The 57,671-nt window shown below is 52.4% G+C and carries 54 protein-coding genes (1 of these 54 running past the window's edge); 35 read left to right on the top strand and 19 right to left on the bottom strand.

Features of this window, described 5'->3' with window-relative positions:
- Nucleotides 1-330, top strand: partial view of a fatty acid oxidation complex subunit alpha FadB gene (gene fadB / locus HZS79_RS16345; RefSeq protein ID WP_162219528.1) — the final stretch only. It extends 1,845 nt beyond the left edge of the window; 330 of the gene's 2,175 nt are visible here — the last part of the coding sequence; the start codon falls outside the window, past its left edge; its stop codon occupies nt 328-330.
- A gap of 23 nt (nt 331-353) precedes the next feature.
- A complete protein-coding gene (gene fadA, locus HZS79_RS16340) occupies nt 354-1,532 on the top strand; it encodes an acetyl-CoA C-acyltransferase FadA (RefSeq protein ID WP_162219529.1) in 1,179 nt (392 codons plus the stop codon).
- 57 nt (nt 1,533-1,589) lie between these two features.
- On the opposite strand, the gene HZS79_RS16335 is transcribed toward fadA, so the two are convergent.
- Nucleotides 1,590-2,678 carry a histone deacetylase family protein gene (locus tag HZS79_RS16335; protein WP_179928382.1) on the bottom strand — a complete coding sequence of 363 codons (1,089 nt, stop codon included), beginning with the start codon at nt 2,676-2,678 and terminating at the stop codon, nt 1,590-1,592.
- A 149-nt stretch (nt 2,679-2,827) separates the two neighbouring features.
- The gene (locus tag HZS79_RS16330; RefSeq protein WP_162219531.1) at nt 2,828-3,289 is read right to left on the bottom strand and encodes a flavodoxin family protein; all 462 of its coding nucleotides are present in this window, start codon (nt 3,287-3,289) and stop codon (nt 2,828-2,830) included.
- Nucleotides 3,290-3,361: 72 nt separating this feature from the next.
- On the opposite strand from HZS79_RS16330, the gene HZS79_RS16325 reads away from it, so the two are divergent.
- From HZS79_RS16325 to HZS79_RS16280, 10 genes are all read left to right on the top strand, one after another.
- Nucleotides 3,362-3,736 carry a thiol-disulfide oxidoreductase DCC family protein gene (locus tag HZS79_RS16325; RefSeq protein WP_162219532.1) on the top strand — a complete coding sequence of 125 codons (375 nt, stop codon included), beginning with the start codon at nt 3,362-3,364 and terminating at the stop codon, nt 3,734-3,736.
- Nucleotides 3,737-3,765: 29 nt separating this feature from the next.
- Nucleotides 3,766-4,320 carry a hypothetical protein gene (locus HZS79_RS16320; RefSeq protein ID WP_179928381.1) on the top strand — a complete coding sequence of 185 codons (555 nt, stop codon included), beginning with the start codon at nt 3,766-3,768 and terminating at the stop codon, nt 4,318-4,320.
- Nucleotides 4,321-4,433: 113 nt separating this feature from the next.
- Nucleotides 4,434-4,775: a zinc ribbon domain-containing protein YjdM gene (locus HZS79_RS16315; RefSeq protein WP_162219534.1), complete on the top strand. Its 342-nt coding sequence runs from the start codon at nt 4,434-4,436 to the stop codon at nt 4,773-4,775.
- A 325-nt stretch (nt 4,776-5,100) separates the two neighbouring features.
- On the top strand, nt 5,101-5,559 hold the full coding sequence (locus HZS79_RS16310) for an SUF system Fe-S cluster assembly regulator (protein ID WP_095604621.1): 459 nt from the start codon (nt 5,101-5,103) through the stop codon (nt 5,557-5,559).
- Between the two features lie 62 nt (nt 5,560-5,621).
- Nucleotides 5,622-7,064, top strand: coding sequence for a Fe-S cluster assembly protein SufB (gene sufB / locus HZS79_RS16305; protein ID WP_162219535.1), 1,443 nt, complete (start codon nt 5,622-5,624; stop codon nt 7,062-7,064).
- A 73-nt stretch (nt 7,065-7,137) separates the two neighbouring features.
- Nucleotides 7,138-7,887 (top strand): Fe-S cluster assembly ATPase SufC, encoded by a 750-nt coding sequence (sufC, locus tag HZS79_RS16300; RefSeq protein ID WP_162219536.1) that lies wholly within the window; start codon nt 7,138-7,140, stop codon nt 7,885-7,887.
- Nucleotides 7,884-9,224 carry a Fe-S cluster assembly protein SufD gene (gene sufD / locus HZS79_RS16295; protein WP_162219537.1) on the top strand — a complete coding sequence of 447 codons (1,341 nt, stop codon included), beginning with the start codon at nt 7,884-7,886 and terminating at the stop codon, nt 9,222-9,224. The genes sufC and sufD overlap by 4 nt, the downstream gene beginning before the upstream one ends.
- A gap of 30 nt (nt 9,225-9,254) precedes the next feature.
- On the top strand, nt 9,255-10,520 hold the full coding sequence (locus HZS79_RS16290) for a cysteine desulfurase (RefSeq protein ID WP_179928380.1): 1,266 nt from the start codon (nt 9,255-9,257) through the stop codon (nt 10,518-10,520).
- Nucleotides 10,521-10,542: 22 nt separating this feature from the next.
- Entirely contained in the window at nt 10,543-11,112 is a 570-nt protein-coding gene (sufT, locus tag HZS79_RS16285; protein WP_162219539.1) for a putative Fe-S cluster assembly protein SufT, read from the top strand.
- An 18-nt stretch (nt 11,113-11,130) separates the two neighbouring features.
- Entirely contained in the window at nt 11,131-11,907 is a 777-nt protein-coding gene (locus HZS79_RS16280; protein WP_179928379.1) for a SanA/YdcF family protein, read from the top strand.
- Nucleotides 11,908-11,916: 9 nt separating this feature from the next.
- On the opposite strand, the gene HZS79_RS16275 is transcribed toward HZS79_RS16280, so the two are convergent.
- The 4 genes from HZS79_RS16275 to HZS79_RS16260 all read right to left on the bottom strand — a co-directional run bounded on the left by HZS79_RS16275 (nt 11,917) and on the right by HZS79_RS16260 (nt 14,930).
- The gene (locus HZS79_RS16275; protein WP_162219541.1) at nt 11,917-12,363 is read right to left on the bottom strand and encodes a hypothetical protein; all 447 of its coding nucleotides are present in this window, start codon (nt 12,361-12,363) and stop codon (nt 11,917-11,919) included.
- Nucleotides 12,364-12,451: 88 nt separating this feature from the next.
- Nucleotides 12,452-13,360 (bottom strand): 30S ribosomal protein S6--L-glutamate ligase, encoded by a 909-nt coding sequence (gene rimK, locus HZS79_RS16270; RefSeq protein ID WP_162219542.1) that lies wholly within the window; start codon nt 13,358-13,360, stop codon nt 12,452-12,454.
- Between the two features lie 38 nt (nt 13,361-13,398).
- Nucleotides 13,399-13,839 carry a putative ATP-dependent zinc protease gene (locus tag HZS79_RS16265; protein ID WP_162219543.1) on the bottom strand — a complete coding sequence of 147 codons (441 nt, stop codon included), beginning with the start codon at nt 13,837-13,839 and terminating at the stop codon, nt 13,399-13,401.
- A 44-nt stretch (nt 13,840-13,883) separates the two neighbouring features.
- Nucleotides 13,884-14,930, bottom strand: coding sequence for a DUF3549 family protein (locus HZS79_RS16260; RefSeq protein ID WP_179928378.1), 1,047 nt, complete (start codon nt 14,928-14,930; stop codon nt 13,884-13,886).
- 285 nt (nt 14,931-15,215) lie between these two features.
- Between HZS79_RS16260 and HZS79_RS16255 the strand changes: the two genes are divergently transcribed.
- On the top strand, nt 15,216-15,548 hold the full coding sequence (locus HZS79_RS16255; protein ID WP_162219545.1) for a YqcC family protein: 333 nt from the start codon (nt 15,216-15,218) through the stop codon (nt 15,546-15,548).
- A gap of 113 nt (nt 15,549-15,661) precedes the next feature.
- Here HZS79_RS16255 and HZS79_RS16250 read toward each other — a convergent pair whose 3' ends face one another.
- From HZS79_RS16250 to HZS79_RS16220, 7 genes are all read right to left on the bottom strand, one after another.
- Entirely contained in the window at nt 15,662-16,288 is a 627-nt protein-coding gene (locus tag HZS79_RS16250; RefSeq protein WP_162219546.1) for an OmpW/AlkL family protein, read from the bottom strand.
- A 424-nt stretch (nt 16,289-16,712) separates the two neighbouring features.
- The gene (putA, locus tag HZS79_RS16245) at nt 16,713-20,378 is read right to left on the bottom strand and encodes a bifunctional proline dehydrogenase/L-glutamate gamma-semialdehyde dehydrogenase PutA (protein WP_179928377.1); all 3,666 of its coding nucleotides are present in this window, start codon (nt 20,376-20,378) and stop codon (nt 16,713-16,715) included.
- 251 nt (nt 20,379-20,629) lie between these two features.
- Nucleotides 20,630-22,120, bottom strand: a complete 1,491-nt coding sequence (gene putP / locus HZS79_RS16240) for a sodium/proline symporter PutP (protein WP_162219548.1) — start codon at nt 22,118-22,120, stop codon at nt 20,630-20,632.
- A 345-nt stretch (nt 22,121-22,465) separates the two neighbouring features.
- Nucleotides 22,466-25,657 carry a bifunctional proline dehydrogenase/L-glutamate gamma-semialdehyde dehydrogenase PutA gene (putA, locus tag HZS79_RS16235; protein ID WP_179928376.1) on the bottom strand — a complete coding sequence of 1,064 codons (3,192 nt, stop codon included), beginning with the start codon at nt 25,655-25,657 and terminating at the stop codon, nt 22,466-22,468.
- 248 nt (nt 25,658-25,905) lie between these two features.
- Nucleotides 25,906-26,760, bottom strand: coding sequence for an AraC family transcriptional regulator (locus HZS79_RS16230; RefSeq protein WP_162219550.1), 855 nt, complete (start codon nt 26,758-26,760; stop codon nt 25,906-25,908).
- A gap of 27 nt (nt 26,761-26,787) precedes the next feature.
- On the bottom strand, nt 26,788-27,147 hold the full coding sequence (locus HZS79_RS16225) for a hypothetical protein (RefSeq protein WP_162219551.1): 360 nt from the start codon (nt 27,145-27,147) through the stop codon (nt 26,788-26,790).
- Nucleotides 27,148-27,427: 280 nt separating this feature from the next.
- Nucleotides 27,428-27,835, bottom strand: a complete 408-nt coding sequence (locus HZS79_RS16220; protein WP_162219552.1) for a CBS domain-containing protein — start codon at nt 27,833-27,835, stop codon at nt 27,428-27,430.
- Nucleotides 27,836-27,998: 163 nt separating this feature from the next.
- On the opposite strand from HZS79_RS16220, the gene HZS79_RS16215 reads away from it, so the two are divergent.
- The 8 genes from HZS79_RS16215 (at nt 27,999) to HZS79_RS16180 (ending at nt 34,276) form a co-directional block, all read left to right on the top strand.
- Complete coding sequence (locus HZS79_RS16215) at nt 27,999-28,547, top strand: YqaE/Pmp3 family membrane protein (protein ID WP_179928375.1); 549 nt, start codon at nt 27,999-28,001, stop codon at nt 28,545-28,547.
- A gap of 87 nt (nt 28,548-28,634) precedes the next feature.
- Nucleotides 28,635-29,504 carry a carboxylate/amino acid/amine transporter gene (locus HZS79_RS16210; protein WP_162219554.1) on the top strand — a complete coding sequence of 290 codons (870 nt, stop codon included), beginning with the start codon at nt 28,635-28,637 and terminating at the stop codon, nt 29,502-29,504.
- 116 nt (nt 29,505-29,620) lie between these two features.
- The gene (locus HZS79_RS16205) at nt 29,621-30,568 is read left to right on the top strand and encodes an NAD(+) kinase (RefSeq protein ID WP_162219555.1); all 948 of its coding nucleotides are present in this window, start codon (nt 29,621-29,623) and stop codon (nt 30,566-30,568) included.
- 1 nt (nt 30,569) lies between these two features.
- A complete protein-coding gene (locus tag HZS79_RS16200) occupies nt 30,570-31,556 on the top strand; it encodes a metallophosphoesterase (RefSeq protein ID WP_162219556.1) in 987 nt (328 codons plus the stop codon).
- 204 nt (nt 31,557-31,760) lie between these two features.
- Complete coding sequence (locus HZS79_RS16195; RefSeq protein WP_162219557.1) at nt 31,761-32,612, top strand: rhomboid family intramembrane serine protease; 852 nt, start codon at nt 31,761-31,763, stop codon at nt 32,610-32,612.
- A gap of 11 nt (nt 32,613-32,623) precedes the next feature.
- Nucleotides 32,624-32,908 carry a YeaC family protein gene (locus HZS79_RS16190; protein WP_162219558.1) on the top strand — a complete coding sequence of 95 codons (285 nt, stop codon included), beginning with the start codon at nt 32,624-32,626 and terminating at the stop codon, nt 32,906-32,908.
- Nucleotides 32,892-33,758, top strand: a complete 867-nt coding sequence (locus HZS79_RS16185) for a DUF2797 domain-containing protein (protein WP_371829578.1) — start codon at nt 32,892-32,894, stop codon at nt 33,756-33,758. Before HZS79_RS16190 ends, HZS79_RS16185 begins: the two co-directional genes overlap by 17 nt.
- Before the next feature lie 92 nt (nt 33,759-33,850).
- A complete protein-coding gene (locus HZS79_RS16180) occupies nt 33,851-34,276 on the top strand; it encodes a HemJ family protein (protein ID WP_162219559.1) in 426 nt (141 codons plus the stop codon).
- Nucleotides 34,277-34,312: 36 nt separating this feature from the next.
- Here HZS79_RS16180 and HZS79_RS16175 read toward each other — a convergent pair whose 3' ends face one another.
- Complete coding sequence (locus HZS79_RS16175) at nt 34,313-34,771, bottom strand: DUF2231 domain-containing protein (RefSeq protein ID WP_179928374.1); 459 nt, start codon at nt 34,769-34,771, stop codon at nt 34,313-34,315.
- A 52-nt stretch (nt 34,772-34,823) separates the two neighbouring features.
- Here HZS79_RS16175 and coxB point away from each other — a divergent pair, with 52 nt between their 5' ends.
- From coxB to HZS79_RS16155, 4 genes are read left to right on the top strand one after another with little or no spacing between them, the layout of a single operon-like run.
- Nucleotides 34,824-35,909, top strand: a complete 1,086-nt coding sequence (gene coxB, locus HZS79_RS16170; protein WP_162219561.1) for a cytochrome c oxidase subunit II — start codon at nt 34,824-34,826, stop codon at nt 35,907-35,909.
- Nucleotides 35,906-38,431, top strand: a complete 2,526-nt coding sequence (gene ctaD, locus HZS79_RS16165; protein WP_179928373.1) for a cytochrome c oxidase subunit I — start codon at nt 35,906-35,908, stop codon at nt 38,429-38,431. Before coxB ends, ctaD begins: the two co-directional genes overlap by 4 nt.
- A gap of 5 nt (nt 38,432-38,436) precedes the next feature.
- Nucleotides 38,437-38,793: a hypothetical protein gene (locus HZS79_RS16160; protein WP_162219563.1), complete on the top strand. Its 357-nt coding sequence runs from the start codon at nt 38,437-38,439 to the stop codon at nt 38,791-38,793.
- A gap of 15 nt (nt 38,794-38,808) precedes the next feature.
- On the top strand, nt 38,809-41,127 hold the full coding sequence (locus HZS79_RS16155; protein WP_246311488.1) for a heavy metal translocating P-type ATPase: 2,319 nt from the start codon (nt 38,809-38,811) through the stop codon (nt 41,125-41,127).
- Here HZS79_RS16155 and HZS79_RS16150 read toward each other — a convergent pair.
- Nucleotides 41,048-41,347, bottom strand: a complete 300-nt coding sequence (locus HZS79_RS16150; RefSeq protein WP_179928372.1) for a winged helix-turn-helix domain-containing protein — start codon at nt 41,345-41,347, stop codon at nt 41,048-41,050. The two genes, HZS79_RS16155 and HZS79_RS16150, sit on opposite strands and share 80 nt — an antisense overlap.
- A 76-nt stretch (nt 41,348-41,423) precedes the next feature.
- Here HZS79_RS16150 and HZS79_RS16145 point away from each other — a divergent pair, with 76 nt between their 5' ends.
- Nucleotides 41,424-42,275 (top strand): response regulator transcription factor, encoded by an 852-nt coding sequence (locus tag HZS79_RS16145; protein WP_218928033.1) that lies wholly within the window; start codon nt 41,424-41,426, stop codon nt 42,273-42,275.
- A gap of 98 nt (nt 42,276-42,373) precedes the next feature.
- Nucleotides 42,374-43,639 carry a tyrosine--tRNA ligase gene (gene tyrS / locus HZS79_RS16140; RefSeq protein ID WP_179928371.1) on the top strand — a complete coding sequence of 422 codons (1,266 nt, stop codon included), beginning with the start codon at nt 42,374-42,376 and terminating at the stop codon, nt 43,637-43,639.
- On the opposite strand, the gene HZS79_RS16135 is transcribed toward tyrS, so the two are convergent.
- The 3 genes from HZS79_RS16135 to HZS79_RS16125 all read right to left on the bottom strand — a co-directional run bounded on the left by HZS79_RS16135 (nt 43,636) and on the right by HZS79_RS16125 (nt 47,993).
- Entirely contained in the window at nt 43,636-44,712 is a 1,077-nt protein-coding gene (locus HZS79_RS16135) for a PA0069 family radical SAM protein (protein WP_179928370.1), read from the bottom strand. The genes tyrS and HZS79_RS16135 overlap by 4 nt on opposite strands.
- A 67-nt stretch (nt 44,713-44,779) precedes the next feature.
- Nucleotides 44,780-46,417, bottom strand: a complete 1,638-nt coding sequence (locus tag HZS79_RS16130) for a methyl-accepting chemotaxis protein (RefSeq protein ID WP_179928369.1) — start codon at nt 46,415-46,417, stop codon at nt 44,780-44,782.
- Between the two features lie 121 nt (nt 46,418-46,538).
- A complete protein-coding gene (locus HZS79_RS16125; protein WP_179928368.1) occupies nt 46,539-47,993 on the bottom strand; it encodes a uracil-xanthine permease family protein in 1,455 nt (484 codons plus the stop codon).
- A gap of 521 nt (nt 47,994-48,514) precedes the next feature.
- On the opposite strand from HZS79_RS16125, the gene uraH reads away from it, so the two are divergent.
- From uraH to HZS79_RS16085, 8 genes are all read left to right on the top strand, one after another.
- Entirely contained in the window at nt 48,515-48,868 is a 354-nt protein-coding gene (uraH, locus tag HZS79_RS16120) for a hydroxyisourate hydrolase (protein ID WP_179928367.1), read from the top strand.
- Nucleotides 48,869-48,938: 70 nt separating this feature from the next.
- A complete protein-coding gene (locus HZS79_RS16115; RefSeq protein ID WP_179928366.1) occupies nt 48,939-50,138 on the top strand; it encodes a urate hydroxylase PuuD in 1,200 nt (399 codons plus the stop codon).
- A gap of 184 nt (nt 50,139-50,322) precedes the next feature.
- A complete protein-coding gene (locus HZS79_RS16110) occupies nt 50,323-51,099 on the top strand; it encodes an IclR family transcriptional regulator (protein WP_162219571.1) in 777 nt (258 codons plus the stop codon).
- A gap of 349 nt (nt 51,100-51,448) precedes the next feature.
- A complete protein-coding gene (gcl, locus tag HZS79_RS16105) occupies nt 51,449-53,236 on the top strand; it encodes a glyoxylate carboligase (RefSeq protein ID WP_162220078.1) in 1,788 nt (595 codons plus the stop codon).
- Between the two features lie 68 nt (nt 53,237-53,304).
- Complete coding sequence (hyi, locus tag HZS79_RS16100) at nt 53,305-54,081, top strand: hydroxypyruvate isomerase (RefSeq protein WP_179928365.1); 777 nt, start codon at nt 53,305-53,307, stop codon at nt 54,079-54,081.
- Between the two features lie 109 nt (nt 54,082-54,190).
- Nucleotides 54,191-55,075 carry a 2-hydroxy-3-oxopropionate reductase gene (locus HZS79_RS16095; RefSeq protein WP_179928364.1) on the top strand — a complete coding sequence of 295 codons (885 nt, stop codon included), beginning with the start codon at nt 54,191-54,193 and terminating at the stop codon, nt 55,073-55,075.
- Between the two features lie 128 nt (nt 55,076-55,203).
- Nucleotides 55,204-56,526, top strand: a complete 1,323-nt coding sequence (locus HZS79_RS16090; RefSeq protein ID WP_162220075.1) for a glycerate kinase type-2 family protein — start codon at nt 55,204-55,206, stop codon at nt 56,524-56,526.
- A gap of 124 nt (nt 56,527-56,650) precedes the next feature.
- Complete coding sequence (locus HZS79_RS16085; RefSeq protein ID WP_179928363.1) at nt 56,651-57,382, top strand: GntR family transcriptional regulator; 732 nt, start codon at nt 56,651-56,653, stop codon at nt 57,380-57,382.
- Between the two features lie 156 nt (nt 57,383-57,538).
- Here HZS79_RS16085 and HZS79_RS16080 read toward each other — a convergent pair.
- Nucleotides 57,539-57,671, bottom strand: a 133-nt coding sequence (locus tag HZS79_RS16080) for a 2-oxo acid dehydrogenase subunit E2 (protein WP_179927889.1), incomplete at its 5' end; no start/stop codon positions are given.

Below are 57,671 nucleotides of genomic sequence, written 5' to 3'. Positions count from 1 at the left end.
GTGAAAGACGTCGTCAAAGAGCAGAAAGAGTTTTCCGACGAAGATATTATTGCTCGCATGATGGTACCGCTTTGCCTGGAAACGGTTCGTTGCCTTGAAGATGGCATCGTGGAGACCCCCGCTGAGGCCGATATGGCGCTGATCTACGGCATTGGTTTCCCTCCCTTCCGCGGTGGCGCACTGCGCTACATTGACGCGATGGGCGTCGCCGAGTTCGTAAAGCTAGCCGAAAACCTTGCGGATGAGTTAGGCCCGCTTTACGCGCCCACTGAGAAACTGCGTCAGATGGCTCAAAATAACGAGCAGTTTTATTCTGGCTCTCAGGCCTAACCACCACGTATAGGAGATAGAAGATGAGTTTGAACCCAAGAGATATCGTGGTGGTAGACGGTGTACGTACCGCCATGGCGAAAGCTAAAAATGGCGCGTTTCGTAATGTGCGCGCTGAGAATTTGTCGGCAGCTGTCATGCAGGCGCTGTTTGATCGTAACGCTAATCTAGACCCATCCGAAGTGGATGATGTGATCTGGGGTTGTGTTAACCAGACCCTTGAGCAGTCCATGAACATTGCCCGTAACGCGGCGATTATGACCGGCATTCCCCGCTCAGTGCCTGCGCAAACCGTTAACCGTTTGTGTGGCTCTTCAATGACGGCACTGCATATTGCGGCGGCCAACATTAAAGCGGGTATGGGTGACTTTTATGTGATCGGTGGGGTAGAGCACATGGAGCACGTACCCATGGCTCATGGTGTAGACGTTAACCCTGCTGCGAGCAAGTACGCCGCGAAAGCCGCCATGATGATGGGTCTTACCGCTGAACTGCTGGGCAAAATGCACGGTATTTCCCGTGAAGATCAGGATAAGTTTGGCGTGCGCTCCCACCAGCGCGCTCAGGCAGCCATGGAGAAAGGCTACTTCGATAACGAGATCATTGGTGTGGAAGGCCATGATCAGCGCGGCTTTAAAATTCTGTTCAAGAACGATGAAGTGATTCGCCCAGAGGCGAGCCTTGAGTCCATGGCCAGCCTTAAGCCGGTGTTTGACCCTCGCAGCGGTACCGTTACCGCGGGCACTTCATCAGCACTATCGGTAGGTGCGTCCGCCATGGCAATCATGAGCTATGAGCGTGCACAAGCGTTGGGCCTTGAGCCAATCGCCAAAGTGCTGTCTACCGGTGTGGCAGGTTGTGATGCCTCTATTATGGGTTACGGCCCGGTGCCTGCGTCTAAAAAAGCACTGAAAGCCGCAGGATTGTCCGCCGCAGATATTCAAACCGTTGAGCTTAACGAAGCGTTCGCAGCCCAGGGGCTGCCTGTCCTGAAGGACCTGGGTTTCCTGGATGCTATGGATGAAAAAGTAAACCTCAATGGTGGCGCTATCGCACTCGGCCATCCGCTGGGTTGTTCGGGGTCACGTATTTGCACGACGCTGCTTAACGTCATGCAGCAGCGTGACACCACCCTTGGCCTTGCCACGATGTGTATCGGCATGGGGCAAGGGGTAGCAACCGTGTTTGAACGACTCAAATAAACACAGCGCTTACCAATAAAACGGCACCCACGCGGTGCCGTTTTTTATGGCAGTGCTCTAGCTGGTTTGAAACGCACTGCGATGAAAGTCAGCCGCTGTTTGGACTTCTGCGATACCGCAGGTATCAGGCACTGGAACGCTATTTCCCGCGAGTACCGAAAGCACCGCTCGGGTACCGTTGGCTAGCGATTCCAGGTTATAGCCTCCCTCTAAAACGAACACTAAGCGCCCCTCGCAGTGTTGCTCGGCTAACTGTTGTAAGAAACCCGTCAGGGCGCCAAAGCCCTCATAAGAAACGTTGAGCGCTAAATCGTGCCAGTGTGGATCAAAACCCGCTGAGACTAGAATAATATCCGGCTTAAACCATTGGGCAGCTGGTGCCAAAATGTCACGAAACGCCTTGAGATACGCCTCATCGCCAGCCCCAGCAGGCAGCGGTACATTGATGGTGGTGCCTTCTCCCAAACCAGCGCCGACCTCTTCGAGATGGCCTGAGCCAGGGTAGAAGGGGGCTGCGCGGTGTATGTCAAAAAACATCACATCGGGGTCGGCCCAAAAGATATCCTGTGTGCCGTTACCGTGATGGGCATCCCAATCAATAATCAGTACTCTTTCACAGCCTAGGGCACTGCGCGCATGGGCGGCAGCTACCGCAACATTGTTGAATAAGCAAAACCCTCGGGCGCGAACGGGTTCTGCATGGTGGCCAGGCGGTCTAATGAGCGCAAACGCACTTTGGGTGCGTTTATCCATAACGGCTTCTACGGCGGCAATCGCCGTGCCTGCGGCGACTTCTGCCGCGTCAATGCTACCTGGTGATACCGCTGTAGTATCCACATCCAGCCATGCGTTTTTTCCGCGCAGGCTAAAGATATCGCTGAGATAAGAGGTGGTGTGAACGCGGGCTAGCTGATCGTGGGTTGCTGCCTTGCCTCCTTCAATCCGAAGGCCATCAATCGGCGCTTTCTCAAGCAGTTGTTGAATAGCTTGTAAGCGACCGGGATGCTCGGGGTATTTCCACGGAATAGGTAGCCCTGCCAACAGGTGTCGAATGCGTTTATCAATTCGCTCGGGTAAAAAATCTGCGTCGATATTAGGCTCGTGGTCAAGTACGCGATCGTCATAAAAAGCGATGACTTTATGCATAATGGCTACCTGAAATACATGCGTTGAGTTATAGCAAGGGCGACGGGCGTCGTGGGCAGATGCCTCTATGAAAACCGGCGCGACAAGTTTCTTTACAGTAAGGCAGGCTTAACAGCGTTATACAATGTGATTTTTCGCGACTACTCACATCAGATGATACCTGCTTCCAGGCTAGCGGCCATCGACAGCCCTAACTCCTCGCATTGCCCAATGAACCCTGTTTGGAAATCCCCCTTACAGATAAGTGGGTCTTGCACCAATCTCCAACGTAACCCCTTGGTAATACTCTCAATCGCTCGCCGGGTGCCGGTTCCATCGTGGCCAGCTCGGATATAAAAAGCAAACGGCAGACCCTCGTTTTTATCCAGGCATGGGTAATAGCACCGGTCGAAGACATCCTTCATCAAGCCTGCCATGTATCCTAAATTTTCCGTTGTACCTAAAATGATGGCATCGGCGGCGTTAATGTCGTCGGGGTGTGTTTCAAGCGGGGTGAGAGAGGACACTGCCACATTTTCTATGTCGGGATGAGAAGCGCCCTTGATAACGGCCTCGAACATTGTTTGGGTATTTTTAGAAGGCGCGTGTGCAATGATGAGTAGACGTTTCATGGTAAAGCCTGCTGAGTTGCGTCGCATAGCGGAAGTGCCACACTATTAAGTACAGCCTTAACGAGAGCCTATATGTCTGATAACAGCCCGATCAACGTTTTTTACGATGCAGTTTGCCCTGGCTGTCGCAAGGATCGTCGCCGTTTTGAGCGTTGGGCTGGCAAGCGTGGTCATGCCATTGTGTGGTGTGATGTTACTGAGCATCAACAGCTATTACGAGACAAAGGGGTAGCGCCAGAAGCGGCTCTGCGCTCGCTGCATATCGAAAAGTCCGATGGTCAAATCATCGAAGGAATAGATGCCTACCGCCTGCTAATGTCGCATATACCTATTTTCCGACCGCTAGCGTGGTTAATAGGCTTACCGGGCATCAAAGGCGCGTTACGCTGGTATTATGATCGTTGGGTAAAACAACGCCTTAAGCGGGAAGGGCGTTGGTCTGAATAGGGCTGGGCATTTAAAGAAGGAATTTAAAGATGAAGCAACAAGCCAAGCTTGCTGTGTTAATTGGGTCATGCACATTGATAATGGTGATCGCAGGCTGCGCAGGTCAATCAATATCACCTGACACCTCGAGTTCTGCTGCTGATACCTCGGCTCCCCAGGTGTCATTAGGTGCACAAACTAGCCATATTGATGGTGAGTTCGTCACGGATTGGGTGCCTCCACTGTTAACTAGCCCTGAAGAGAAAGCAGCTTACTACGTGAGTCGCCTGGCAGACAGGCGTTTTGTATCCCGCTATGGTGACAGGGATAATCCGCGCACGTGGTACATTGCGGCTGAGCGGCTAGGCGAAATTGGCTTACCTGCGGTGCCTTTACTGTTTACACGTTTAAATACAACCGATGACTATGAATTGATGTTAGCCCTCTATGCGCTTCAGCTGGCTACTCAAGATCCGCTTCTAATGGTGAGAACTCGGGGTGACTATGTACAGCTACCCGCCGTGCTAGACCCAGCGGCGAATGCTGAAAATGTACGCATCGCGCGTCAGTGGTGGCAGCAACATTCTGCACAGTTCGCTGAGTAGTAATGCTGTATCGATAGCACCTTGACGTATCCAACTGGAGTATTGTGCTCAAGCCGTGTAGGCTCCACCGCTTTCTAAGCCCTGTGTATTAGTCTGATGCGTTGGAGCCTGTTATGAGTGATCTACCCAATTGTCCTGCCTGTGCCTCTGAATTTACCTACGATGATGGTATCCAGTATGTCTGCCCGGAATGCGGCAACGAATGGTCAAAAGTAGCAGAAGAGGGCGCTGAAGAGGCTGGCTCTGGTATTCGTGATGCTAACGGTAATAGGCTGGCCGACGGCGACAGCGTAACCGTCATCAAAGACCTCAAAGTCAAAGGCAGTTCATTGGTGGTTAAAGTAGGCACCAAAGTTAAAAATATCCGTTTAGTGGATGGTGATCACGATATTGATTGTAAGATCGACGGTATTGGTCCCATGAAACTGAAATCTGAATTTGTCAAAAAAGCATAGTCGCCCAAAGACATAGCACCTCAAAACATAGCAACTCAAAACATAGCAACTCAAAACATAGCAACTCAAAACATAGCACCTACCACAATGTGCTGCTCCCACCCTTAAAGCCTGCGAGACTTCGCGGGCTTTTTTCGTTTAGGGCGTTGATAGTTATTTTAAATGATAATGATTGTTGTTTTTGATGCTATCAGAGTCGAACGTGCTGTTATTTTGCACAAATTGATAACGATTTTGCTCTAGGGCTTCACATCAAATTTATACAGGACTAAAATGGTACCCAATTAACGGGTAAGCCAAACGTAAACGGCGAATGGGAGTCAATATGCTCAAGCTTTCTCGGCTGACAGACTATGCCGCTGTAGTGATGGCACAGATTGCTCGCCATCCCCAGGCGTCACATGCGGCGGCTGATTTGGCTGAAGCGGTGCAGCTACCTCATCCTACTGTCAGTAAGACCTTGAAGATGCTGGTGAAGGCTGGGCTTCTAGTGTCTCAGCGTGGTGTGCAAGGTGGCTATCGCTTAGCGAGGCCCGCCTCGCATATTACCGCTGCCGATATCATTGCGGCCATCGAAGGGCCTGTTGCAATGACTGAATGCAGTCAAGCAGAAGGTGAGTGTGATTTAGCGGCTACTTGCGGTGTCGCGGACAACTGGCAGCGCGTATCGCTGGCGATTCGGACGCTACTTGAAAGCGTGACGCTGGCCCATCTGGCCGACACGACCCCCATTAAATTACCCGTACAGTTACCGATTCAAAGCATCAGTCTGGCGTCAGCTTAGGCAATGCTATCCCTATTGACGGCGAGCTAACCTCGCCACCCAACTGCCCGGAGGGTATCACCATGGCAAGCGAAGAAATGGAACAGTTGGTTCGTCGCGAATATAAAGATGGTTTTGTAACCGATATTGAAAGCGACACCCTGCCACCTGGCCTGGATGAAAACACCATTGCCTTTATTTCTAACAAGAAAGGCGAGCCGGAGTGGATGCTGGAGTGGCGTCTAGATGCGTATCGTCAGTGGTTGAAAATGAAAGAGCCATCCTGGGCGCATCTTGATTATCCTCCAATTGATTATCAATCCATCTCTTATTTCAGCGCACCCAAACGCCCGGAAGACCGTCCGCAAAGTTTGGATGAAGTAGACCCCAAACTGTTGGAAACCTACGAGAAACTAGGTATTCCCCTGCACGAGCGTGCGGCGCTTGCAGGCGTGGCGGTCGATGCCGTATTTGACTCAGTATCGGTGACGACCACTTTTAAAAAGGAGCTGGGCGAAGCAGGCGTTATTTTCTGCTCGATTTCTGAAGCAATCCGCGATTACCCCGAACTCATCAAGCAGTATTTAGGTACCGTCGTTCCCGTTGCTGACAACTATTTCGCTGCGCTGAACTCGGCGGTATTCACTGATGGTTCATTTGTATTTGTTCCTGAGGGCGTGACTTGCCCAATGGAGCTTTCGACCTATTTCCGTATTAACGCGGCTAACACAGGTCAGTTCGAGCGTACCCTGATTATCTGTGAGAGCCGTGCTCAGGTGTCTTATTTGGAAGGTTGTACGGCGCCAATGCGTGATGAAAATCAGCTTCACGCAGCAGTCGTAGAGCTCGTTGCCCTGGACGACGCCTACATTAAGTACTCCACCGTTCAGAACTGGTATCCCGGTGATGAAAACGGTAAAGGCGGCATTTACAACTTCGTTACCAAGCGTGGCGACTGTCGTGGTGATCGTTCACGCATTAGCTGGACTCAAGTAGAAACCGGCTCAGCGATTACCTGGAAATACCCGTCCTGTGTTCTGCGTGGTAAAGACAGCATCGGGGAATTCTACTCCGTGGCCGTTACCAACGGCCGTCAGCAGGCCGATACCGGTACCAAAATGATCCACATTGGTGAAGGTACTCGTTCCTATATTGTTGCCAAAGGCATTTCAGCAGGTAAGAGCGATCAATCCTACCGAGGGTTGGTAAAAATTGGCCCCCGTGCTAAAGGGGCGCGTAATTTCACCCAGTGTGACTCGTTGCTCATTGGCGATAAGTGCGGTGCGCATACGTTCCCCTACCAAGAAATTGGTAACAGCACCGCCACGATTGAGCATGAAGCCACTACGTCGAAGATCGGCGAAGACCAGCTGTTCTACTGCCAAAGTCGCGGAATTTCTGAGGAAGATGCGGTCAGCATGATCGTTAACGGCTTCTGTAAAGACGTTTTCCAAGAGCTGCCGATGGAGTTCGCGGTAGAAGCCGAAGCGCTTCTGAGCGTGACGTTGGAAGGGGCGGTAGGCTAATAGCTCCGACACTTTACAATTTACTTTATCGGCGTCGCGCCAGCGATTCGCAAGCATTTAAAAGGTTATCACTATGTTGCAAGTTAACGATTTACACGTCACCGTCGACGGCAAAGAAATTTTGAAAGGCTTAACACTCACCATCCACGCAGGTGAAGTGCATGCCATCATGGGCCCCAACGGCGCTGGTAAATCTACCTTATCGGCTGTTATCGCCGGTAAAGATGGTTACGAGGTAACCCAAGGCAGCGTTACCTTTGAAGGCCAGGATGTTCTTGAAATGGAAATTGAAGAGCGCGCCCAAGCAGGCCTGCTACTTGGCTTCCAGTATCCGGTGGAAATCCCAGGGGTCAAAAATATCTACTTGCTGAAGGCCGCCCTTAATGCCCAGCGTGTAGCGCGCGGTGAAGCGGAAATGCCCGCTCCTGAGTTTATGAAGCTGGTAAAAGAGAAGTTGGGCTTTATGAAGATGGATGCCAGCTTCCTGCAGCGTGCTGTCAATGAAGGCTTTTCTGGCGGTGAGAAAAAGCGTAACGAAATTCTTCAGATGCTGGTGCTTCAGCCGAAGCTTGCCATGCTCGATGAAATTGACTCCGGCCTTGATATTGATGCCATGAAAGTGGTTGCCGATGGCGTTAATAGCCTTCGCGCTGAAGATCGCGCCATTTTACTAGTCACTCACTATCAGCGCCTGCTGGACTACATCGTGCCGGATAAGGTGCACGTTTTAGTTGATGGCCGCATTGTGAAGAGCGGCGACGCTGAGCTTGCTAAAGAGCTGGAAGCCAACGGCTACGAAGGTATTGAGGAGTCTGCGGCATGAGCGATACGCAAACGTTTTTGGACACGCTAACAGCGCGTAGCCAACAGCGCGGCGCGGAACCCACCTGGATTGCGGCTCGCCGCCAAGCGGGAGCTGCACGCTTTGAAGCTATGGGGTTTCCTACTCGCCGCGATGAAGAGTGGAAATACACCGACGTACGCACGATTGCCCAGGGCAACTTTGCGCTAGCTGAAAATGCAGACTTTTCTCAGGCGCAAGCGGCCGCGCTTACGCTGCCGCTGGATGCGTATCGGCTAACGTTTGTAGATGGTGTTTTCTCTGCAGCACTCTCGGACTTAGAGGCACTGCCAAGTAGTGTTCAGGTAATGCCGCTCTCTAAGGCGCTAGTTGATAACCACGAAGCTGTGGGTGGGCCTCTGGGGCGTTTAACGGGGGTGGATTTCTCTCCGTTCGCAGCGCTGAACACCGCGTTTATGGAAGAGGGTGCTGTGGTGCGTATTGCACCAGGCACCGTGGTAGAAAAACCCATCCTACTGCAGTTTTTGTCCCGTGCAGGAACACCCGTGATGTGCCATCCGCGCATCTTGGTAGAAGCAGCAGGGCGTAGTGAAGCGACGTTGATTGAGCACTATATCGGTGAAGCCGATGCGGCCAACTTTACCAACGTGGTTGCCGAGCTGATGCTTGATCGCGGTACGATTCTGAATCACTACAAGTTGCAAGAAGCCCCCTTGGGCGATCTACATGTCGCTAGTATTCATGTGGAGCAGAGCCGAGATAGCCGTTATAGCTCCTATAACTTGAATCTGGGTGGTGCGCTGGTGCGCAACGATCTTATTAGTGACCTGAATGGCCAAGGTGCGGAAACCAACTTCTATGGCTTGTTCTTCGGCCAGGGTCGCCAACATGTGGATAACCACACCAAGGTTAATCACAATGCGCCGCTCACGTTCTCGAATGAGAACTACAAAGGCATTTTGGATGACCGCGCCCATGGCGTCTTTAACGGTAAAGTGTACGTTAAGCGCGATAGCCAGAAGATCGAAGGTTTCCAAAGTAACCAGAACTTATTGCTTTCTGATCGCGCGCATATCGATGCCAAGCCTGAGCTTGAAATTTATGCTGATGACGTGAAGTGCTCCCATGGCACTACCACGGGGCAGCTGGATGAAGATGCGATTTATGCGTTACGTACCCGCGGTATCGATAAAGCGACCGCACGAGGCCTGCTAACACTGGCATTTGCGGGCGAAGTACTTGAACAGGTAGCGCTTGATGTGATTGCCGAGCGGGTAGAGTTGGCGGTGGCGGGCAGGTTGCCGGAACGCTTCAACCTGGCTGGGTTGGTAGAAACGGCGGCTGCGCTCAACGATTAACGCACTCAACGACTAATCAAGGAGTCATCGATGCCCCATAGCGTGATTGAGAAACCCACCGTGCTCGCACCCGCGACGTATAACGTCGAGGCGCTGCGCGACGATTTCCCGGTATTAAAACGGGAAGTTCACGGGAAGCCGTTGGTGTATTTAGACAATGCCGCCACCAGTCAGACGCCCCAGCAGGTGATTGACGTGTTCAGCGACTACTATTCGCGCTACAACGCCAATATTCATCGGGGCCTGCATACGTTGTCTGATGAGGCGACAGCGGCATTTGAAGCCACGCGACACCGTGTTAAGGCGTTTCTCAATGCAGACGATGCGCGTCAAATTATCTTTACGCGGGGCACGACGGAAGCGATTAATCTGGTGGCTCAAAGCTGGGGCCGCCAACAGCTCACTGCTGGCGATGAAGTGCTGATTTCAATGTTGGAGCACCACTCTAATATTGTGCCCTGGCAACTGTTGGCGGCTGAAATTGGTTTTACTATCAAAGTCATTCCCGTTGACACCAATGGGGCGTTAGACTTGGCGGCGTACCGCGCGCTGCTCAGTGAGCGCACTAAGCTGGTGGCGGTGAACCATGTGTCGAATGCGCTGGGTACCATTAACCCAGTAAAAGAGATGGCAACACTTGCCCATCAGTACGGTGCGCTTATTCTGGTGGACGGTGCTCAGGCTGCGCCTCATCAGACGGTCGATGTGCACGATATCGATGCTGATTTTTATGCCTTTTCAGGGCATAAGGTTTATGGCCCTACTGGCGTGGGTGTGCTTTATGGCAAAAAAGCCTTGTTAGAGGCGATGCCGCCTTGGCAGGGCGGTGGTGAGATGATCAAAACGGTCTCCTTTGACGCCGGATCCACCTTTGCGGATATTCCGCATAAATTTGAAGCAGGCACTCCCGCGATCGCAGAAGTGATTGCCCTTGGCCGCGCCTTAGAGTGGATGGATAGTGTGGGTGTCGATGCCATTGGCGCATGGGAAGCTGTCTTGCTGACGCATGCAACGGAAGAGGTGAGCCGAATTGATGGCTTACGCATTCTTGGTACTGCGCCTAATAAGGCAGGTGTGCTGTCCTTTGTGGTTGAAGGGGCGCATTCTCAAGATATTGGCTTGCTGATTGACCAGCTAGGTGTGGCTATTCGTACCGGCCACCACTGTGCGCAGCCGCTGCTACACCATTTTGGTGTCGATGCTACCTGCCGTGCATCTTTTGCCGCCTACAACACCTTGGAAGAGGTGGATATCTTTGTCGCCGCGCTTAATCGTGTGATTGGTATGGTACGTTAAAGGCCGTCATTTAAGGACAGTTATGGATATCGAGCAAGTGGCCAGCCTTGAACGAGGCCAAAAATTGCCGCTTCAACGTGATGTCGACGCCATTGCGATCCCGTTTGGCAAAACGGAAACGTTGGTAGAAGACAGCATCGTTAGCGTTATGCAAGCCAAAGGTAGTTCGGTGAGCGTCGGCTTTGAAGGGCGATTGTTCTTGATTGAGGGACGGCATCTGGACGCGTTAGGTCTTGAGCCCCTGCCGCGCCCAACGCTTCCGGAAAATGCCAACGATGAAGAAATAGAGCAGTTCGTGTGGGATCAGTTGCGCACCTGTTTTGATCCGGAAATACCGGTCAATATTGTTGACCTTGGGCTGGTCTATGGCTGCCGGATTGAGCGTTTGATCAGTGGTGAGCGCATGGTTACTATCCGCATGACGCTTACTGCGCCTGGCTGCGGAATGGGCGATGTGATTGCTGCCGATGCGCGTAATAAAATTTTAGGGGCGCCACAGATTAATAAGGTGCACACTGAGATTGTCTTCAGCCCACCCTGGAGTCGTGACATGATGAGCGACGAGGCCAAGCTAGAGCTCGGCATGTTCTAACCCTTGCTGGGGAGCTGGATGCACAGCTTGTTATTACGTTACGCAAAACGGTTTTTAATGTCGCTAGGGGCCATGCTGCTGCTGGCGACATTACTGTTTATAGTTGGCAATTTTTGGGTGCTCGCCAGCACCGCTCGCTACATTGACGATAACATTAACGAGTGTCGCCCGACTGATGTAGCCATTGTGTTTGGTACTTCCAATTGGACGCGTAGCGGCTTTCGCAACCCCTATTTCCACTCCCGTATGCGAACGTCTGCTCAGTTGATTTCCGATCAGCGAGTGAGTCATCTGCTTATCTCTGGTGATAATCGTACTCAATCATACAATGAACCCCGCGCCATGTGGCGCGACCTCAATCGACGCGGCGTGCCTGCTGACCAGCTGACCATGGATTTTGCTGGATTTAGCACCTATGACACGCTCGTGCGTGCTCGGGATGTCTTTCAATTGGATAATGCGCTGCTGGTGACGCAAAGCTGGCATCTTCCTCGTGCCGTCTTTATTGGGCGTGCACTGGGAATGGACGTTACGGGCTGCGTTGCTGAAGATGAGCCAGCAACGGGAGAGTGGCGTTTAAAAATGCGCGAGTGGGCAGCCCGGGTAGCGACACTGGGCGATCTTTTTTTATGGGGAAGAGAGCCGTATTTTTTGGGGCCCGCTGAGCCTATTGAGTTGAAAAGCGCAGAACCAGCGTTTGACGAAGCTGCCAACTCACCCATGAAAAGCGTTGAGTTGAATCGCCATGCGGCAGTGAGATTGGCGCCGCCACCGAGGCAGGTGACGGACCATTAAGAAGCTAGCCTAGCGGTGTATTTTGCGTTTTTGCAGGCTGTATAGTTCGCGAATCAGCTTACGGCATCCTTGCATGCACTCATCTACCACGGGCTCGATAGGGTCTGGCAGTGGGTGAGTAAACAGCGTCGACAGTGCCTGCATCAGTACACGCTCTTGTTCCAACAGCTCATTGATTAATACTTGGCTATCATTGCCCACAAAACTTTTCAAGCGGCTCCATAGCCATAAAAAGTCATCGCGTTCGACGTCTGCCTCCCGTGGGAGCATTTTTAAATGGGCACGAGCGAGCTCCTGAAGCTTACGCATCTGTTCTAACCGCTTCGTATAGTGCGGTTTAAGTGCATCACGCAGGCTGGGGCGCAGGCGTTCGATATTATCCTGGAAATAATCAATGCTGTCGGCCAGCGCTTCCAGCACGCTGTCCATCGCCACTTGGCGATTGTCGAGAAACATGAGCGTCTACCTCCTTCGGTGACGCAGATTGTGGGGGTGGCAGCGCTGATTTGCCACCCCTAATGCGGATTATTTTTGCCTGTACCCCTTAACCTTTAGGCTTGGGGGGCGCTTTCCGTGCAGGTACAGCGTTCTTTTCAATGTGCTCAATGATCATACCTGCAATATCTTTACCGGTGGCATTCTCAATACCCTGTAACCCAGGGGATGAGTTGACCTCCATAATGACCGGCCCATGATTGGAACGAAGTAGATCGACACCGGCTACTCGGAGCCCCATGGCTTTTGCGGCGCGGATAGCAGTAGAGCGCTCTTCCGGTGTGATGCGGATGACGCTGGCAGTGCCGCCACGGTGTAGGTTGGAGCGGAACTCGCCTTCGGCTGCCTGGCGCTTCATTGATGCGACCACTTTATCGCCGATCACCAAGCAGCGAATATCGGCACCACGAGCCTCTTTGATGTACTCCTGAACCATGATGTTGGTTTTCATGCCCATAAAGGCTTGAATAACCGACTCAGCTGCCTGGTTAGTTTCGGCGAGCACAACACCAATACCCTGAGTGCCTTCCAGCAGCTTGATGACTAACGGTGCGCCTTTGACCATGGTAATAAGATCAGGGATGTCGTCGGGGGAGTGAGCGAAGCCCGTGATGGGCAAGCCCAGCCCTTTCCGAGATAAGAGCTGTAACGAGCGCAGCTTATCCCGCGAGCGGGTGATGGCAACAGAGTCATTAATGACGTAAGTGCCCATCATTTCAAATTGACGCAGAACGGCACAGCCATAAAACGTAACGGATGCGCCAATGCGGGGGATGACGGCATCAAAGGGCTCAATTTCTGCCCCCTTGTAATGAATCGATGGGTGGTGGGAGGCGATGCTCATATAGCAGCGCAGCGTGTCGACCACGCGAGCGGTGTGCCCACGCTGCTCGGCGGCCTCAATAAGGCGGCGAGTAGAGTATAGATTGCGATTACGCGAAAGCAGGGCAATATGCATGCAGGGCTCCGGGCCAAAAAGAAGGCTAATAAGTTAGTTTAAGGCTCGCCGTGCAAAAATGCAGCCCCAGGCGCTACAAGCAAACGTCGCATAGCGCGACGCCCAAGCAGCATGGGGTGGCGCATATTGCTACGGTCAGTCAGGGTTAATTCAACCGGAAAATTCAATTCACCCAACTGCATCGGGGTGCGAATAACATAGCGCCACTCACTATGCCCATTAGAACTGGTAATACGCCGCCTGTCGTGTAAATGAAGTTGGTAACGGTGAGCAGGCGTCTGAGGGCCACCACTATGCGTAACAAAGCTAACCCATAGCTGACCCTCGGCATCTTCATGGGTTTCGATCTCTTCGGCATGCAGCGCAGACGTGCGAGCGCCGGTGTCAGCTTTGCAGCACAGGTGAAGCCCTAATTCAGGTAACGTCACCATTTCACGGCGGCCGATGACTGCTTTGGCCTGATAGGGTAATTCCTTCACGGCAAACTCCTTGCTCGTCATTAGAGAAACATGTCAACCAAGCATTATGTACGGGGCTTCATATGCGCTAAACGCTGCTGGATAGGGGATGTTGTTGGCGAATCGCGTAGGGCCATGATGACGAGTAAGCGTAGACGAGGTATTAAAGCAATATCCCGAATCACGGCCGTAAAATTGGTTCGTTGATCTTCCGCTAGGCGCAATAAAAAGAGCGGTAAACATTCCCCATCTTCCAACCATGGCCATCCGCGACCAGCAATAGCCGCTAATAGATCAGGGCCGCAGGCGGCGCTGTCGTTTAACAGGCTAATGTACCAGTTGCCTACCTTTGCGCTAGATGAGCTTCCTATAGCGCGAACACACGCACATAGCGTTTCAACATCGCCTTCGCTTGCCGCTTGTTCTCCCCGTACACGCAGTGCGTTGACGAGTGGCTCGGTAAGTGGCCGATGTTCAAGACAGTAACACAGCGAATGAATGACACTAACGGGTAACAGGCTGATACGTAACGCTAACGCCTCAGCAGTAGCGTCATCAAGGCGGGTGACATAATCGGCAATTCCTTGTAACCCAAGTGCTTGCCAGTCAATGGATTGCTGGCCGCTAAAATACGCTTCTACGGGCTCTAAATGCTGGCTGGCGGGTAGTCCCAGGTTATGGGTCGCTTGAGCATTGAGCATTGCTTGAAAGGTGATATCGGGTGTAAACGCGAGTGGATTATCCTTCATTAAGTGATCCACGTCTGCCGTTTCTTCTTTTGCTAGCGTTTCAAGGCCCGCATGAGAAGTGCTGCGTCCCAGGGTTTCAAGCAGGCGATTGATAAAACCGTCCCGCTGAGCAGGTACCAGTAAGCCCTGTTCATCTAACGGAAGTGCTAAAAACCAGATTGCGGGCTCGGGCATGTCGCCTAAGCGAAATACGATGCCCAGGCGAGCTTGTTGTTGCCATGGCTCTGGCCAGGCAAGCTCTCCGCTTTCAAATGCACGAAGTGTTTCACGGGAGCAGGCAGTTACACGGCGTCCCATATGATAAAGGGAAACTTCGGCGCCACTGCGAGTAAAAAACGCATCTAAAGTTTGAATGGGTTCCATGACATCCTTCCGCTTTGCAAGCCTGCACTCTACCTTGCCGATGTGGCACTGTCAGCCGCAAATGCTGATTAATCCATGCGTTATTGTTTTTGTGGTTAAAAATTGAGCAACAGTGCTGAGGCCGCGTGAGAGTAACCGTTGCGAAACCTTTCCATAGTTTATCCACAGCCTCTTGCAGGTTTTCTGTGAGTCTGTGGTTAACGTGCTAATTTGCTCAGGGTGAGTGGCAAGTTACCCACAGTATTGGGATAATGGGTGCCCACTGAAATATGTGAAAAGGTGTCTATGAGCGTTTATCAACAGCTTCAAACTGCGCTTCTTGAGCTTGAAGCGACTATGAAGGCCGCTAATTTATGGCGCATGCCAACGCCCGAGGCCTCTGCATTTGCCAGTCAGCAACCCTTTTGTATCGATACTATGTCGCTGCCTCAGTGGATACGCTTTGTTTTTATCGCGCGATTGAATGCACTGATTGATGCTCAAGCAGCTATGCCTGCCAAGTGCGATGTAGCACCGGCAGTGGCCGCTTACTTAATGCAAGAAAAGGTGCGTGCCAGTGATCAGCTATTGGTCGTGCGTGCGGTTGAAAAAATAGATCAGATCGTTACAGATAACTGAACTTGGCCAGCATTGTTGCTCGCTACCCGTTAGTGATATGTGCCATATAAAAATGCCCAGGGCTTTATGAGCCTTGGGCATTTTTGCTTAGCGTATGGGTGAAAAAGCAGCCGTTAGAAGCGGTAGCTGATACCGGCCATCACGACGAGTGGATCAATTTTGACGGTGCCAACGGGGTCACCGTTAACTTTTGCGTCAGTGTCAATATCGATATACCAAGCAGCGGCGTTAAGCGCCCAATTACCGTCAATTAACAGATCCACGCCTACTTGCGCCGCTGCGCCCCAAGAGTTGTCTAAATCCAACTCAGCGCCCTCTAAGCTCTCATCAGAGAAGCGCGTGTAGTTAATACCTGCGCCAACATAGGGCTGCACCCGTGCCTCTGTGCCTCCCAGCGGGTAATACTGCAGCGTTAGCGTAGGTGGCAGGTGCTTGGTAGAAGCTACATTGTCACCATTTAGCGCAATATCGTGCTTAAAGGGCAGGGCAGCTAGTAGTTCAACGCCTATATTGTCATGAAAGCGGTAGCCCAGGGTAAAAGCAAAGTTGGTTTTATCCTGAACATCAACAGCTAATGCGCCGTCAGCCAGAGAGCCGTTGTTGCTTTTCGGTTCTACCTTTGCAACACCTACACGCGTAAAGAAATCACCGGCACCGTAAGCAAGCACTTGGCTGCTTGCTAGCATCGTGGTCGCGGCAAGCCCAGTGACAAGCAAGGTAGATAGAGTATTATGGCGCATAGCGTTGCTCCTAACCGTTAAAATAAGTCGTTTCAGTAATGGGTTAACGAGAAGTCGATGGGTGTGTCGAGAACCATGGGAAGAGTGTATCGGCTAGAAGAGGGCAGGTTATTGACCTAGGGCAAAGAGTAGCGCTCCGCCGTTAATTAATGGGATCAAACGTGGCTACCTGAACTGAAAAAGGCCTTCCCATCATGTGGGAAGGCCTCAATGATCAATTAATTACGGTGATAAAGATCGTTTCCGGATCTTGGACATCCACCCATTACGAATTCATAGGCTCGATTAAAAAGGCTACTAGTGCCTAGGTCTCTATGTCCCCTTGTTGAGGAGACTTCCGTATGGATCGTCTCCTGACAGCATGGGGTCATTGCCTTATCTACCTTGAAAGAGAGCAGATAAGGCGTTGACAAGGCTGGTATACCTACTCAGCCGTTGCCAGCAGACTAGCGTTGCCTCCTGCTGCTGTTGTGTCGATGCACAGGTGGCGCTCTACCACGTAGCGATCTGGCGAAATGGTCTGGGTCTCGAGCGGTACGATGGCGCCATCGCGCTTGGCAAGTGCATTCCGCAGTTCATAGGTCCAGTCACTTTTGCCAGCCGCAGCTACCGCTGCAATGCCTTTGACCTCGCTTAGCGTCTCGGCTGAGACACTTCCATCGAGTCCAACTAGCGGCGCTCCGGCGTCAATCAGCGGCTGAACCGCTTGAACCGCACCTGGCGCGACCACGACTGCCGCACAACCTGCGCCAAGCGCCTGAACTGCTTGGGCAGCGGCGATATCCAGGGTTGGCCCGAGGCAGAGCACCGCCCCCTTCGGATACATCGCCAAGCGGTTGCTTTCCCCTGTGGGCCCAGGCAGGGTCTGCGGCGTCATGTCGAGAGCCGCCGTTTCATTTAGCGCCCTGCGAACCACGCCACCCTTGCCGGAAAGCGACTTACGGAGCACCTCAACCCGATCGGGACGGGCTGCCCAGTTGCGAGAATCCAACCCATCGAGAGCCGCTTGGAGATCGCTGAGTGGCACGGCTTTCCCCTCTGGCTTCTCGTGGTGCTCGGCGGCGGAAGTGCGGCGGAAGCGAGTGACATAGAGGGGGCCGCCGGCCTTGGGGCCGGTGCCTGAGAGGCCCTCGCCCCCGAACGGCTGGGAGCCGACGATAGCACCGATCTGGTTACGATTGACATAAACGTTACCGACATGGATGCGCTCGACAATCTGCTGCACGCGGTCGTCGATACGGGTATGTAGGCCGAAGGTCAGCCCATAACCTTTGCTGTTAATGGCGTCGACGACTTTGTCAATATCTCGCGCTTTGAAGGTGGCCACGTGTAGCACTGGGCCGAAGATTTCACGCTCAAGATCTTCAATGCCCCCAACCTCGATCACCGCTGGAGTGACGAAGGTGCCAGTGGCGGGGGCAGGCAGCTTCTTCAACACCTTGCCGGCCTTCTCATGCGTGGTCACATAGTCACTTATCTCAGCCTGGGCGTCGGCGTCGATCACCGGAGAGACGTCGGTGTCTGTATTCCAGGGGTCGCCAATGGTGAGTGCGTCCATGGCGCCATAGAGCATACTGAGCAAGCGATCGCGAGCCTCTTCCTGAACATACAGCATCCGCAGCGCCGAACAGCGCTGACCGGCTGACTGGAAGGAGGAGATTAGGATGTCGCGTACCGCCTGCTCGGTCAGTGCCGTGGAGTCCACGATCATCGAGTTGAGCCCGCCAGTCTCGGCGATCAATACAGCATCGGAGCCCGCGTTTTTCGCCAGAGCCTTATGGATGATTTGTGCCACTGGGGTCGAGCCGGTGAAGCAGACACCTGCAATACGTGGGTCGCTGGTTAGCGGGCCGCCCACCGTCGGTCCGTCGCCCGGCAACAACTGAAGTGCTGCTTCCGGCAGGCCAGCCTCACGCATCAGCTCCACGGCACGGGCGGCGATCAGCGGCGTCTGCTCGGCGGGCTTGGCAAGCACGGCGTTACCTGCCACCAAAGCAGCTGCGATCTGTCCGGTTGTGATAGCCAGGGGGAAGTTCCATGGGCTAATGCAGACAAAGATACCTCGGGCGCTGCCGGGTTCTTCCGCTTCCAGGCGCTCGCCTTGATTAGCGTAGTAACGCAGGAAGTCCACCGCTTCGCGCACTTCGGCGATACCATCGAACATCATCTTGCCGGCTTCACGGGTGGTAATCACGGTCAGCTCGGCAATGTGCTCCTCAAAGAGATCGGCGGTACGACGCAGCACCTCGGCACGCTGGGCCACGGGACGCGCTGACCACTCGCGGAAGCCTTCCTCGGCAGCGTCGAGCGCGAAAGCTACCTCTTCAGCGGTGGCCTCATACACTTTGCCGATTACGCGCGAGTCGTCGGCGGGGGAGACCGCATCGCGAGCCGGACCCTGAGGGGCCGGGTTTCCAGCTAGCATGGGGCCTGCCGTCCAGGTCTTGTCGGCGAAGGTTTCACGCGCGTCAAGCAGCGGAAGAACCGAGGCGGGTTCGTTGATCCGGTAGCCTTTGGAGTTCATGCGGTCAGGTGCGAACAACTCGCCGGGCTGACGAATCAGTGGGCTTGAGGTGGCGTCGCCAAGCTGCTTAAAACCGTCTACCGGATCCTTCGATACCTCGCTCGGAGGAATCGAACTGTCTACTACCTGATTGACGAACGAGGAGTTTGCACCGTTCTCCAGCAGGCGGCGTACCAAATAGGCCAGCAGGTCGCGGTGCGCGCCGACAGGGGCGTAGATACGGCAGTGTGTGCCTTCTGCTTGCTTGACGATGTGGTGCAGCGATTCCCCCATACCGTGCAGGCGCTGAAACTCGTAGCTATCCTTATCGTCGCCCGCCATGGCCACCACGGCGGCACAGGTGTGGGCGTTATGAGTGGCGAACTGCGGGTAGATGCGGTCGCGTCGGTCGAGTAGCATCTGGGCGCAGGCCATGTAACTAACATCGGTGTTGACCTTGCGGGTGAAGACCGGAAAGGTTTTGACGCCCATCTCCTGGGACAGCTTGATCTCGGTATCCCAGTAGGCACCCTTGACCAGACGCACCATGATCTTACGGTTGAACCGCTTGGCAAGCGCGTAGAGTGTTTCGATTACCGGCGCGGCACGGCGCCCGTAGGCTTGCACAACGACCCCGAAACCGTCCCATCCATCCAGACTTGGGTCGGCCATGAGTGCCTCAATCACGTCGAGAGACAGGTCTAACCGGTCTTGCTCTTCAGCGTCGATATTGAAGCCGATATTGGCCTTAGCCGCTTGCTGCACTAGTTCCAACGCGCGCGGCACGAGTTCTGCCATCACCGTGTCACGGTGGGTGTACTCATAACGCGGGTGCAGGGCCGAAAGTTTCACTGAGATGCCGGGGCTTCCGCGCACATCACCCTTGGACTGCTCGGCGATTGCGGCGATCGCCTTGGCATAAGCTTCGTGATAACGGATGGCATCTTCGTCTGTCCGCGCCGCTTCGCCCAGCATGTCGTAGGAGTAGGTATAGCCCTGTTTCTCCAGTTCGCGGGCGTTCTTCATACCCTCTTCTATGGTCTGACCTAGCACAAATTGGCGGCCGAGAATCTTCATCGACTGGCCAACCGCTTTACGCACCACTGGCTCGCCCATACGTCGTACTAGGCCGCGTAGTGCCCGCGTTGGGCCCTTAGGATCATCTTCCAGCACCTTGCCGGTAAGCAATAACGCCCAGGTCGAGGCGTTGACCATCGAGGAGGATGATTTGCCCAGGTGTGCACCCCAGTCGGACGGCTCAATTTTATCGTGGATCAGGTCGTCGATGGTTTCCGCATCTGGCACACGGAGCAGGGCTTCTGCTAGACACATCAGGCCGACGCCCTCGGTGGTCGAGAGCCCGTACTCGGCCAAGAACGCCTCCATCATCGAGGGCGACCTTTCCTTGCGGACGCGCTCCACGTAGTGAGCGCCAACGGCAGCCACCTTTCGGCGGTCATCTTCGGATAGCTTGATACGCTCAACAAGCTCCTGCAGCACCGTTGCTTCATCGGCGTCATAGTTGGTGCGGATGCGCGAGCGTAGATCACTCACGTCGCTGTTCGAAGGAAGGTTGGCGTCGTTCATAGAGGGTCTCTCCTTGCGAGTCGACACGTAGCGTTGATGCGTCGACTGGGATGTCGTCTTTCCATGGTCTTGAATGGCCACATTCTGAGGTGGCCTGTTGCCATGGGCGATGAATAGTGGGTGACATAGTGGGTGATAGAGTGAATAGCAAAGTGAACGATTACGCCGTTTCACTGTTGGTCAGGTTTTTCTACATATCGTATGCATAAGGGCTCCCTCGGGAGCCCTCTCGGTGGCTTTAATGCACGGTGTTAGCGAGTGATGTGTTGATATTCACCAGAATCGGCAGTCGCGTTGCTCACCACCATGATGGCGATGAAGGAGGCGATGAAGCCGGGAATGATCTCGTAGATACCAGGACCGCCCATAAATTCTCCGTTCCAGCCCAGTGTAATCCAGATCATGACCGTCGCAGCGCCCACTACCATGCCCGCGATGGCGCCATTACCATTTGTACGTGGCCACATCAGCGACAGAATAATCAGCGGGCCAAACGCCGCACCGAAGCCTGCCCAGGCGTTACTGACTAACCCCAGAACCTGTGAGTCTTCATCAGACGCAATAATGGCGGCAGCAATGCCAACTAGCACCACGCAGACCCGGCCTACGGCCACACACTGTTGTTCGGTCGCTTTCTTATGCAGGAATAGGCGATAGAAGTCTTCGGTCAACGATGAGGACGACACTAGAAGTTGGCTAGAGATAGTACTCATGACAGCTGCTAGCAGAGCCGCATAGAGGAAACCGGTAATTAGTGGATGGAACAGCAGATCCGCTAGGATGATGAAGATTGTTTCTGGATCCTGAACATCCAAACCATTACGAATTGCATAAGCTCGACCAAAGATGCCCAAAGAAACGGCACCAATCAGTGAGATTAGCATCCAGCCCATACCAATGTTACGGGCAACAGGAACATCTTGCTGTGACCGGATAGCCATGAAGCGCACAATGATATGTGGTTGACCAAAGTAGCCCAGCCCCCAGGTAACCGCAGACAGCCAGCCGATGAAGGTTAGCCCCGACGTCCAGGATAACAGCGTGGGATCGACCTCATTTAGGGTTTGAGACGCTTGAGAGAAACCGCCGCCACCTTCACCAAACAGTACCACTGCAGGCATGATGATTAGAGCAAACATCATGATGCAGCCCTGGACAAAGTCCGTCATGCTCACGGCTAGAAAACCGCCAACTACCGTATAAATAAGTACGACACCTAGCGTGATCATCACACCCATGCCGTAATTACTCATATCGCCAAAGTTATAAATACCGCTAAACGCGCTTTCAAAAAGCTTGCCGCCCGCTACTAAACCTGACGCTGTATATACTGCGAAAAAGATAACGATCACGATAGCCGAGACAGTGCGCAGAGAAAGTGCGCGTGTTGGAAAGCGATTCGCTAGAAAGGCTGGGATGGTAATGGCGTTACCATAATGAATGGTCTGTTCACGCAGGCGTGGAGCGACCAACAGCCAGTTGAAAAACGCCCCTACCAATAAGCCTATACCAATCCAGGCGGAGCCTAGGCCCGAAACAAACATGGCACCAGGTAGCCCTAAGAGCAACCAGCCACTCATATCAGAAGCGCCTGCTGATAGCGCCGCTACTTTTGGGCTCAGGGTACGACCACCAAGCATGTAATCTTCGGATGAAGACGTCGACTTGCGCATTGCGTAAACGCCTATGGCGATCATCAGCGCAAAATAACCAAATAAACTAATCCAAACACCAGCAGCCATGAAACTTCTCCATTTCGTCAGAACGGAGCTAGGCTATGTGCGAAAAATGCCTGTGTAGGCTGACTTTTCGTACAATCCTAGCGCCGACAGGTTTTGTGCGCTTACCGAAAAAAGCTCAGCAATGGCACGGTTGTATTTTTTGTTAACCCCTTTTATTCACGTTACTGACACTAGCGAGCACCCGCTAGGGAGGTTGTCAGTTAGGCTGTGGTCACGTTTTGCAAAGTTCCCTGTGCCCAGCTTACGGCCTGGATAGGCCGTGAACGTAAAGGCAGTCACTCTATTATTGTCAACCATGAGACGGTTCCTTTTCAGGAGTTCAGGTTATTAGTTTTGATGAGCTATTCACTCATCGCCTAGCGCCAACAGCGACGCGTTGCCACCTAAAGCGGCGGTGTTGTTGGTAATCGTTTTTTCAGTCACAAAACGCTGTAGGTAGTGCGGGCCACCTGCTTTGGGGCCGGTACCTGACAGACCCTGTCCGCCGAATGGCTGAACGCCAACCACCGCACCGATGATGTTGCGGTTGATATACACGTTGCCTACGCGCATTTTCTGCGCTATTTCAGCAGCAAATGATTCGTTGCGGCTGTGTACCCCAAAAGTAAGGCCGTACCCGCGACCATTAATGTCACAGATAACGCGGTCGAGGTCGCGAGCTTTATAACGCACAATGTGCAGTATGGGGCCAAACTGCTCTCGGGTAAGTGAGTCAATGCTGTCGATGATAAAGGCGGTGGGCGCAACGAAGGTGCCATGTTGGGTGTGTTCAGCCGCCATCGGTGTTTCTGCGACTAAACGGTTTTCGCCCTTGAGTTTTTCGATATGCGCCATTAAACCTTGACGCGCGTCTTCATCAATGACCGGGCCCACGTCGGTGCCTAAATCGCGCGGGTCACCAATTCGTAACTCGTTCATGGCGCCTTTGAGAATTTCAATGACGCGGTCAGCAACATCGTCTTGTAGATAAAGCACCCGTAGCGCGGAGCAGCGCTGACCGGCACTTTGGAAGGCGGACTGAATTACATCCACAACTACCTGCTCCGGTAGCGCGGTAGAGTCAACAATCATGGCATTCATGCCGCCTGTTTCGGCAATCAGTGTCGGCAGCGGTGCATTTTCCCGAGCGGCGAGAGCACGGTTGATTATCTGCGCCGTATCCGTGCCGCCGGTAAACACCACGCCCGTAATGCGAGGGTCAGAGGTTAAGACACTACCTACTGTGGGGCCGTCACCAGGCAGCAACTGAACCACATCACGTGGCATGCCTGCTTCGTAAAGCAGTTCAATAACGCGGTGGGCAACAATCGAGGTTTGTTCAGCGGGTTTGGCAAGTACGGTGTTGCCAGCAACGGCAGCAGCAACAATTTGGCCGCAGAAAATAGCTACTGGGAAGTTCCAGGGGCTGATAGCTGCAAATACGCCTTTACCACCCATCATCAAGCGGTTGGATTCACCAGTAGGGCCAGGCAGTTCAATCGGCTCACCAAAGGCTTCTTCAGCGCGCATGGCATAGTAGCGGCAGAAATCGACCGCTTCTTTGATTTCATCAACACCGTCGGTGAGCAGTTTGCCGCCTTCACGTGAACAGAGCGTCATTAGCTCTGGCATGTGCTCTTCCATCAAATCGGCCAAGCGGCGTAGGATATCAGCGCGCTCGGTAACCGGGGTCGTTTCCCAGCGTGGGAACGCTTGCCAAGCTGCATCGAGTGCTTTGGCGGCTTGATCCTTGCTGGTCCACTGAACGCTGCCCACGGTTTTGCGGCGATCAAAAGGCGAGGTTACTTTGTGAGTGTTCGCGGCATCGTCCGCAACATCAAAGGCCAGCAGCGGCTTCGCTGGGTACTGCTTATCCATAAACGACCGCATTTTCTCCATTAACGGGTCGAAGTGGCTACGAATATTAAGATTGACGCCGCGAGAGTTGCGGCGTTTTGGCCCATAGATATCTTTTGGCAGCGGAATGCGCTTATTAGCGAACGTTTTATGCTGACGGAGCGTTTCAATGGGGTGTTGGCACAATGATTCTACAGGGACGTCTGGGTCGACAATTTGGTGAACGAAAGAGGAGTTAGCACCATTTTCAAGCAGGCGACGTACTAAGTAGGGCAGTAGATCTTTATGGGCACCAACCGGGGCATAAATTCGGCAGTAAGTTCCTTTAGGCGCGCGCTCTAGAGCCGCGTCGTAAAGGGCTTCACCCATGCCGTGTAAGCGCTGGAATTCGAAGGGGCGGCTATCGTGGTTGGCGAGTTCAAGAATGGTCGTGACTGTGTGAGCATTGTGCGTCGCAAATTGGGGAAAAATACGGCCACGGGTATTGTGGGATAGCAGGAACTGCGCGCACGCCAAGTAGGCCACGTCCGTACACGCTTTACGAGTAAATACTGGGTAGCCATCGACCCCAAGCTGTTGTGACTCCTTGATTTCGCTATCCCAATAAGCACCTTTCACCAAACGCAGAGGAATTTCGTCGCCTTGCTGTTCGGCCAGGCGGTTAATGAAGTGGAGTACCGGCAAGGCGCGCTTTGAATATGCCTGAACGACAAGACCAAAGTGTCCCCATCCTTTCACCGCGTTGCTTTGATATATCGCGCGGAAAACGTCGAGTGACAGCTCTAGGCGATCAACTTCTTCAGCATCGATCGTCACAGCCACGTCAAGCTCACGGGCTTTAGTGACTAACTTAATGACCGTGTCAACTAGCTCGGCAAGTACCTGCTCGCGGCGACCAAACTCATAGCGTGGATGAAGGGCCGACAACTTAATGGAGACCGAAGGCGCAGGGGTTTTATCACCCAGTGATTTGCAGGCCTTGCCGACCTGCTCGATGGCGCGTGCGTAGTCATCATAGTAGCGCTTAGCGTCAGCACGGGTGCGCGCTGCCTCGCCCAGCATATCGTAGGAGTAGGTGTAGCCTTTATTGAAGAGCGGTTTAGAGCGCTTTAGCGCTTCATTAATATCGCGTCCCAAAACGAACTGTTTGCCCATGATTTTCATCGCTTCCATCATGGCGCGACGAATAACCGGCTCACCTACTTTATTAACCATGCGATTAATGAAGTGGGCAGGCTGGCCCTCTTTTGGGTGATCGAGCTTCAGCACGTGCCCAGTCATCAATAGGCCCCAAGTGGAAGCGTTCACCATCCATGATTCGCTTTTACCTAGGTGGGACTGCCAGTCTGCGGGGCCAAGTCTGTCTTCAATCAGTGCATCGGCGGTGGCTTTATCTGGTATGCGTAGCATGGCTTCTGCTAAACACATCAGCATTAAGCCTTCATGGGTGTCCAGGCTGTACTGCTGCAGTAGCTCATCGATTGTATCGACAGCAGTATCCATTTTACGGACATCACGCACTAGCGCCGCTGTGTTCGATTCAATGCGCGCGAAATCGTCACTGTCAGCATCGAGAACCTTAATGAGCTCACTGACAAAGGTATCTTCATCGACAAGATAGTGATCACTAATACGCTGCATAAGCGTATCAAGATCAGTTTGCCAGATGGCTGGGTCACGCATTTTCTTGGCATTGAGCATTGAGGCACCCGTGAGTCTGAACAGAATCGAAAAGCTGAAGCAAATAACCGAAATAAAAAATGTCTGGGCATAGTGCCCAAGCTAGCGTTCGAATGTAGTGTGAGCAGCTGCTAGGTGTATGTCGTTTCCATGGCAAAACGTGTCAATTTCGCGGTAAGGAACGATTTTTAATACTTTAGTTGAGTTTTTAAGAGCCTGCCAACAGGGACTGAGGCATACCCACTGAGGTTGTAAAAGATGCTTAACAGTTATCTAGGAGAGAGGGCGCTAGGCTCTACTGGAGCAGCCGACGTCGATAAATTTGACGTTGAACGAGCGGGCGAGTCGATAGAGGAACTTGCTCCACTTTGTCGTAACTGCCGGGGCGATAGCCCATAGCTGCGGCGGAAAGCATGAGAAAGTGCACTTTGATTTGCAAAGCCCGTTTGAATGGCAATATCAGTTAATGGCAAACGGCTTTGCTGTATAAGCTGGCGGGCTGCATGTAGGCGCTGGCGACGTACATACTGCCAGGGAGAAAGGCCGGTTTGAACGCGAAACCGTTCGGAGAAGTGAGCTTCACTTAGGCAGGCCAGTTTGGCTAGATCAGCTACCCTGAGCTCATCAGCTAGATGACGGCGGATAAAACGGTCAATCTGATCCAGGTTAAGACGCCGTTGAGCAGCGCTTTCGGTTGCGCCTAGGCGAGCTTTTAATGACCCCAGCAAGGTGGCTGCCAAGCGGTCTTGTTGAAAAGACATAGCAGACGTGTCAAATCCTTGGACGAGTTCGCTTTCTACAAATGCAAGGTAGTGACGCAACGGGCTGTCAAGCGCAAAAAAACGCGGTGCATCAAACAGGGCGACCAGTTCACGGTGTTCGCCGGTCAGTGCTGGGGCATCTTCAGGCAGGTCGAGAATCAGCTGGCGGTTGTGCCCGTTACCTGAATAAAAATGTTCATGATTGGCAGGGACGATACAACCTGAAAACGCATTTACTCTGCCGCCGAGGCCTTCGATCTCAAACTCAGACGAACCACATAGCGTAATCACAATTTGATGAAAGTCGTGAGAGTGGTGCTGTGTGGCACTTTCTAAAGGTATTTGACGAATGGTGCTCGGCATGGAGTTCTCCTCGGCACTGCTGGCCTGTCAGCGCTGTTGAAGCGCTGTATGTGCTGCTAGATGATCACGTAATGCTTTTAACTCTTCGTAACCCTCCTGGTTAAGTAGCGGTTTACCCTGAGCAATCTGCCACCGACGCCCGTGGGTTTCCATTAATCGCGCTGCGCGGCGGCGCACGCTGTCTAAATAGTCATCATGACGAATGGGGTAACCAATGGTCGTATTCCATTCGGTTTCGCTGATATTGCTTTCCAGTGCCTTGTCAAACAAAGTGAGCAGGTCGCTAGGTTCCGTGCGGTAACGGGGGGTGCCCACTGTCATCAATATCAGCACCACGGCACCTATTATCAATAAACAGACGCCAAACACTAGAAAGTACAGCGCCATACAAAGCTCCCTGCAGGGTCAGTATATGAGTGGGTGTGGCGTTAACAAATTATTATACGCTTGCTCCACCAAAGACGAAAATTTTGCCATTTTGCGAACTTTTCCTGTGCAGAGTGTCAGAGTATGCACAGGCAACATCGCGATAGCAGTCGTAAACGTGTTGTACAGCCTATTGTTTTCGATCCTTTGCTTCCGCTGCTTTAAAGCAGCGGTTTTTTTTGGTTACTAGTCAAGACACTTTTGCTGCAAACGGCTAATCCTATCAGCCCGTAACTGGCCGTCAGTGGCGGCGAATAGTTAGCAAAGCAATCAAAATATCGCGGCGTGTGACGATGCCAACCAGTTTTTGCTGCTCAACGACGGGAAAAATCTTAGGTTTCGGGCCTAACATCTCTTGTGCTAGGTCGGTAATGCTTTTATTTGGCGTTGTCGTTAGCACATCTTGACGCATTAATTCGCGCACCAGAGGGGCTTCATCATCGTGATAAATGCTGTCTAATACACGCCCCAGAACATCTTGCTCGGAAATAAAGCCGACTAACCGGTCGGATGCATCTACCACGGGAGCACCCGGCAAGCGGTGAAGTGCTAAACCTTGGGCTAAGGTGGTAATAGAGGTATCCCCAGACACGCGGTAACAGTCGCGGGACATAATATCGCGTACAGTATCCGGAATCTTTTTATTCATTGGAGCACTCCTTGACTCAGCGTGTGCAGTGGCTAAAGGGAAACGTAGATCGACACTTTATCGCCGATTACCTTACTGTAGGAGATTTAACGAGCTCTGTACTACCCCTCATATCTATGACATTCAACGTTTTACTTCTCTTTCAAACGCTCAAGGAGTCTTTATGGACGCGCGTGAATACCTTAACCGTAAAGGCGTTGGCTTAGATTCAGATCCTGATCGGCCGAATACCCTGGAGGAAAAAGCTTGGGAGCGTGCGCGTGGTTCGGGTCATCAGCGCCCAAAGTCGGGCACGCCCCATGACTGGGAAGATTGGGAGCGTCACCACGATGATCTTGCAGAAGGTGCTGATACCTTAGAGCAAAAAATCGATAAAGATGCCCACCGTAAAGCGCTTGCCAAAGAAAAAGAGCAGGCTGAGCAAGCTCAGGCAGCTGTAGAGTATTTTATCCCTCCCAGGCAGGTATCGGCATCGTCTGATGAAGAGACATCACAATCTCTTCAAAAGGCGTCGCCACACCAAGCGTCAGGCTCCGCGTTAGAGCCAGCAGCGCTGGGGCTGGCCTATCGCGCGCTAGCCGTTCTGTTGCCACCTTTGGCAGTAGGGCTTACGGATGGTGGGACGAAACGTTTAGTCATTAGTATCGTGCTCACGCTATTGGGGTGGGTGCCCGGTGTGCTGTACGCGTTTTTATGGCTAAACAAGCGCTAGGTCGTGCATAACGTAGTTGGCCCATTGGCAGGTGCTATTAAGCGCGTATAATCTCAGTCAACTTATGCTTTTTGATGGGGTTTACGGATGGGTTATCTTGTAAGTGTGACGGCGTTGTGGGCGTTCTCATTCTCTTTGATTGGCGTGTATTTGGCTGGGCAGGTAGATAGTTACTTTGCCGTGTTAGTCCGTGTAACGCTTGCTATGCTGGTCTTTTTGCCGTTTTTACGCCCAAGCTTGTTACGTGGTCGGCAGCGTTTAGCGCTAATGGCACTTGGCGCAGTGCAGTTAGGTGTTATGTACACCTTTTTCTATCAATCATTTTTGCTGTTGTCGGTTCCTGAAGTACTACTTTTCACCATCTTCACGCCGGTCTATATCGCTCTGTTAGACGACCTTATGTTTAAGCGTTTCACGCCTATCTACCTAGTCACAGCAGTGCTCGCGGTACTTGGAGCGGGGGTGATACGTTACGACGGTATTGATAGCGGCTTTTGGCTAGGCTTTTTGGTGGTACAAGGAGCTAACCTGTGCTTTGCTATCGGCCAAGTAGGTTACCGCCGCTTGGCGGCCGATCTGCCACCTACACTGGCATGGCATAACGTGTTTGGCTGGTTCTTTATTGGCGCAATGGTTGTCGCACTTCCCGCCTTTCTGCTGTTTGGCAATATGTCGGCGTTACCCAGTACGTCCATGCAGTGGAGCGTGTTAGCTTGGCTTGGCTTGATAGCTTCCGGTATTGGCTATTTTGCTTGGAACCAGGGCGCCACCAAAGTAGATGCTGGCACATTGGCAATAATGAATAATGCCTTGGTTCCTGCAGGTCTGGTGGTCAATTTAGTGATTTGGAACCGCGACGCTGACATGGGTAAGCTGATCCTGGGCGCAGCCATCATGGCGGCATCGCTGTGGTTAAACCACTGGTGGTTGCAACGCCGCAGTGCTATATCAGCTTAATTAATTTAAGCCATTGTTTTGCCCAGGGTAGCTAGTGGTTCTGCGTTACGCTGGGTTATTTGCTCGACACCACCATACTCTCCATAATATGGGGTTGATGCTAGCGAGAGCCATCCATGTCTAACACCCCATCATCAGGTTCATTGCCTGTAAGCCAAGCCAAGCGTGCGCAATCTTTTAAAACCACGCCTTTCAAAACAATAGGCTTAATTGGCCGTTTAGGCAGTGACAAAGTGGTTGATTCGCTCAAGCGGTTAGTCAGCTATCTTGTTGAGCACGGCTATAAAGTGCTTGTTGAGGATCGAACCGCAACAGTACTACCGGATCATGGTCAGCCTGAGGCAAGTCGCCGAATGCTTGGCGAGTTGTGTGATCTTGTTATTGTGGTGGGAGGGGACGGTAGTTTGCTAGGTGCAGCGCGCACGCTATGCAGCAGCGGCACGTTGATCTTAGGTGTCAACCGTGGTCGTTTAGGTTTTTTGACGGATATTTCCCCTGTTGAGTTAGAAGTCCGCGTTGGCGAAGTATTAGCAGGCGCGTTCGAGGTAGAGGAGCGTTTTCTCTTAGATGCTGTGCTTTACCGCAATGGTGTGGCCGTAGGTAGCGGTGATGCGCTCAATGAAGTGGTTGTGCACCCTGGAAAAGCGGTACGCATGATTGAGTTTGAACTGTTTATTGATGGGCAGTTCGTTTATAGCCAGCGCAGCGACGGACTGATTATTGCCACCCCTACGGGCTCTACAGCTTATGCGCTTTCCGGCGGCGGGCCGATTATGCACCCTAAGCTAGATGTGGTGACGCTCGTGCCAATGTTTCCCCATACACTCTCCAGCCGCCCTATTGTGATCGATGCGGCTAGTGAAATTCGTATCCATATTGGTGAAACCAACCAGACGTACCCCCATATTAGTTGTGATGGTCAAACCCGCGCGGTGGCCAAGCCGGACGATGTGTTGGTGATTAAGCGCAAGCCAGAGCGCGTGCAGTTGGTTCACCCCATTGGGCATAATTTTTATGAAGTACTGCGAAGCAAACTCGGTTGGGGCCATCGGCTAGGGGATTAACATGGAGGGCTATGATTTAATCGGCGATATCCACGGCTGCGGTGCCACGTTGGCGGCGCTGCTAGAAAAGCTTGGTTATCACCAGCGGGGTGGGGTATATCGACACTCTCGGCGAAAGGTGATTTTTTTAGGCGACCTGATTGATCGCGGGCCGCGTATCCGCCTTGCGGTGACTATTGCTCGCCGAATGGTCGAAGAGGGCGAAGCCCATATCGTCATGGGGAACCATGAGTATAATGCGTTGGCCTACACGCACCCGGCGCCGCCAGGTAGCAACAAGCGTTGGCTGCGTGAGCATACCCCGCGGCATAACCGTATTATTGAAGATACGCTGGCTCAATACCGTGATTACACCAACGAATGGGAAGATACTCTGGCTTGGTTTAAGACCATTCCACTATTCCTAGAGCTGGACGGTATACGTGTGGTGCATGCCTGTTGGGATGAGGTGTTAATTCAAGAACTAAAGTTGCGCGCGCCAGACGCTCGAATGGACAGTCGTTTTCTGGTTGAGTCAACCGATCCTTCAAGCCAAGCATTTCGTATTCTTGACCGACTAACCCGTGGCCCTAATATACCGCTGCCTAGCGGCGTGGCAATTCACTCTGGCGATGGTTTTACCAGGCAAAGCTTTCGTGCCCATTTTTGGTCTGCGAATCCGCAGCAGTGGGGAGATGTCGTCTTCCAGCCTGACAACCTGCCCGGTGACCTAGAGACGAGAATGCTTACCGACACTGAGCGGCAGCGGCTTAGTTACTATGGCCCTGATCAGCCCCCGCTATTTATTGGTCACTACTGGTGTGAGGGCATACCAGCATTGCCGGCGCTTAATATTGCCTGCTTAGATTACAGTGCAGTGAAATTTGGCCGGTTGGTCGCGTATCGCTGGAGTGGGGAAACGCATTTAAATGCCGATCACTTTGTTTGGATAAAAGTGCCAAAAGAGGAGCGTGCATTGCCAAAGCCTTGGGAAATAGACTTTGATTAACTCCCTTATTTATTGCTTACATATGGTTACATATTTTTTTCAAAACTGCTGAACTAACCCTGCCGCCGGTTATCAGAGTAAGTGTTCCCTTGAATGATCCCTTGCTTTTATCCGGCGGCCCCCTCCGCCGGATTTTTTTCGTTTATCCGTTGGCCATGTGGCGTTCAGTCGCGCTAAAACCTTATTGGTTAAAAGGAAGATGCCATGCATCCAGTAATGCTCTTACCCACGGGCGCAGACACACAAGAGCTGCGCAAGGCGTTATGGCACTACCGCATTGGTCACCGCATTACGGATGAAGCCGACGGCCAACTGCTGTGGGTAGCCGACCCGCGCCAAGTTGACGAGTTGAAAGCGTTGGTTAGCCGCTGGGAGCGGGGCGAACCCCTGACGATGAATACCGCTCACGTTAGCCGCTCATCAGCCGCCCAGAGTATCGTGACAAAGCTACGTGAGGTGCCAGTAACAGCATTGATGATTGGTCTTAGCTTGGTCATTTTTGCTTTAACAGGGGTATTTGGCGATCAACTTATTGTCGCATTGACGATTGTGCCGGTAGGTATTTCTGGTGGCCAGTTAGTGTATGGCAGTCTTATGGATAGCGTTATGTCAGGCCAGGTATGGAGGCTACTGTCGCCTGCATTTTTACATTTCGGCTGGATGCATTTGATCTTTAATCTAATGTGGGTGTGGTACTTCGGCCGTCAAGTTGAGTTTCTGCAGGGCAGCCGTACTATGTTGCTCCTGCTGATAGTCGCAGGTGTTGGGGCAAATATTGCGCAGTATGTCACCGGCACCGTGCTATTTGGCGGCATGTCTGGTGTTGTGTATGCCTTACTGGCTCATGTTTGGCTGATGTCTCGCCGCGCCCCGGGGAGCGGTTTTTTTGTGCCCCAAATGTTAGTTGTCTTCATGCTCGGGTGGATGGTGTTTACCATGACTGATATGGCGGGCAGTGTAGGCTTTGGCAACGTGGCTAACGAAGCGCACCTCGGTGGGTTACTCGTGGGGTTGGTCACAGGCTGGTATTATTCCTCCAAACGAAGCAAACACTAAAGGTGCTGACCATGAGCGATATGACCTTCGAAAAAATGATCAACCAGATGACGCCTGCTATTTATGAAAGCCTTAAGCAAGCGGTATCACTGCGTAAATGGCCTGATGGGCGTCGTTTGACAGAGGAGCAGACTGAACTCTGCCTAGAAGCGGTGATCCGCTATGAGGTGGAAAACAGCGTGCCCGAAGAGAACCGCGTAGGCTACCTAGAGCGGCGTACCTGTGGCGCAGGTGCCACCGGCGCGGGTGTTTCTCCTGAAATGGCGGGCCTCGCCCGGGATGCGACGCGTGACTAACGACGTATTTGTTCCAGCACCATCCTCGGTCAATGGCTGTTTGCAAAAAATGGCGGCCGCTATGCCCAGTCGTCAGGATGACAACGTGGTCTACCACCTGCGGGCAGGTGATCACCGTATGCCGCTTAACGAGCGTATTGGCGAACATCTACGTCTTGCGTGGAGTGGTGCGATTGCCTGTACCCATTGTGGGCGAGCCACCAAAAAAAGCTTTGCCCAGGGCCACTGCTATCCCTGTTTCAAGCGTCTAGCTCAGTGCGATACGTGCATTATGAAACCGGAAACCTGCCACTATCACCAGGGTACCTGTCGTGAGCCTGAGTGGGGTGAAAAGCACTGTTTTCAGCCGCATATTGTCTACTTGGCTAACTCATCAGGGTTGAAAGTGGGCATTACCCGCAAGACCCAAATGCCGACTCGCTGGTTAGACCAGGGGGCTATTCAGGCGCTGCCGGTTCTTGAAGTCAACACCCGTCAGCAGTCAGGGTTTGTCGAAATGCTGTTCAAAGAGCAGGTGGCTGACCGCACTAACTGGCGTGCCATGCTAAAGGGCGATGTCGAGCCCCTCGATTTAGTCGCTGAGCGTGATCGGTTATTCGATTTACTAGCTGACGGCCTAGGGCAGCTGCGCGACCTGCACGGTGCGGATGCGATTCGTACGCTGGATGAAAAACCGCTGGACTTTCACTACCCCGTGCTCACATTTCCCCGCAAAGTGGTCTCGCATAATTTTGATAAGCAGTCACTGGTAGAGGGCGTGCTTCAAGGTGTTAAGGGGCAGTACCTTATGTTCGACAGTGGCGTGATTAATCTACGTAAATTCACAGGTTACGAAATTTCTATTGCGTGATTCTGGGCATATCACCTAGCCAGACTGGCATCGGTTGACTAAGGTTATTAGGGACAAATCCCACTCTGCCTTCGCAACGCAAGGAAGCCTCGATGCCATGGCTTAAACTGCTTCACATTGCCGCGCTGGTCATCTGGTGCGGAGCTCTTCTTTATTTACCGGCACTGCTTCTGCATGCGCTCCAGCTGCGCAAAGATGCTGGGTTTGCCCAAAGTGCACCGCCGATGCCGCGGTTTTTCTACAACTCTATTGCAACGCCAGCGGCGCTGGTCGCTATCGCGTCCGGCACGTTACTGTTTCTACTGCATGGCCTTCTTGGTGGGTGGTTAATCCTGAAGTTGGGGGCGGTGGTGCTGATGGTGGCTGCCCACGGCTGTTTCGGTTGGTTAATTTTACGCCTGGAGATGGGGATCAGTAGCGGCGTTAAGACCGCTACGCTGCTTGCGCTGTTATTAGCGCTGGCAGGTATGTTAGGCGTATTAGGGGTTGTGCTCGCTAAACCGCTGAACTGGAGCTAAGTGATGATGAAGCGTCCAGTCGTGCAGAAGAAGCGCTTAATCGACGTCCACACCAACAGCGTGTTCGTAAACCAGCTGTCCGCCGAGCCATCCCGTCAAGGCGATCAGACCCCCAGTGACCAGCGATATAGCAATTCCCCAAGGCAGTACAGCGCTCGGCTCATTGAAGCGAAGCAGCCAGTTCAGCGACGCCAGCGAGAGCATCACAACGGCCACAATGGCGTGGCTCCAGCCGGTAATCAAACGGCGAATCCTAGGCACCGTAACCAAATCAATGATGCCGGCAATCGAGGCAATCCAGCCGCCAAAAGCACCCACACCCGCCAGCCACAGCCCGCTACGCAGCCAAAAAGGGTCGTGGGTATACCAATAGGCCAGATCACTGGCTACCAGTGCCATCAAGGCGGCGACAGGAAAGTGAATCATCACTGGGTGCAGCGGATGTCCCGCCAGCGAAGCGCGGCTCTTAATCGAACGTTGGGGCGTTTGTGTCATGGTCACTTCCTGTGGACAGATCCATGGAAATAGCAACTTAGGGAAGCCGCTAATGAGTGAACGCAATTGCGCTAGGTGCATCCTCGCCATTCAACGCCCATCGCGTCGATGGGTCAACCGCGTACTGTTTGCCATATGGCTTGCGATGTTGGTGACATTGGCGGGGTGTGCAGGCGATAAGTCTATCTTAGACCCTGCCGGCCAGGCTGCGCGAGATGTGCGCTTCATCTGGTGGGTGATGCTCGGTTTTGGCACGGTAGTGCTGATCGGGGTAACGGCTTGTTGGCTTTACGCCTTTAAGCCTAGGGACGTTGTTCGCACCCCTGCACAGGAGCGCCGCATTGCCCGCCGCTGGATTGTAGGAGGGGGCATTATATTACCGGTCGCCAGTATTACCGCGCTGTTAGCATTTGGGGTTCCCGCTGGCCAACGTATGCTGCCGCTGCCTATAAGTGATCCACCAGACGTCATCGAAGTGATTGGCCACCAGTGGTGGTTTGAAGTGCGCTATCTGCAGGCACAGGGGAGCGACCAGGAAGGCAACAACGTCGTAGTGACCGCCAATCACTTAGTGATGCCGGTAGGAGAGCCGGTAGATTTTCATGTGAGCGGAGCTGATGTTATCCATGGCTTCTGGATTCCGCGCCTAGGGGGCAAAATCGATATGATTCCAGGGCGGGTCAACAAGATTCGCCTGGAAGCAGATATACCGGCGGTATTTGGTGCCCAGTGCGCAGAGCTGTGCGGTGTGGGGCATGCCAATATGCATCTCTATGTTGAAGCGATGCCTCGCGAGGAGTTCGATACATGGCTGGCTAGCCGACAAGATGAGCAACTTAGTGAGGCGGCCACCGCGGATACCGCTCATGATGACGCGCGCGAGGCGTTTCTAAACCACTGCGCCAGCTGCCATCGGGTGGCAGGCGTTAGTAGCGGCACGATAGGGCCGGATTTGTCGGATATTGGCAGTCGCGCCACGTTAGGCGCGGGGGTTATCGCCATGGAGGAGGGTGCCGTTAGCCGTTGGCTCAAGCATCATCAATCGCTTAAGCCTGGCAATAAAATGCCTGCCCATGATGACCTTGAAATGGACACCTTGGATGCCCTGGGTGCTTGGCTGGAGACCTTGACCCCATGAAAAGCGTGAATCAAGAAGCGGTCGAACATGATCCTCAGCAGTTGCACGAAGAACTGCATGATATTTGGGGAAATCCAAAGGGAATTAAAGCCTTAACTATCGTCAACCACACCACCCTTGGCCTACGTTTTATGGTCACTGGTATGGTGTTTTTCTTGATCGGCGGCATTCTCGCGATGCTGGTGCGCACCCAGTTGGCGATGCCTGATCAAGACTTTATGTCACCGGATATCTACAACCAGGTCACCACCATGCACGGCACGGTGATGATGTTTTTATTTGCCATTCCCATGCTTGAAGGGCTGGCAATTTACTTAATACCCAAAATGATTGGTGCCCGTGACTTGGTGTGCCCACGGTTAACCTCGTTGGGTTATTTCTGCTACCTGTTTGGCGGCATTATTTTAACGTTCAGCCTGATTATTGAAATGGCTCCCTCAAGCGGCTGGTTTATGTACACCCCGTTGAGCAGCAGTGAATATGCACCGGGTCTTGGCTCGGACTTCTGGTTGTTAGGCATCACCTTTGTGGAAATCTCGGCGGTTTCGGCGGGTGTTGAGTTGGTAGTGTCGATTTTGCGCACCCGGACACAGGGCATGGCACTGCATAAAATGCCGCTGTTTGCTTGGTACATTCTGGCCATGGCGCTGATGATTGTGATCGGCTTTCCCCCGCTAATTTTAGCTAGCGTACTGCTTGAGCTGGAGCGCGCAGTGGGAATGCCGTTTTTTGAAATCGCAGGTGGCGGTGACCCTATCCTTTGGCAGCACCTATTCTGGCTGTTTGGTCACCCCGAGGTTTACATCATTTTCCTGCCCGCGGCAGGTATTGTCTCTACGTTAATACCGGTATTTGCTGGGCGGCCCATTGTCGGTTACGGCTGGGTCGTTTTTGCGATTATCGTGACTGGGTTTATTAGCTTTGGGTTATGGGTTCACCACATGTTCACGGTGGGCATTCCACAGCTAGCACAGGCATTTTTCTCAGCAGCGAGCATGTTGGTAGCCGTGCCCACTGCTATCCAAGTGTTTGTATGGTTAGCCACGCTATGGCTGGGAAAACCCAAAATGAAGCTGCCGATGCTTTGGGTGATGGGCTTTTTGATTATCTTTGTTTGCGGTGGCTTAACAGGAGTGATGCTGGCGCTGGTGCCGTTTAACTGGCAGGTGCACGATACCCATTTTGTGGTGGCTCACATGCACTATGTACTGGTGGGCGGCATGTTTTTCCCGCTTATCGCCGGGCTTTATTATTGGCTGCCGCTATTTTCGGGACGGATGCCATCAGAAAACCTTGGCCGCTGGGGCTTCTGGCTGACCTTTTTAGGCTTCAACGGTACGTTCCTGATCATGCACTGGACGGGCCTTTTAGGTATGCCTCGCCGAGTTTATACCTACGAGGCTGGCTCAGGGTGGGAGATCTATAACTTGCTCTCATCAGTGAGTAGTTTTGTTTTGTCAGCAGGTATCGCCATGGTGCTGCTAGATATAGCGTTGCACTTTCGCTTCGGCAAACCCGCGAAACATAATCCTTGGAACGCTGACACGTTAGAGTGGGCTAATAGCATGCCTCCCAGCGCCTATAATTTTATCAGCCTGCCTAACGTCGAAACTCGCCACCCGCTCTGGGACGACCCCAAGCTGCCCTACACAATGGCGGAAGGAAAGCATGGGTTAGCGGTACCGGTTCATGGTCGGCGGGAAATGTGGGGCACCGACCCGATCACCGGCAAAGTACGGGAAATTATTCATCTGCCAGGCAACTCCTGGTGGCCACTACTGGCGGCAGCAGCGTTGGCAGTGGTTTGTATTAGCTTGCTAGTACGCGTGTATGCGCTGGCAGGCATTTTTGTACTGATTGCTGGCGTGTTTTTACTGCGCTGGTCGTGGGAAAACGGCGCTCATCCTATCGCAGCACCGGAGGCTGCTGTTGCCCCAGGTGACCCGCCACTTCATTCGCGTACCATGGATGGCCCAGGGCTGTGGGCAATGGCGGTGTTCTTGCTGGCCAACGGCTCATTTTTTCTATCTTACCTATTTGGCTGGTTTTATCTTTGGACGGTGTCTCCGGAGTGGCGCATGCCAGACACATCGCCGCTCTCGCTACCTCTGCTGGCCGCTGCTGGCATCGCGATAGCGGCGGGCGCTGTGGTGATGGAAAAACTGGTCAGAGGGCTGCGCCATCAGTGTGATGATCGATTGAGGGTAGGCTTGTATCTGGCTGGCACGCTGGGGGCTGTACAAGTCGCTTTAACGGCGTGGGTACTATATAGCGCCAACCTGTCACCGACCCAAACCAGTCATGATGCGGTGTTACTGGTAGGGTTGATATATGTGCTATTTCATGGGGGGTTGGCCGTTGTTCTTACGCTGATGCAAGGCTTACGCGTGGGCTATGGCTATGTGGGTACCCATGCGCCTTTCGAGCCAGCGGTTGTTACTCAGCTTTGGCGCTATAACGTGGTGACCTTCTTGGTATTAGTGGGCTCGATCGCCATACTGCCTCGCGTAGTAGGAGGGTAATCACCATGGACGCCATGCTGAAACGCCTGCATTTAACACATCCACTGCACTTTGTGGTGGGTCTCACACTGTGGTGCATTTGGTTTATTGCTGTTTATGGTGGGCACGCGGTGGCTTGTGAAGCCTTTGCCCCTGCCCCTGAGCAAGGCGTTTTTACGTTGCTGAACGGCGGGCTGCTGATAGTCAGCATCGTGACTACCGGCTTGCTGCTGTTGCTGACCTGGGGGTGTTATGTGGTGGCGAAACAGCACCAGGGGCGAGATCGATTCAATGCCGTGGTATCGGCGGGTTTGTATCTGTTCTCTGCCTTCAGCGTCGTGTTTGTGGCACTGCCCATTATTGGTGTGCCACCTTGCCTGTAACACGGTTGACAAGCGATGGTTGATGAAGAACATCAGCGCCAGAATAAAGAACCGGTAGAGGCACCGCTTTATAGCCTGCACGGCATGTGGTGTACCAGCTGTGCGTTGGCTGTGGAAGGCACGCTGAAGCGCCTACCTGGCGTCGTTGAGGCGAGCGTTCACTATCCAACGGCGACGGTATGGGTCAAAGGCACCCCTAAGGCCATCCAGCTGGCTGCATTGGCGCCCAGCATCAGGCGAATTGGCTATCGGTTAACGGCGCTTGAAGGTGTTCAAGATGCCCATGCTCGCCTTGAAAAAGAGAGCCGCTATCTGGTGCTTCGTCTCATTGTTGGCGCAGTGTTCGGCATGTGGACGATGCTGGCATCGCTGCTTATTTACGCTGGCGCGCTACCTACTACGCAGCTAGAAAGTGTGATGGCATGGATCTCTGGTGCATTTGCGCTACCCGTGGTGTTCTATGCAGGACTCCCTTTCTATCGAGCAGGGTGGCGCACGCTGCAGGCTAAGCGCCCCGGTATGGATGTGCTGGTAAGCTTAGGTGTAGCGGGGGCGATGCTGGTATCGGTAGGGCTTTTGTGGCGTGGCTCGGTGGAGGTGTATTTTGATACCGCGGTGATGCTGATTGTGCTTTTGCTCGTCGGGCGGCTGGTGGAAACCCTATGCAGACAGCGGGGGTTAAAAGCTTTCGAAGGGTTGGCGCTGCCTAGCATGAGGGTGTCCGTATGGCAGCGCGATCAGCGCATAACGCTGCCTGCCGAGGAGGTGGCCTTGCACGCTCAAATTGAAGTGGCTCCCGGTGAGCGTATCGCGTTAGATGGCACACTGGAGACGTCAGGGTGGATGGATACCGCTACGTTAACCGGTGAGAGCGTACCGCGCTTTATGAACCCAGGACAGCGAGTTTATGCAGGCTGTCGTTATGCGGCAGGTATCAATGCACGGCCAATAAGAGTGACGGTAACCGCCACTGTTGGGCAACGCCGAGTGGATAAATTGTGCGAGCAGATGCGTCGCGCTCAGGCGAAAAAGGGCGAGTTACACAAATTGGCCGACCGGTTTGCGGCATGGCTAAGCCCTACTGCATTGCTATTGGCGTTGCTGACGCTGCCTGCCGCGATGCTGGTTGGGTTAGGTTGGGAAGAGGCTGCTGTGCGTGCACTTTCGGTGTTGGTGGTGGCCTGCCCTTGCGCTGTCGGATTGGCGGTGCCGCTGGCAAGTCTTGCGGGTAGCGGCCAGGCTATGCAACAAGGCGTTGCCCTGCGTGATCCTGCCGCTCTGGAAACGCTTGCCAACGTACGTGCCATTGCCTTTGATAAAACCGGCACGTTAACCAGTGGTCAGCATCGTGTGCTGCACGCTTGTCTGCGTCGCCACACGGATGCTGACGTTTTTAAGCGTCAGCTCTTCGCAGCCGTTCGCAATAGTGAACACCCGCTAGCCAACGCTCTGATGGGTTGGGGGAAGGGCTGCGCGAATCAGCCTGATTATACGTTCCGGCAAGTGATTGAGTACCCTGGGGCTGGGCAATGCATCGTTTTTGCCGATGGCAAGCAGTGGTGGCTGGGCAGTGCTGATTGGGTTATACAGCAGCTCGAAAAACGCCCTGAACAGCAGGGCCTAACACTGCCTGATAGCGCTCAAGATCCCGCCTACCGTTTCGCTTCGCACGTCGTGGTGGCCGATAGCCGGGGTTGGCTTGCCACGTTTTATCTAGCAGACCAGCCGGTAGCCGATGCCCAAGCGACCATTCAGCAGCTACAAATGTTGGGTTATGGGCTGGCGATGATCAGTGGTGACCGTCAGGGCCCCGTAAGTTGGCTTGGCCAGCAAGTGGGCTTGCCGAAACAGGCGTGCTATGCCCAGCGTTCGCCTGAGGCGAAAGCGAGGCTGCTCGGCGCGTTGCCATCCCCCACGCTCTATGTGGGGGATGGCATTAACGATACGCTCTGTTTGGCCGCTGCGGGTGCGGGTATTGCCCCGATGCAGGCCAGCGACGCTGCCCGTGAAGGCGCTTCCGCTCAGCTGTTAACGCCTGGGGTGGGGGGCGTTGTTCTGCTGTTGGCAATCGCTCGGCGTACGCGCCGCGTCATGATGCAAAATCTTGCGTTTTCAGCGATCTATAACACCTTGGCGTTAGGGCTGGTGGTGGCGATGGCGATACCGCCACTGGTGGCTGTGCTGGCAATGGCAGCCAGTTCACTCAGCGTTACGCTCAACGCAGCAAGGCTGGCCTGGGCGGAAACCGATGAATTTAGCGATAGCCCAGCGCCTGCCTCAAACGCTCCGCGTTATCGGCCACCCAATGGCGGTCAACAGCACCCCAGTGCTTAATCGTATAGTGGCCGATATTGTGGCGTTCGCCTTCGCTTTTCTCGAATACGCACTCGATATCCATCTCCGCAAGCGAGGTGATTGTGTCCTGGGCTGTACGGCGAGGCATGCCAGTGGCCTCGATTATCGCAGGCACACTCGCCACGCCCTGGGCAATTAAATGCGCCACATACAGGCGACGATAGAAGCTTGATTTGGTTTTGCTTAAGGCCTTGGTCATGCATTGTCCTGTTAGAAAACAAAATTGCTGTAGAATAATTAGCCCAGCATAACGTAACTTTAAGGCCGAGATGGGAATGGTTAACGGTAATGCGATGCATCGTAATGTGACGGCATCTTCAAGTGAGCTTAACCAGGCACTGGCTAGTGCCATTAGCGCATTGCGCACTACCCACTTTACCTCCGCTTTTACCAAGCTACTAAGTCGGTTAGTCACCTTCGACTGCGCTGTTATTGTCGGCTGCCGACCCGGCAAGCATCCTATTTATCTATTCGACTCTCTACATCAGCAGCGCGAGCTTCTGTTCCAGCGCTACTTGATGGATGCCTACCAGGATGACCCGTTTTTGCTATTGCTTGCCCAGCAGCAAAAAGAGGGGGTTTTCACGGCGAAAAATATTGACTCGTTTAAGTACAGGGATGGTGACTACCAACAGGATTTTTACCAGCAAACAGGCTGGCAGGATGAGCTATGCATTACCCTGTACTTAAGTGAAGCTCGGTGGATTGTGGTGTACCTGGGGAAACTGAAGGGGCGCGCCGAACCGCAGGTGCGCTTTACCGATGCCGAGCGTCATCAGGTAACTTGCTATCTGAGCGTGCTTTCTGCGCTTTGCCAGCAGCACTGGAACACACCTTTCCACTTGGCCAGTGCGACAGTGAACGGTGATATCGCGGCAACGTTGCGCCAATCTGTTGGTAGTTTTGGGAAAACGCTATTAACAGCAAGAGAGCAGCAGGTCGCTGCATTGATGGTGCAGGGGATGGATAGCCAAGAGATTGCTGAATACTTAGCGATAGGCCACGGTACGGTTAAAAATCATCGCAAACGCATATATGCCCAGTTGGGCGTTGCCTCACTGAGTGAGCTATTCAGCCTGTTTCTCAATCATATCGTGGCGTCGTCAGCTGGGCCTGACCACCGCTGACCAATGCCTTTATCCCTATTTGTCCCTATAGGGATATCGCTCTTTACCTAGGTGCCCCTTAGCCTAATGTCATTGATTAACCGCAAAGGGACAGCATCATGAACGCTTCGGTATTATTGCAGGACCTGCAGCTGCGTGGGCTGATTGCACAGTCGACCCATGAGCAGGCGCTCAACGAGCTGCTTAGCACCCCGCAAACCATCTATTGTGGCTTCGACCCTACAGCGGGCAGCCTGCACATTGGGCATCTAGTGCCACTATTAATGCTTAAGCGCTTTCAGGATGCAGGGCATCATGGCATTGCCTTGGTTGGCGGCGCGACGGGAATGATTGGCGACCCTAGTTTCAAAGCCACCGAGCGATCGCTCAATCCTCCAGAAACCGTTAAGGGATGGGTGACAGCGTTAAATGAGCAAATCTACTGGCTGATGGCTGCGCATTTAGAGGCGCCGTTTAAGGTAGTCAACAACGCAGAATGGATTAGCGAAATTAATGTGATCGAGTTCTTCCGTGATGTGGGCAAACACTTTTCCATGAATGCCATGATTAACCGGGAATCGGTCAAGCAGCGTTTAGAGCGCCCCGATCAGGGAATGTCGTTCACCGAGTTTAGCTACGCACTACTGCAATCCTACGATTTTGCCTATTTAAATCGCACGCTGGGCTGCCGTTTGCAGATTGGCGGTAACGATCAGTGGGGTAATATTGTCAGCGGTATCGATTTAACCCGCCGTCTCAATGGTGAGCAGGTCATGGGGATAACGCTGCCTCTTATTACCAAATCAGACGGTACCAAGTTCGGCAAAACCGAAAGTGGCACTGTGTGGCTCGATCCAGAGCAAACGTCGCCCTATAACTTCTACCAGTTTTGGCTAAACACTGACGACAGCGACGTCTACCGTTTTTTACGCTACTACACCTTTATTAGCTGTAATGAAATTGACGAGATTGAAGCCAATGATCGAACCGTGGCGGGTAAGCCCCAGGCACAAAAGATACTAGCGGAAGCCGTCACTCGTTTCGTGCATGGCGGTGAAGGGCTTAAAACCGCACAGCGCATTTCCCAGGCGCTCTTCAGTGGCGACGTTGCCACGCTAACGCTGCATGAGCTTGAGCAACTAGCGCTAGATGGTTTGCCATGTATCCAGGTATCGCCAGAAGAGCCGCTAGACAGCGCACTCGTCAAAGGTGGTTTAGTTGGCTCTAAACGCCAAGCTCGTGAGCTGATTGAGCAGGGGGCAGTGCGACTCAATGGCGAACGGGCCACGCAAACCCGCTTGGAGGAAAGCTTCGCGTTATTTGATACCTATTGGATAGTACAAAAAGGCAAAAAACACTTTTGCCTATTTAAGCGCGCGAGCTAATAAAATAAATCCCCTTGCGCCTGGGGTGGTCGAAAGTCGCGGGTGTTCAGACCCTGTTCGGTGCGTGGCTGCATGTTCCACTGGCGGCTGGCGCGATTAAAGCGTTGGGCGATCAAGTCAGCAAATACACCGTCACCCCGGAAGCGTTTGCCAAATTGTGCATCGTAGTTTTTGCCGCTTCGGCATTGGCGAATCAGGCTCATTACCTTAGCGGCTCGCTCGGGGTAGTGGGCTTGTAGCCATGCTTCAAACATTGGTGCGACTTCATGGGGCAGGCGCAGCAGCATCCACGTTGCTGTGCGCGCGCCAGCGCGGCTGGCCGCTTCAAGAATGCGTTCAATTTCGTGGTCAGTAAGGCCAGGAATAATCGGTGAGACCAACGTACCCACTGGAATGCCTGCGGTGTTTAGCTCGCGGATCACTTTTAAGCGCGCCTGAGGCGAGGCCGCTCGGGGTTCCAAGGTACGCTTTAGATTGGCATCCAGGCTTGTCAGACTAACAAACACCCGCACCAAACGATGCTCGGCCATTTCTGCTAGCAGGTCTAAATCCCGCAGTACTAGCGTGCTTTTAGTGACCAGCGTGACCGGATGCCTGCATGCCAGTAGTAGCTCTAATAAACGACGCGTTGTTTGGTAGTTGGCTTCCAGTGGCTGATAGCAGTCGGTGTTGCCGGAAAGGTTGATAGGGCGGCACACGTATTGAGGATGGCTAAGCTCCTCTGTTAAGTGCTCAACTAATCCTGTGCGGGCGATTAACCTGGTTTCAAAGTCCAGCCCCGGTGATAAATCCCAATAAGCGTGGGAAGGGCGAGCGTAGCAGTAAATGCAGCCATGCTCGCAGCCGCGATATGGATTGAGTGAGCGGTCAAAGGGCAAATCCGGCGACCGGTTCCAAGAAAGGGCGCTTTTGCTCGGTTCCTCGCGTACTTCCGTTGCCAGCGTTGTCGTGGCTTCTTCATGCCACCAGCCGTCATCTTCTGCCACGCTGCGGGTTGGCGCAAAGCGGTTATGTGGATCGTAGGTCGCACCGCGCCCTTTATGCACGGTAGCGCCGGAAGAGTGAGAAACCATTAGTTGCCACCTCTGCACTATATAAGCGTTGCTATATGGCTATATATACAGTATATGGCGTTTGGCTCTATGTGCAAGGTGTGGCTTGATGAGTTAACGAAACACACCGAATGCCTGATTGGGTGTTTTCATCGCCTGAGTTGAGTTTAAACCTAAGCACAACCTCGGTTAACCGCTCAGCCTCATGCTCTAACTGGGTCGCGGAGGTGCTGGCTTGCTCTACCATGGCAGCATTCTGCTGAGTCGTTTGCTCCATTTCACCAACAGCACTATTAACTTCGTTGATGCCGATACGTTGCTCCTCGCTAGCCACCGCGATCTCATCCATCAAGGTGGTGACACGTTTGACGGATTCCATAATGGCGGCCATGGACTCACTGGCTAAATCAGCTTGTTGAGTACCTGCTTCTATTTGGCTTACTGATGTTCCAATCAACTGGCGGATATCCGCCGCGGCATCAGCGCTACGTGTCGCAAGCAGACGTACTTCACTGGCTACCACGGCAAACCCACGACCATGTTCACCCGCTCGGGCTGCTTCAACTGACGCGTTGAGCGCCAAAATGTTGGTTTGAAAAGCGATAGAGTCTATTAAGCCGATAATATCGGTAATCTGCTGGGAGCTATGGCGTATTTCATGCATTTTGCTCACGACGTGAGTGACGACATCACCTCCTTGTTGAGCATTCTGCGCAGCTTCTTGAGCAACGTGGCTAGCTTGCGCCGCGTTGTCACTGTTGCGCTCCATGGTGGCTGTCATTTCTTCAATGCTTGAGGCGGTTTGCGTTAATGAAGCGGACTGACGTTCGGTTCGTGATGCAAGATCCTGGTTGCCTAACGCAATTTCCCGTGCACCGGCAAAGACCTCCTCACTGCTATGGCGTACGGTGGCTACTGTCTCAAGTAAGTCTTTTTGCATGTTGCGTAGCGAGTTGAAAAGCACGCCAATCTCATTACGACCATGCACTTCAATTGTTTTGGAAAGGTCACCTTTAGCAATATGCAGAAAGTGTTCATTGATACGCTGCATTGGACGAATTAAGTTAGCGCTAACTCCCCAGTAGACGATGGCAGTGATAACTAATGCTGTCATAAAAACTAACATAATAGCCATGTTGGCTAAGTTAATAACTGAAGAAAAGTCAGCGAGTCGTTCATTACCTTCGGCTTCTACCGTATGGAAGAAGCTAAGAGTGTCTTGATGGAACTGTGCATACGCTACTTGTGCATCGTGACGCTGATGTTGATAGGCAGCGACATCTCCTTGGTAAAGTGCCTCTAACTGTGGAAACAAATGGTTGGTTAACATGTTATTGAAGCTAGCGTTTATTTCACTGATGAAGTGTTCGTGAGCAGGGTTGGTGGGAAGATGAATAAACTCAGATAATATGTTGGCGGCATTGTTCAACGCATCATGCAGCGCATCAGCTCGTTGGCGCCTCTCTGCTGGGGGCATAGATGACTGAGGTTCAATTATTTCTTCATATAGATGGCTCATGTGGATGCGAGCATTTTGCAACGTTGAGTTCGTTCTATTCAGTGTCGCTTGCTGATTCACATTGACGTTAGTGAATTGCTCAATACTTTTCTGACTATGATTAACTGCATACAGGCCAGTCCCGCTAAGCAGAAGCAGCAGTATTAAAAAAGAGCTTAAAACGAGTGACCAGCTCATTCTCATTGTTAGGTTATTTAAGCGGTGCATGCGTCACTCCATTAGTGTCATTATTATATACGGAAACGGAAAAATAGAACTACCGGGCTAGCGGCAGTTCTAAATCGTCGGACATTATGTGGCGTCTAGTTTTTGGTTAATGACCACATCATTAGTCAGCGTGAACGCTACGTTGATCAAGGTGATTACGTTGACTGTGAGCCGCTTCCTCAGTGGCTTTATCTTCATTGGCAATTTTTTCTCGTTCCTTAGCTTCATCGGAAAGAGACTTTTTAGGGAGCACGATATTGAGTGTGAAGGCCGTAATAGCCGCGACAACGATGGGTGCACCACCGATCAAGTCTCGTAATACGGCAGGAAATTGCTCAATTGCCGATGGCTCAGCAGCGATACCTAAGCTCAACGCAAGGGAAAGGCCAACGATGGTCATATTGCGAGCGGACATTTCATCTTTAACCAACAATTGAATACCGGTCATCGTGATCATGCCAAACACAGTAATCGTTGCACCACCCAAAACGGGGTAGGGAATCGTTGTGATCATAGCGCCAAACTTAGGGCTAAGACCGGCCAGGATCATAAAGATACCCGCCAGTGCTAGTACATAACGACTGATTACCTTGGTCATTGCAACAATGCCAACATTCTGGCTGAACGTGGACGTGGGTAGGGCACCAAAGAAAGAGCTGATGGTCGTGGTTAAACCATTACCCAGCAGGCCGCCAGTTAGCTCTTTGGTTTTTAGCTCACGGTTCATGCCGCCAACGGTTGTGGCAGATAAATCCCCGATGGTTTGAACGGAGTTGATAATGCAAATGACCACCATGGAGGCGATGGCAGCCGTATGAAACTCCATCTTAAACGGCATCACCTGGGGCACGGCCACCCACGACGCATTGGTAACATTCTCAAAGCTAACCAAACCAAGGGATAGGGACAGCAAGTAGCCCACCACAATGCCCACGATAATGGCAGAGAGCTTTACTACCCCTTTACCAAATTGTGCCGCAATTAAAACAGTAAGTAGCGTGACCACCGCAACGATCCAGTTGATAGGGTCGCCAAAGTCGGAGGCATTGACGTTGCCGCTGCCTGCCATATAGCGAATAGCGATGTCGTATAGCGATAGACCGATAACTAACACCACTGTGCCAGCAACGACCGGTGGGAATAAATGACGAATATATTGGATAAAGTAGCCCACCACGACCATGGTCATGCCGCCAATCAGCTGGGCGCCTAGTATCCCTTCAATCCCATACTGCGCGCCAACGGCAACCAATGTTGGTACGTACGCAAAGCCGACACCAAAAATGGCCGGTAAGCGCGCACCGAATTTCCATACGCCATACAGATGAAACACAGTGCAGACACCTGACGCTAGCACTGCGATCTGAATAAGTAGAAGCTTTTCTTCTACGCTCGCTCCCACTACGCCTGCAACGATAATGGGTGGTGTTATCACGCCAGCAATCATGGCCAGCAGGTGTTGAAGAGAAAGCGGCAGCACCTTTAAGAACTTAGGTTTTCCATAAAAATCAAAGAGCGATGTGCTCTTTTCATCTATTCGCTTGTGCTCTGTTGAAGAGGCTGGGGCGTCGCTCATGAAGGACTCTCCTTTGTTTTTGTATTCAATAATTTAAAATTATTGTTCATTTTTGGAAATATTACTGTACACAAAACTGGCGAGAATAATAAATTTTTTTAACTCTTTTCTGCGCTGCTATACCGCTCAGCTGGGAGGTTAGCGGGCTTCACTGACGCTCCAACATTAAAAATAATAGGCCTGTTAATTCGAATTATGTATTTAAATAATTGATTTTTAATTTATTTTTAAATCCATGTGGTTTGGTAGCTTGCTAATTATTTGGACATAAGGGGAGGGTGCTAAAAAAGGATTGGATTGCTGACCAGTCGGTGGTGGGCACTGATGAATGACGGAAGAACAATGTGAAATAAAAAATGTATACAAAAAATGTTTTGAAATGTTCTCATTAATTAGATAGAAATGTAGCCAATATGTTTGAGGAGCTGAGAGCCAGCCTTGCAAGCCTTTTGGAAAACCGTATGGCAGCGGTTGTGGCTTCATCATAAAAATACGTCGTCAGAAACACACAGGAGAAACGAATGGGATACGTAACAACGCACGTTCTGGATACTGCAAAGGGCTGCCCAGGAAATGGCGTCAACATCGATGTATATCGGTACATGGATGGTCAGCGTCAGCTTATCAAGACAGTGACAACCAATGATGACGGTCGCTGTAACAACCCCATATTGGAGGGTGACGACCTGATAGAGAGCGAGTACGAGCTAGTTTTTCATGCGGGTGAGTATTTGGTGAACCAAGGCGTCGACGGTAAAAGCCCTGCATTTTTGGACATGATTCCGATTCGCTTTGGTGTCAATGATGCTTCACAGCATTACCACGTGCCTTTGCTGCTATCGCCTTATGCCTACTCAACCTATCGGGGTAGTTAGCGGGCGCAATAACACAAAGTTTGCCTAACGCTGTCGACTAACAACAAACAAACGAGGCGAGGATTCTGCTATGCAGTCCTACTTTATTGAATTTGCTAATTTTATGCTGCGCTGGCTACATGTGATTGCAGCCATTGCCTGGATTGGCGAGTCTATCTACTTTGTCATGCTCGATAATGGGCTGAAATCGCCTAAAGATGAAAACTGCCGCAAAAAAGGTGTGTTTGGTGAAATGTGGGCCGTGCATGGCGGCGGCTTCTATCATAATCAGAAATATGCCACCAGTCCGGAAAAGCTACCTGAAGATCTGCACTGGTCCTTCTGGAAAGCTTATACCACCTGGTTATCTGGCTTCGCTCTATTCATTATTTTGTACATGGTTAATCCTGGCTTCTATTTGGTCAATCCGAACAGTAACTGGGAGTGGGCTGCCAATATGACAGGCTGGCAGGCCAATGTTTTAGCGCTAGTCTTTTTGTTATTGGGTTGGGTGGTTTACAACGAAATGTGTAAGCGCATCAGCCCCAACATGGAGCGCGATGGTCTGCTAAGTATTGGTGTCGCGATCATGATGGTGGTGGTGGCGTACCTGAGTACTCAAATGTTCTCCGGTCGGGCAGCGTTTCTATTGACTGGGGCGGTCATGGCAACGGCGATGTCAGCTAACGTGTTCTTTTGGATCATCCCTGGTCAGCGCCGTATGGTTAAAGCGATGAAGGCAGGTGAAACGCCTAATCCGTTAGATGGCAAACGTGGTAAGCAGCGCTCAGTACACAACACGTACTTCACGCTGCCGGTTGTCTTATTAATGATCAGCAATCACTACTCCTTTGCATACTCCCATGCCCATGCCTGGGTCATCATGGCGTTGCTGATTTTTGCGGGTGCGTTAATTCGTCAGTACTTCGTATTGATGCATGCTGGAAAAATACAGCCTAGTTATCCTGCGGCAGGTGTTCTCTTGATTATGGTGGCGTTCTGGATAGGAATGCCGAGTAGTCAACAGGCTAATTCCAGTGCAGAAACGGCGCCGGATATTGCTGAGGTACAGACAGTCATTGAGCAGCGTTGCGTTGCATGTCATGCACAAGCGCCTTCCCATCCTGGTTTCTCCGCACCACCCGCTGGCATTGCATACGACAGTCTTGACCAAATGTTGCGCAATAAAGATGGCATACAGCAAGTGGTGGCAAGTGGCTACATGCCGCTTGGCAATATGACCAATATGACCGATGAAGAGCGTGCTTTGATTCAAGCGTGGGCTGAGTAACTAGCTCGCTCGTTGTGACGACAGCAGCTAGCACCTTAACGGTGGTAGCTGCTGTATAGCTGAGTTCCTCAACGCCTCTCATATTATATCAATGATGGCCGCCGGTGTTTTGGCAGGTCGACGTAGGTCTTGAGGTTCTTCACGATATCTCGATAGCTCAATTAACGAAGTGAGTTAACCAGTCATGAGTGACAAGGATAAAAATAAGCAGTTAATTCCCGCGCTTGAGCGGGGGCTGACGATTCTAATGGAGCTGAATCGCCATCATCGTGAAATGAGTTTTGCCGAAATCGTCAAACGCGTTGGCTATCCTCAGTCCACCTCGTATCGCGCAGTACAGACCTTGGAGCATATGGGGTTTCTGCGCCATCACCCTGTCACGGGGTTGTATTCGCTGGGTGTCAATGTGCTTAAGCTGGGCTTTGAATATGTGGCGTCATTAGATGTCGTTCAGGTAGGCCACCCTGTTATTGAGTCTTTATGCGAGCAAACTGGCTGCTCAAGTCATATTGCCATCCGCGATGGCAGGGATGCAGTTTATGTAGCACGTGTGGGAGCGACTAACGCCACGATTCGTCGCGTTAGCGTAGGAACGCGAATTCCACTGCACTGCACTTCATTAGGGCGACTACTTCTGACAGACCTTTCAAAAGAGGAGTTTGAATCGCTCTATCCTGATGACCAACTGCTTAATAAAGAGCTCGGTGCGCCAATATGGCGTGACGTTCTCTGGGAATTAGTTCAGGAGGATCGCCAGCGCGGTTATGTGATTGCGGATTCTTACTATCACTTCGGTATTTCTTCAATTGCTTACCCGCTCTATAACCATGACGGGGTGATGGAAGGCGTCGTTAGCATCATGGTGCCTGTGCATGAATTTACCGAGGAAGAGCGAACCGAGTTACAAGCACAGGTGGAAGAGGCTGCGAGAACGATTTCTGGCATGCTGGGGCATGGTTAAACCCGCGGCGCTCTGCGCGCCGAGTTAAATCTAAAAAAGTGGTTATCCCTGTATGGACTGGATGCAAGAGCGCCGGTCCTTTTGGTATGCCCGCTCTTACCAACGCAGCTAATGCCATATCCGCACCGCTGCTGTTCACCCACCCCATTCATACTTATATTAAAAATATTATTTTAATCAACTGTATGTTTTTAAATGTTTTTTGTTGGTCGTTTGAATTTTTATGGAAATATTTTCCATAAAATATTGACAGTTCTGTGGGCGGCGCATACTTTGAATACTGTCTCGTATACAAAATTAAATACAAAAATGAATGCTAAAAGTGTTCAATCTTCGAGGAGAAGTTGTGATGGCTAAAATGACAGCTGCAGAAGCCGCCATTCACGTCCTGAAAAAAGAAGGTGTTGATGTTGCCTTTGGTGTGCCAGGGGCTGCGATTAACCCTTTCTACGCTGCGATGCGTAAAGTGGGAGGCGTAGATCACGTGTTAGCACGCCACGTGGAAGGAGCCTCGCATATGGCGGAAGGGTATACCCGTACAACCGCTGGCAACATTGGTGTGTGTATCGGTACTTCTGGTCCTGCGGGCACGGATATGATCACTGGTCTGTACTCCGCCAGTGCTGATTCAATTCCAATTCTATGCATTACTGGGCAAGCACCACGCTCCAAGATGCATAAAGAAGACTTCCAGGCAGTCGACATTCAGACGATTGCCGGGCCGGTAACCAAATGGTCTGTCACGGTGATGGAACCTGCCCAGGTGCCGCGTGCTTTCCAAAAAGCCTTCCAAATTATGCGTTCCAGCCGCCCTGGACCGGTATTAATCGACCTGCCCATCGATGTACAGATGAGCGAAATTGAGTTCGATCCGGACACTTATGAATCACTTCCGGCTTATAAACCTTCAGCATCCCGTGCCCAAATTGAAAAAGCACTGACGATGCTCAACGAAGCCGATAAGCCGCTGATTGTGGCCGGTGGCGGCATCATCAACGCCGATGCTGCCGAGCAATTAGTTGAATTTGCCGAGCTTACCGGTGTGCCAGTCATCCCGACGCTGATGGGGTGGGGAACGATCCCAGATGATCACCCGTTAATGGCGGGCATGGTGGGGCTGCAAACGTCGCACCGTTATGGCAATGCGACCATGCTGGCCTCTGACTTTGTCATGGGAATTGGTAATCGTTGGGCCAACCGACACACTGGCAATGTAGAAACGTATACAAAAGATAGAAAATTTGTTCACGTTGATATCGAGCCAACGCAAATAGGCCGTATTTTCGGGCCTGACTATGGCATCGTTTCTGATGCAAAGCTTGCCCTAGATCTGTTTATCGACGTCGCTCGTGAAATGAAGGCCAGCGGACAGCTGAAAAATCGTAGTGCCTGGGCACAAGAGTGTCAGGAGCGTAAGCGCACGCTACTGCGCAAAACGCACTTCGATAATGTGCCGGTGAAACCCCAGCGTGTTTACGAAGAGATGAATAAGGTTTTTGGCAAGAATGCACGCTACATCAGCACGATCGGTTTGTCTCAGATTGCCGGCGCTCAGTTCCTACACGTGTACAAGCCTCGGCACTGGATTAACTGTGGCCAGGCCGGACCACTGGGCTGGACCATTCCTGCCGCACTGGGTGTTTGTCGTGCCGACCCTGAGGCCGAAGTGGTCGCGCTGTCTGGCGATTACGACTTCCAGTTTATGGTAGAGGAGCTAGCGGTCGGGGCACAGTTTAACTTGCCATATATCCACGTGCTGGTGAACAACTCCTACCTCGGTTTGATTCGTCAGGCCCAGCGTGGCTTCGACATGGACTACTGTGTCCAGCTCTCGTTCAAGAACATTAACTACACCGACGAAGAAGCGGCGCTCGCTGAGTACGGCGTAGATCACGTGTCGGTTGCTGAAGGCCTTGGCTGTAAAGCGCTACGTGTCACTACACCTGATGAGATTGCACCTGCGTTAGAGAAAGCGCGTGAGCTGATGCGCCAATACCGCGTGCCGGTGGTGGTGGAAATTATTCTCGAGCGCGTTACCAATATCTCGATGGGCACTGACCTTGATGGGGTTAATGAGTTTGAAGCGTTAGCTGAAAACCTTACCGATGCACCGAGCTCTATTGCCAGCCTGACGTAACGCACCAAGGTGCTGCCAGGCAAGTCGCTGAAGTCGTTATTAAGACGAGAAAACGTTAGGAGAACACTATGGCTAAGTTTGCCGCGAATCTCAGTATGCTGTTCACTGAAGTCGATTTTCTTGATCGCTTTGAGGCTGCCGCAAAGGCGGGCTTTAAAGGGGTTGAGTATCTTTTTCCCTATGACTATGCGGCAGCTGACATCAAGCAGCGCTTGGATACGAATGGACTAACCCAAGTGCTGCACAACTTACCTGCGGGAGATTGGGGAGCAGGCGAGCGAGGCATTGCTTGTCATCCCGACCGGGTAGAAGAGTTTCGCGCCGGTGTGGATAAAGCGATCGACTATGCCACTGCGCTTGGGTGCAAGCAGGTGAACTGCCTTGCGGGCATTCAGCCTGAGGGCGTGAGTGATGCTGAGGCTCACCGCACCCTGGTTGAAAACCTCCGCTACGCTGCTGAAAAACTCAAAGCAGCCGACATTTTATTGCTCGCAGAACCTATCAACACCCGTGATATCCCAGGCTTTTTCCTTAATCGCACCGAACAGGCGTTGGCCCTTTTTGACGAAGTCGGCAGCGATAATTTAAAGCTGCAGTACGACATCTATCACATGCAAATCATGGAGGGTGATATTGCGCCCACTATTGAAAAGCATTTCGCGCGTATCGCCCACGTGCAGCTGGCGGATAACCCAGGGCGCCATGAGCCAGGAACAGGTGAGATCAATTATCCCTTCTTATTTAGCCACCTACAGCAGCTTGGCTATGACGGCTGGATTGGCTGCGAGTACAAGCCCAAGACCACGACAGTCGAAGGTTTGGGTTGGTTAGATAAGGCGCGTTAACCCTGTGTGACGTAAAGCAGGCAAGTGAGTAGATAGTCGATAATTCAAGAAATCTAAATCATTTGGAAACAATAGGTTGGTTTCTGAAAGACGCGAATGGAGAACAATTATGAGTAAGATCGGTTTTATTGGTTTAGGCATTATGGGTCGTCCTATGGCGGGCCACCTGCTCGACGCTGGTCACTCGTTGGTGACCGTTAAACGCGGCACATTGGATGCTGCGCTTGCCGAAAAAGGCATGAGTGAAGTCGCTTCACCCAAAGCAGTGGCTGAAGCGTCTGACGTCATTATCACCATGGTGCCCGACACGCCGGATGTAGAAAGCGTGTTATTTGGTGAGGAAGGCGTAATTGAAGGCCTGAAGCCCGGCACCCTGGTGATTGATATGAGCTCCATTGCCCCGATGCAGACCCAGGCATTTGCCAAGCGGATTACCGATGCAGGCGGGGAGTTTGTCGATGCGCCGGTTTCTGGTGGTGAAGGTGGTGCAATTAACGCCGCGCTTACCATTATGGTGGGCGCAACGCCGGAAGGGTTTGAGCGAGCCAAGCCATACCTAGACGTTGTTGGGAAGACGATTACCCACATTGGCGGCCACGGTGCAGGTCAGACGTGTAAAGTAGCCAACCAAATTGTGGTAGCACTGACCATTGAAGCGGTGGCAGAAGGGTTGCTGTTTGCATCCAAAGCAGGCGCGGATGTCGCTAAAGTGCGTGAATCATTAATGGGCGGTTTAGCTCAATCGAAAATCCTCGATGTTCATGGCGAGCGGATGATCAAACGCACCTTTGAGCCTGGATTCCGCGTTCGTCTGCACCAGAAAGATCTCAACTTAGCGTTAGAAGGTGCCAGGACGTTAAACCTGTCATTGCCAGGCACCGCCAATGCACAACAGCTGTTCCAAGCGTGCGCCGCCAATGGAGGCGAGGACTGGGATCATGCAGGTATTGTGCGGGCATTAGAAAAGTTGGCAGACCATGAGGTTGGTCAATAACGCCCCTTTGCTAGGCAGGCCAGCGTCTGTTGGCCTGCTATTGAGTTCTTTTTCAAAGCTCATTTTTCTAAGCTCTTGAAAGCTCCTTTCTGAGCCCTTTTCCTGATCCCTGCCCGAGGAGTCTTTTGATGAATTCCCTTGTTCGCTTGGCGCCTTTTACCAGTGAAGAGGCGACCCGCCAGTGGCTGATTCAATTGGCCAAAACGGCCATTGCCGCCGTACATCCTGATAGCTTGTTAACTGCCCAGTTGCCTGAAAAGCCACCGGGCCGAACCGTGGTCGTGGGGGCAGGCAAGGCTGCTGCCGCCATGGCGCACGCGTTAGAGTTGGCCTGGGAGAAACGCGCCAGTGATGCAGGCGAAGAGGTCGACTTAACGGGCGTAGTAGTGACCCGTTATCAGCATGGTGCAGCGTGTCGCTATATCGATGTACTGGAAGCCTCCCACCCGATGCCTGATGCGCTGGGAGAACAAGCCGCTAAGCGCATGCTTGATGAAGTGAAAGACCTGGGTGAAGACGATCAAGTGATCGCACTTATCTCAGGAGGCGGCTCTGCGTTAATGACCCTGCCAGCGGACGGCATTTCGTTAGAAGACAAACAGGCTCTGAATAAGGCGCTGCTTCGATGCGGTGCACCGATCCGTGAAATCAACACCGTCAGACGCCATTTGTCTGCAATTAAAGGCGGGCGGTTGGCCACTGCTGCGCACCCCGCGCAAGTGGTGACGTTACTTATTTCGGATGTTCCTGGTGACGTGCCTTCATTAATTGCCTCAGGCCCGACGTTGCCGGATAACACAACGTCGTTAGATGCGTTGGCAATTTTAACCCGCCATGAGATTGAGGTGCCTGAGCATGTGAAACGCCATTTAATGGCCGATCATCGTGCGCCTCAGACCTGGAATCAAGGGTTTGCACGGGATAAGTCGACTATCCTAGCCCGTGCAAGGGACGCACTGAAGGCTGCCCAGATCAGCGCCGAAGAGAGTGGCCTAGAGGTAAGAGTGTTAGGCGATGACCTTGAAGGTGAAGCAAGAGATTTAGGCATTGCCCAAGGCCGTATGGCGTGCAAGCTGCAGGCTGAAATTACACGTCCGCTGCTGGTGCTGTCAGGTGGTGAAACTAGCGTTACCGTGCGCGGTAATGGTCGAGGAGGGCGTAACGTTGAGTACCTGCTGGGGCTTTTTGATACGCTAAAAGGATGTGATGGCATTTATGCGATTGCTATTGATACCGATGGAATTGATGGCTCTGAAGATAATGCAGGTGCGTTAATTGGGCCTGAATGCTGGCAGCGGGCTAAGGCATTAACGCTTTCTGCCCAGGATTACCTTGCCCGTAATGATGCGTACAGTTTCTTTGACGCTTTGGATAACCTCGTGGTAACGGGGCCAACCCGAACCAATGTCAACGATTTCCGAGCGATTCTTATTCTCCCCAACCCGTCGTAAAACTGCAGTTGTTTCCGCTTATCTACACGATTACCCAGTTAAGGCATTGTTTTGTGTGGTTCTGAGTGGTTGTCTGAGGGGGAAACATGATAAGTTTCATCGAGGTTCATTAGAGAGTTAGGCCATGACCCTCGGCTGGCACAAGAAAGGTTTTACCAAAACGAAAGAAGGTCGCGTTAGCGATCAAGACATTGTTGAACACATCCGGTCTGCGGTACTGATGCAGCGACTGGCACCGAATACAAAACTGCCTGAAGTCACTATCGGCGATGTATTTGGCGTCAGCCGTTCCGTGGTGCGTAAAGCGTTAACACGGCTTGATGCTGAACATGTTATCGACCAACGGCCGAATCAGGTTGCCCGCGTCAGGGCGCCTTCGATTGACGAAACGCGAGAAACCTTCTCTGCGCGTAGGTTAGTGGAAGGTGAAATTGTCTCACTGCTGGCGGGTAAGCTGGATGTGGCGACTTACAAGGCGCTAGAGAAGCAGGTTGTCCTTGAAAAGCAGGCCTTTGAAAATAGTGACGAACCGTCACGCATCGAACACTCCCTCAATATTCACCACTTACTGGCTAATCATGCCCCTAACCGTATCCTGGGCGCGATGCTGACCGACCTCGTCTTAAGAACGTCAATTGTGATTGCTCTCTATAAGCGTCCAGGGTTGTCTTCTTGCTACTTGGAAGGCGATCATGCGAACTTGCTTGGGCACTTGGCGAGTGGTGATGCGGAGGCGGCTAAGCAGGCGATATACACTCACCTTAATAGCTTAGAGTCTTTGCTGGTGCTGTCGTCTCAAGAGCCAGAAAACGACGATTTGATGACTATTCTAGGCGGTAAACCTGTTAGGGCGTGATTCGCTAGCCCTAGGTTTTCGTTAACCCTGGTTTTCGCTAACCATCGATTTTCGCTAACCCTGGGTTTTCGCGAACAATAGATTTCAATGCTTCAAACTGATGTCTCAAAAAAGCGGCGCCCTATTGGGCGCCGCTTGTGGCTTACTCAGAGACGATTACAGCAGTAGCCGACGAATGTCCGTCAGCACATCGGCCAGGAAGGCCGTGAAACGAGCGGCATCCGCACCGTTGATTGCTCGGTGATCGTAGGAGAGCGACAGCGGCATCATCAAGCGCGGCTGGAAGGTA

The organism is Vreelandella zhaodongensis (assembly GCF_013415115.1).
In the GTDB taxonomy this organism is placed as follows: domain Bacteria; phylum Pseudomonadota; class Gammaproteobacteria; order Pseudomonadales; family Halomonadaceae; genus Vreelandella; species Vreelandella zhaodongensis.
The sequence above is the reverse complement of the archived record's forward strand: the minus strand, read 5'-3'. Positions and strand labels throughout refer to the sequence as shown.

Bases quoted from the DNA above. Each gene is read 5' to 3' on its own strand.
- HZS79_RS16090 (WP_162220075.1), top strand. From the start codon at position 55,204: ATGAATTCCCTTGTTCGCTTGGCGCCTTTTACCAGTGAAGAGGCGACC.
- putP (WP_162219548.1), bottom strand. From the start codon at position 22,120: ATGGCTGCTGGTGTTTGGATTAGTTTATTTGGTTATTTTGCGCTGATG.
- HZS79_RS16320 (WP_179928381.1), top strand. From the start codon at position 3,766: ATGAAGCAACAAGCCAAGCTTGCTGTGTTAATTGGGTCATGCACATTG.
- HZS79_RS16195 (WP_162219557.1), top strand. From the start codon at position 31,761: ATGCATCCAGTAATGCTCTTACCCACGGGCGCAGACACACAAGAGCTG.
- ctaD (WP_179928373.1), top strand. From the start codon at position 35,906: ATGAAAAGCGTGAATCAAGAAGCGGTCGAACATGATCCTCAGCAGTTG.
- fadA (WP_162219529.1), top strand. From the start codon at position 354: ATGAGTTTGAACCCAAGAGATATCGTGGTGGTAGACGGTGTACGTACC.
- HZS79_RS16150 (WP_179928372.1), bottom strand. From the start codon at position 41,347: ATGACCAAGGCCTTAAGCAAAACCAAATCAAGCTTCTATCGTCGCCTG.
- HZS79_RS16130 (WP_179928369.1), bottom strand. From the start codon at position 46,417: ATGCACCGCTTAAATAACCTAACAATGAGAATGAGCTGGTCACTCGTT.
- HZS79_RS16215 (WP_179928375.1), top strand. From the start codon at position 27,999: ATGGACGCGCGTGAATACCTTAACCGTAAAGGCGTTGGCTTAGATTCA.
- hyi (WP_179928365.1), top strand. From the start codon at position 53,305: ATGGCTAAGTTTGCCGCGAATCTCAGTATGCTGTTCACTGAAGTCGAT.
- HZS79_RS16180 (WP_162219559.1), top strand. From the start codon at position 33,851: ATGCCATGGCTTAAACTGCTTCACATTGCCGCGCTGGTCATCTGGTGC.
- HZS79_RS16280 (WP_179928379.1), top strand. From the start codon at position 11,131: ATGCACAGCTTGTTATTACGTTACGCAAAACGGTTTTTAATGTCGCTA.
- HZS79_RS16250 (WP_162219546.1), bottom strand. From the start codon at position 16,288: ATGCGCCATAATACTCTATCTACCTTGCTTGTCACTGGGCTTGCCGCG.
- HZS79_RS16160 (WP_162219563.1), top strand. From the start codon at position 38,437: ATGGACGCCATGCTGAAACGCCTGCATTTAACACATCCACTGCACTTT.
- sufB (WP_162219535.1), top strand. From the start codon at position 5,622: ATGGCAAGCGAAGAAATGGAACAGTTGGTTCGTCGCGAATATAAAGAT.
- HZS79_RS16185 (WP_371829578.1), top strand. From the start codon at position 32,892: ATGCGACGCGTGACTAACGACGTATTTGTTCCAGCACCATCCTCGGTC.
- HZS79_RS16205 (WP_162219555.1), top strand. From the start codon at position 29,621: ATGTCTAACACCCCATCATCAGGTTCATTGCCTGTAAGCCAAGCCAAG.
- HZS79_RS16125 (WP_179928368.1), bottom strand. From the start codon at position 47,993: ATGAGCGACGCCCCAGCCTCTTCAACAGAGCACAAGCGAATAGATGAA.
- sufC (WP_162219536.1), top strand. From the start codon at position 7,138: ATGTTGCAAGTTAACGATTTACACGTCACCGTCGACGGCAAAGAAATT.
- HZS79_RS16110 (WP_162219571.1), top strand. From the start codon at position 50,323: ATGAGTGACAAGGATAAAAATAAGCAGTTAATTCCCGCGCTTGAGCGG.
- HZS79_RS16115 (WP_179928366.1), top strand. From the start codon at position 48,939: ATGCAGTCCTACTTTATTGAATTTGCTAATTTTATGCTGCGCTGGCTA.
- HZS79_RS16135 (WP_179928370.1), bottom strand. From the start codon at position 44,712: ATGGTTTCTCACTCTTCCGGCGCTACCGTGCATAAAGGGCGCGGTGCG.
- HZS79_RS16220 (WP_162219552.1), bottom strand. From the start codon at position 27,835: ATGAATAAAAAGATTCCGGATACTGTACGCGATATTATGTCCCGCGAC.
- HZS79_RS16225 (WP_162219551.1), bottom strand. From the start codon at position 27,147: ATGGCGCTGTACTTTCTAGTGTTTGGCGTCTGTTTATTGATAATAGGT.
- HZS79_RS16310 (WP_095604621.1), top strand. From the start codon at position 5,101: ATGCTCAAGCTTTCTCGGCTGACAGACTATGCCGCTGTAGTGATGGCA.
- sufD (WP_162219537.1), top strand. From the start codon at position 7,884: ATGAGCGATACGCAAACGTTTTTGGACACGCTAACAGCGCGTAGCCAA.
- HZS79_RS16175 (WP_179928374.1), bottom strand. From the start codon at position 34,771: ATGACACAAACGCCCCAACGTTCGATTAAGAGCCGCGCTTCGCTGGCG.
- HZS79_RS16275 (WP_162219541.1), bottom strand. From the start codon at position 12,363: ATGTTTCTCGACAATCGCCAAGTGGCGATGGACAGCGTGCTGGAAGCG.
- HZS79_RS16290 (WP_179928380.1), top strand. From the start codon at position 9,255: ATGCCCCATAGCGTGATTGAGAAACCCACCGTGCTCGCACCCGCGACG.
- gcl (WP_162220078.1), top strand. From the start codon at position 51,449: ATGGCTAAAATGACAGCTGCAGAAGCCGCCATTCACGTCCTGAAAAAA.
- HZS79_RS16230 (WP_162219550.1), bottom strand. From the start codon at position 26,760: ATGCCGAGCACCATTCGTCAAATACCTTTAGAAAGTGCCACACAGCAC.
- HZS79_RS16200 (WP_162219556.1), top strand. From the start codon at position 30,570: ATGGAGGGCTATGATTTAATCGGCGATATCCACGGCTGCGGTGCCACG.
- HZS79_RS16085 (WP_179928363.1), top strand. From the start codon at position 56,651: ATGACCCTCGGCTGGCACAAGAAAGGTTTTACCAAAACGAAAGAAGGT.
- HZS79_RS16315 (WP_162219534.1), top strand. From the start codon at position 4,434: ATGAGTGATCTACCCAATTGTCCTGCCTGTGCCTCTGAATTTACCTAC.
- rimK (WP_162219542.1), bottom strand. From the start codon at position 13,360: ATGCATATTGCCCTGCTTTCGCGTAATCGCAATCTATACTCTACTCGC.
- HZS79_RS16330 (WP_162219531.1), bottom strand. From the start codon at position 3,289: ATGAAACGTCTACTCATCATTGCACACGCGCCTTCTAAAAATACCCAA.
- HZS79_RS16145 (WP_218928033.1), top strand. From the start codon at position 41,424: ATGGTTAACGGTAATGCGATGCATCGTAATGTGACGGCATCTTCAAGT.
- HZS79_RS16155 (WP_246311488.1), top strand. From the start codon at position 38,809: ATGGTTGATGAAGAACATCAGCGCCAGAATAAAGAACCGGTAGAGGCA.
- putA (WP_179928377.1), bottom strand. From the start codon at position 20,378: ATGAACGACGCCAACCTTCCTTCGAACAGCGACGTGAGTGATCTACGC.
- HZS79_RS16335 (WP_179928382.1), bottom strand. From the start codon at position 2,678: ATGCATAAAGTCATCGCTTTTTATGACGATCGCGTACTTGACCACGAG.
- putA (WP_179928376.1), bottom strand. From the start codon at position 25,657: ATGCTCAATGCCAAGAAAATGCGTGACCCAGCCATCTGGCAAACTGAT.
- tyrS (WP_179928371.1), top strand. From the start codon at position 42,374: ATGAACGCTTCGGTATTATTGCAGGACCTGCAGCTGCGTGGGCTGATT.
- HZS79_RS16255 (WP_162219545.1), top strand. From the start codon at position 15,216: ATGAGCGTTTATCAACAGCTTCAAACTGCGCTTCTTGAGCTTGAAGCG.
- HZS79_RS16325 (WP_162219532.1), top strand. From the start codon at position 3,362: ATGTCTGATAACAGCCCGATCAACGTTTTTTACGATGCAGTTTGCCCT.
- HZS79_RS16190 (WP_162219558.1), top strand. From the start codon at position 32,624: ATGAGCGATATGACCTTCGAAAAAATGATCAACCAGATGACGCCTGCT.
- HZS79_RS16260 (WP_179928378.1), bottom strand. From the start codon at position 14,930: ATGGAACCCATTCAAACTTTAGATGCGTTTTTTACTCGCAGTGGCGCC.
- HZS79_RS16210 (WP_162219554.1), top strand. From the start codon at position 28,635: ATGGGTTATCTTGTAAGTGTGACGGCGTTGTGGGCGTTCTCATTCTCT.
- HZS79_RS16095 (WP_179928364.1), top strand. From the start codon at position 54,191: ATGAGTAAGATCGGTTTTATTGGTTTAGGCATTATGGGTCGTCCTATG.
- uraH (WP_179928367.1), top strand. From the start codon at position 48,515: ATGGGATACGTAACAACGCACGTTCTGGATACTGCAAAGGGCTGCCCA.
- coxB (WP_162219561.1), top strand. From the start codon at position 34,824: ATGAGTGAACGCAATTGCGCTAGGTGCATCCTCGCCATTCAACGCCCA.
- sufT (WP_162219539.1), top strand. From the start codon at position 10,543: ATGGATATCGAGCAAGTGGCCAGCCTTGAACGAGGCCAAAAATTGCCG.